The following is a 57,447-nucleotide window of genomic DNA, read 5'->3' on the forward strand; positions in this document are numbered from 1 at the left end:
TAGGCGCGGGCCTGGAATTTGCGATAGTGCAGATTTTCAGTTTGTGGCGGGTTGCCGCCCGCAAGCTCCGCCTCGAGCTTTGCAGCTTCCGTTTTCAGATCGATCCCCATCAATTTCGGCGCGACGAACGGCACGTACAGGAGGGTGAGGATGTAGCCGAGCACGTAGGTGACGGCGTAGCCGGCGGCGATATTGGCGTCCTGCTGCTGCAGCACCTCTTTGGCTAGGCCGAGTTGGGATAGTGCGCCGGACGCGGTGCCGATGACTGAGGATTGCGTCAGGGCTCCCGCAGCAAGGCCCGAAGCGGTGCCGGGACCGAGCGCGAACACATGGGCAAATGCGAGAACAATGATGAGGCCGGTACCACCAAGCACCAGCGCGAGCGCGACCTGAGCCAGGGTCCGGATGCTCAGCGAGGCAAAGAACTCGGGTCCGGACCGGTAGCCGATCGTGAAGACGAACAGGCTGAAGAGAATGACCCTCAACAGGGAGGGGAACGTGAAGGTGCCGAGCTGCCCGATGAGGACGGCAACGATGAGCGTGCACGCCGTTGTGCCGATCGAAAAGCCGCGGATCCGGACGCGACCAAGAATGGTGCCCAGCGCGACCGACAGCAGCAGAAAGATTTCCGGAGCGGCGGAGATGATCCATCTGACCGTGCTCATGGCGCGTGCCCTCCAGCCATTTGCACCAAATCTGGTTGGTGATAGCCGGCGATGCTTGATCCAGATCAATCCTCGCGGTCGGCCTGCCACTTCCTGTTGAGCCGGAGGATTCCGAAGCCGACGTGGGGACATGAGCGCGATGGATACCACCGTTGCTTCGTCGATACGCCGCGACGAAACGGTGCCGGTCGCGCTGTTGCTGGCCTTCGCGGGCGGCTATCTCGACGCCTATACGTGGATCATCCACGGCGTCATGGCCAATGCCCAGACGGCAAATCTCGTGCTGCTTTGGGTCTATGGGTCGATCGGCGAATGGACGACAGCGCTTCACTTCGTCCCACCGATCGTTGCATTCGCGACCGGCATCGTGGCCGCGGCATGGCTGCGCCGCGCAGCCGGAGGGCGGGCCAGCCCGATCAGCACCCTGATCGAAATCCTGCTGCTGGTCACCATCGGCATCCTGCACAATCGGCTGCCAGATCTTGCGGGAACGCTCGGTATCTCGTTCGTCGCCGCTATGCAGACCGCTATCTTCACCAAGGTCGAAGGCCTTGCTTACAGCTCGGTGATGATTACCGGCAACATGCGACAGGCGATTGAAGGCGTGTTCACAGCGGTCTCCAGAGGCGGTTCGTCCCGGCGCGCCGGCGTCTTTGCGACGTTGTGCGCCACTTTCGGGCTTGGCGCCGCTGTTGGTGCCTTCGCGACCAAGCAGATCCCGAATCTGGCGCTGGGCATCCCCGTGATCGCGCTCCTGCTTGTGCTGTTGCGTTGCGAAAGTCCCGGCGACGAGGCTAGCCCATGACCTCATCTGACCGCGGATCGCGCTGGACCTTCCTGTTTCCGCCCACAATCTGGCTGGCGCAGTATCACAGTTCCTGGCTGCGTTCGGACGCAATCGCCGGAATCACCCTCGCGGCTTACGCCATCCCCGTGTCACTGGCCTATGCGACGCTGGCGGGCCTGCCGCCCCAGATCGGCATCTACGGCTACATGCTCGGCGGCATCGGCTATGCGCTGCTCGGGTCGTCGCGCCAGCTTGCGGTCGGTCCGACCTCCGCGATCTCGTTGATGATTGCGGCAACGGTCGGGACGCTGTCCGGCGGAGACGCTGCGAAATACGCCGAGATCGCAAGCCTGGCTGCATGCGCGGTGGCGCTGCTGTGTCTGATCGCATGGTTGTTCAAACTCAGCGTTCTCGTCCGTCTGGTGAGCGACAGTATCCTGGTCGGCTTCAAGGCCGGCGCGGGACTCACCATCATGATGAGTCAGTTGCCGAGCCTGTTCGGCGTCGCCGGAGGTGGTCACAAGTTCTTCGATCGCGCCATCAAGCTCGCCGGCCAGCTCGGCGGCATCAATTGGCTGGTTCTGGCGATCGGAGCCATCGCGCTCTTCTTCCTGCTGGTGGGAGAGCGGCGGCTGCCGGGAAGGCCGGTCGGGCTCACGATCATGGCGTTGTCGATTGTCGGGGCGACACTGCTCGGCCTTCCGTCCCTTGGCGTGCCAGTTACCGGGATAATCCCGGAGGGATTGCCGGCGATCGGGTTACCGCGTTTTGGCCTGTTGGAGCCAGACGAGCTCTTCCCGCTGGCGGCGGGATGCGTGCTCCTGGCCTATATCGAAGGCGTCTCCGCCGCCCGTAGCTTTGCTGCCAAACACGGCTATGCGCTCGATGTCCGGCAGGAGTTTTTGGGGCTGGGCGCGGCGAACCTCGTTACCGCCTTCGGCCACGGCTATCCCGTGGCCGGCGGGCTGTCGCAATCCGCGGTCAACGACAATGCCGGAGCGCGCACGCCGCTGGCCCTGGTGATCTGCTCGGTGACGCTTGCGCTATGCCTGCTGTTCTTCACGGGGCTTTTGACGAACCTGCCCAAGGCAGTGCTTGCGGCGATCGTCTTTGCCGCCGTCTACAGGCTGGTGGACATCCGCGCGCTGTTGCGGATGTGGCAAGTCAGCCGCATCGACTTTTATGCCGCGGCGATTGCGCTGCTGGCCGTGTTGCTCCTGGGGATCCTGCAAGGTGTCCTGCTGGCAGCCATTGCGTCGATCGTTCTGCTGCTGGCGCGGGCCTCGCGTCCGAATGTCGCGTTCCTCGGCCGGCTCCCCGGTACCGGCCGTTACTCCGATAATGCGAGGCATGAAGGCGTCGAGCCATTGGCCGGCATCATCGCGTTTCGACCCGAAGCCTCGCTGCTCTACATCAATGCTGAAACGATCCTGGAAACGGTGTTAGGCACCTTGCCGCTATCGGTCGGCGTCAAGCTGGTCGTCTGCGATCTGTCAGCATCGCCCTACATCGATATGGCCGGCGCGCGCATGTTGCATGATCTCTATGACGAACTCGCCTCCCGAAATATCGCCTTCCGCATTGTCGGCGCGCACGCGCAATTGCGCGATCTGCTGCGGGCTGAGGGGCTGGCGGAAAAGACCGACAGCGGGGCGTGGCTTCGTTCGGTCGACAGCGTGCTCGGGGAAAGCATGACCGGGCAACCGTCTGATCCCAAACCCTAGGATCCAGCAACTTATTGGCTGGTCGGCTCTGATGCGATCTCAACATCGTCCTCGATCGGTCACGCGGCAGCGCTTTGGACGATGTCGCACCACAAATCATGCCGGGCGTCTTCAAGATGCTCGACCCTTGACTTGGATCAATAGACCGAGGTGACCGGGCATCACGATCCTAGCTGTGACGTCGCAAAGATCCGGAGAGAGACATGTCCAAGGACGCCAAGGCTGCAGAAAAGCGCATCGATCAGTTCATTTCCGGGCCCGGCGGACGGGCGGATGACTGGCGCGATCTGGTCGAGGCAGCCAAGGCGTGGGCGCGCGGCGGCGACCGCACGAAGTACGATGCGGCGCTGGCTGATCTTTCCGTCATCGAAGAGTTTCATGGCTATCCCGGCCTCCAATTGATGGCAGCGTTGAGGGAAGCCGCCTCGGCCGGAGATGCGGCAGGTTCACTCGGCCTTGCGACGCGCATCACGCAGGCCCTGATGACGAGGTCCTTCCGCCAGCACGCCGGCGACTGGGATCCCAAGGACGACGGCAGTGATGCCTCGCCCGAGCTGGTGCCCTCGACTTTCGGAACGCATGGGGGCCATCGGCCCTATTTCGAAACACTGATTGTCACCGGCGTGTCTTCAAACCACTGGCCGGCGCTCGCCGCCGAATGGCGTAAGCTGCGCCGCCCGGTTGACTCTTTCGTATATGAGCCGGTGATCGTCGGCACCCTCGAAGACGCCTTCTGCGCGACGATGCTCAATCCCAACATCGCGGCCGTCGTCATCAATGAAGGGTTCGGGCTGCGTTCGCGTCACGACGCGCCGATCCTGCGGACCATGACGGCCGGTGCAGGCCTCAATGACGAGGCCGACGCGTCCGCGCTCCGGCTCGCGCACATCATCAAGCGGGTACGTCCGGAGCTTGACATCTATCTGATGTCCAATCGTGACGTCGAGAAAATGGCTGGAGACCCCGAGGCCAACGTGGTTCGGCGGATATTCTACTCCATCGAAGAGCTCCTCGAGCTCCATCTCTCGATCCTCGAAGGCATCCAGGACCGCTTCGACACGCCGTTCTTTGACAATCTCAAGAAATACGCACAACGCCCGATCGGAACGTTCCACGCGCTGCCGATCGCGCGCGGGAAATCTGTGTTCAGGTCCGACTGGATCCGCGATATGGGTGAATTCTACGGCTTGAACCTGTTCCTGGCCGAGAGCAGCGCGACCACCGGCGGCCTCGACAGCTTGCTGGAGCCGACCGGCACCATCAAGAAGGCGCAGGACAAGGCGGCGCGGGCGCTCGGCGCGGATCGCGTGTTCTTCGTGACCAACGGCACCTCGACCTCGAACAAGATGGCAGTTCAGGCGCTGCTCGGGCCGGGCGACATCGCGATCGTCGATCGCAACTGTCACAAGTCGCACCACTACGGCATGGTGCTGGCCGGCGCCCAGCCGATCTACGTCGAAGCGTTTCCGATGACCGAGTATTCGATGTACGGCGCCGTGCCACTGAAGACCATCAAGCAGGCGCTGCTGAATGCGCGGGCCGATGGTCGGCTGGACCGCGTCAAAATGCTCGACCTGACCAACTGTACCTTCGACGGCCACATCTACAACACCCGCCGGGTGATGGAGGAATGTCTCGCGATCAAGCCGGATTTGATCTTCCTGTGGGACGAAGCCTGGTTCGGCTTCGCGCGCTTCTCTCCGTTCTTGCGTCGGCGCACCGCGATGGGCGCTGCCAACGAAATCGAAACCTGGATGCATGATCCGAAGTCAGTCGCAGCCTACGAGAAGCAGCAGGCCGAACTCGGCAAGTCGCCGTCGGACGAGACGTTGCTGAAGGCCCGGCTGATCCCGGATCCGCGTCTGATCCGCTTGCGCGTCTACCAGACCAACTCGACCCACAAGTCGATGTCGGCGATCCGGCAGGGCTCGATGCTGTCGGTCAAGGACGTCGAATTCCACACCGTCGAGCAGCAGTTCAAGGAAGCGGTGTTCACGCACGCGTCGACCAGCCCGAACCAGCAGCTCATCGCCAGCCTCGACGTCTCACGTCGGCAGATGGAGCTCGAGGGCTACGGTCTAGTGGCCAACGCGATCGAAATCGCGTTCGCGATCCGCAAGGCGGTCAACAGCAATCCGCTGATCTCGAAATACTTCCGGATTCTTGGCGCGGATGCGATGGTGCCGGCGCAATACCGCCAAAGCGGCTTCACCGACTATCTCGCAACAGGTATGAACTGGGCGAACGTCCTGAAGAGCCTGGACGACGACGAATTCTGCCTTGATCCGACCCGCATGACCCTGGTGTGTGGCACCGCAGGTTACGACGGCACGCAGTTCAAGGGCATCCTTGCCAATGACTATAATATCCAGATCAACAAGACGTCGCGCAACTCGGTGTTGTTCCAGTCGAATATCAACAACACCCGCAGCGACGTCGCTCATCTGGTGAGGGTGCTGGCCGAGATCGCGGGAGAGGTCGACCGCGGCCTGGTTCAGGGCGGCGCCAATGCGAAGAAGACCTTCGAGGCGCGGGTCAAGAGCCTGATGACCGATGTGCCCGATCTGCCGAACTTCTCGCACTTCCACGACAGTTTCCGCGGCGATGCCGGCACCAAGACCAACGAGGGCGACATCCGTAGCGGCTTCTATTCGGCCTATGACGCAGCGGGATGCGAATATATCCGGCTCGGCGATTCCGAGATCGACCGTCGCCTGAAGGCCGGTCCGGACCTCGTCTCGGCGAGTTTCGTGATCCCGTATCCGCCGGGCTTTCCGATCATGGTGCCGGGACAGGTCATCACCCAGGAGACCATCGACTTCATGCGAAAGCTCGATGTGAAGGAAATCCACGGCTACGACGCCAAGGAAGGCCTGAAGCTCGTACGCGCCGAAGCTCTGGCGAAAATCGGCCGGCCCAAGCCCGGTGCGACGCCGAAGCTGAAGGCCGCATCATAGATAGGGGACGACCATGCTAGGGTTTTTCACATTCTTGCAGCAGAATCCGTTTCTGTTGCTGTTCTTTGTCGTCGGGCTCGCCGTCTGGATCGGCCGGGCCAGCATCAAGGGTTACGGCCTCGGCATGGTCGCCGGTGCCATCGTGGTCGGCGCCGGCCTGGCAGTCTGGGCTTCGAGCTACGGCGTGAAGCTTGAGCTGAATAACTTCGCCAAGAGCCTGTTCTACTACCTCTTCATGTACGGCGTCGGCTTGCGCGTGGGACCGTCCTTCATCAACAGCCTGAGGGGTGACGGTATCAAATTCGTGCTCCTGGCGGTGGTGTCGAGTGTCCTCGGTTTGGCGCTTGTCGTTATTCTTTCAAAGCTCTTCGCGCTGCCAATCGGCGCCGCCGGCGGCATGCTGGCGGGGTCGCAGACCATGTCGGCCGCGATCGGTTCGGCCGAGCAGGCGATCACCTCAGGTGTCGTCAAGCTTCCTGACGGCATGAAGCCCGAGGACGCGACGGGCATGATCGCGCTGTCCTACGGCATCACTTATATCTGGGGCACCGTCGGCATCATCCTGATCTGCAAATATCTCCCGCGCTGGTGGGGTGTCGACGCCAAGGCGGCGGCCAAGCAGTACGAGCAGGAGTTCGGCGTCAAGGATCTCGAAGGCGGCGGCCTGACCGGCTATCGGCAGTTCGGTCTGCGAGCCTATCGGCTCGAAAATCCGGCCCAAGTCGGCATGAGCATCGCCAAATTCCGCACGATCAACCCGGAATACCGTATCGTCAACGTGGTGCGAGGCGGTCAGCCGATGGGAGCCGATCCCGACGTGGTGCTGCAAAAGGGAGACCTCGTCGCGCTTGGTGGCGCGACCGAGCATCTGACCGACAAGATGGGACTGATTGGCCCCGAGGTTGCCGACGCCAAGGCGCTCGGCATTCCCATGGACCAGGCCGATATCCTCGTCACCAACAAGGAGATGGTCGGACGCACCTTCGAATCCTTCCGCGAGACGGCGATTGCCGGTCAGTTGCAGGTCACCAAGGTCGAGCGCGGCGGCGTGCAGATCCCGGCCGGTCTCAAGACCGAGCTGGAGCGGATGGATATCGTCTCCGTTGTCGGCCTCAAATCGGCCGTCAACGAACTCGGCGAAATGTGGGGACGCATTGCGCGGACCAACACCTCGACCGATCTCTTGACGCTCGCCGCCGGTATGATCATCGGCTTCCTGATCGGGATGATCGAATTTCCAGCCTTCGGCGCTAAGATCGGCCTCGGAAACGCCGGCGGTCTGTTGCTATCGGGGGTGATCGTCTCGTCGCTGGTTTCCCGGCTCCGCTTCTTCGGCAATACGCCGAACGCGGCGCGCAACGTGCTGGAGGATCTCGGCCTCGTGGTCTTCGTCGCCATCGTCGGTATCAATGCGGGCGCGGGACTCTTGGCGCAACTCACGGGGGCGGTTGCCTTGAAGATTTTCGTCGCCGGCTTCATCGCCTGCACGATTCCGCCATTCATCGTCTGGGCGATCGGTTTCCACGTCTTCAAGATCAATCCGGCCGTGCTGATGGGCGGCGTTGCCGGGGCGCGGTCTCACTCGGGGCCGTGCCGCGAAGCCGCGGTGGAGATCCAGAGCTCCGTGCCGTGGATCGGCTTCCCGGTCGGCTACGCCGTGTCGGGCATCCTGCTCACCGTGTTCGGCTACTTCGCGATGATCCTGGCGCAATAGCTCGGCATCACAACCAGAGGAAACGAATATCATGAGAAAAATCGCCATCTGCGCCGTCCTGGCCGCCGCGGTTGCAAGCGTCGCCGGTTTCAGCACACCATCGCGTGCCGAGACCGGCCAGGTCGCCGTGGTCTTCACCAAGGGCGGATTCATCGTCGGCGTCGGTGGCGGCGAGGGCGTTCTGCTGCTGCGGGGCCACAAATATCCCTTCACCGTCTCGGGCATGAGTGTCGGCTTCACGATCGGCGCATCGACCACCAAGTTGGTCGGCCGCGCCCTCAACCTGAGGGGGCCAGAGTCGATCGAAGGCTCCTATGCGGTGGGCGGGGCGGGCGGTGCCATCGCCGCCGGCGCAGGAGCCGTTCAGCTGCAGAACGGCAACGGCGTGATCCTGCAGCTTAGCGGACCGAAAGTCGGAGCCGAGCTGTCAGCTGCTGTGGGGGGCGTGACCATAAACTTGAAGCGGTAGAGCGGCAGTCGCGCCGCTTCAGCGGTCGCGCCGCTCTAGCTTGAATGGCGGCTGCTTCTCTCAAGCACGTAAGTCAGGGAAGCGGCCGCAAATCAGCGTCAGGGTCGGGGGCCAACCGCGTTTCGCGAGGCATCATCGAAAAGCGGATCACGGCACCAATATCCAGGGAGGACATGCCATGCTTCGTTATCTCCTAGCTCTCATTGCGGCCTTCGTTCTACTGACCGCCACGCTCATTCCCGATGATGCCTACGCCCGCCGCGGAGGCGGCGGTGGTGGCGGCTATCGCGGCGGTGGAGGGGGCATGCGCGCCGGAGGCTTCCACGGTGGTGGCTATCGCGGCGGCGGGATGCACGCCGGGCGGATCCATGGCGGCGGTGGGCGCCATTACGCAGGCGGTCCGCGGCCAAGCCACCCGATCGCCGGCCGTCCGGGTCGTCCTGGCCGTCCAGGTTACCCCGTCGCGGGTCGTCCCGGCCGTCCGATCGCTGGTTATCCCGGTGGCGGCTACTATCCCCGCTACGGCTACCGCGGCGCTGCTTACGGTGCTGCCGTCGGTGCGGCCGCCGTGGGAGCCTACGGGTATTACAACAACTACAACGGTTGTTATCAGGACACGTACGGCAACTGGGTCTGTCCCAACCAATATCCATACTGAGGGAGTGCGCTGCTGACGAGCCCAGCGAAGTCTGTCAGCAGCGCGGTCAAGAATCGGACCGCGCTGGCCGTGCGGCCCGATCACTTCGTCAGTATCGCTCAGTGACGAAGTTCATCCCGCGCAGGACCGCCTGGTCATTGTAGCGTCCTTTGTCGGAACGCTTCGGCAACTTCACCTTGTCCTTCTTGATCCGCTTGTGGGGGATAGCCTCCAGAATGTGAGCGATACAGTTCAGCCGTGCCCGCCGCTTGTCGTCGGACCGAATGATGTACCAGGGCGCGTCCTTTGTGCTCGTCTTCTTGAGCATCAGGTCGCGCGCGCGCGAATAATCATACCAGCGCTTGAAAGATTCGAGGTCCATCGGACTCAACTTCCATTGCCGCACCGGATCATCGATGCGGGCGTTGAAGCGGCGCTCCTGCTCGTCCATCCCGACCTCGAGCCAGATCTTGATCAGGATGATGCCGCCGTCGATGGCGTACTTTTCCATTTGCGGGCAGAGGGCGAGGAAACGATCGTGCTCGGCGGGCGAGCAGAATCCCATGACATATTCGACGCCGGCGCGATTGTACCAGCTCCGGTCGAAGATCACGATCTCGCCCCCGGCCGGAAACTCCTTCATGTAGCGCTGGAAGAAAAGCTGCGTCTTTTCGCGATCCGATGGCGCCGGCAGCGCCACCACCCGGAATACGCGCGGGCTGACCTTTTCTGTGATCGCCTTGATCGTGCCGCCCTTGCCGGCCGCATCGCGGCCTTCGAACAGGACGATCACTCGAAGGTTGTTCTCCTTTACATAATCCTGGAGATGGCAAAGCTCGATCTGGAGCTTTTCGAGCTCCTTCTCGTAGTGCTTGCGCTTCATTCGTTCGGCAGTCTCGGCCTTTGCCATGCTTCGCGTTCCATTGCGTCGATTTGGTCAATCGCCCCAGGAGATGGTGACCCCGATGTCGCCGGGCACGCCGTCCGGGAAATCGATGACCTGATAGCCGATGCGATAGCCGCGCGGCTTGAGGTATTCGGTCCAGAGCTCGAAGATCTCTTTTGGAATTCCCGTCAAGGTTTTTTCCCAGCCTGCCTCCATCTGGTTGATCGCGCGGCCCTTGTCGGTGCACAGCGTATTCGGAAAGCGATAGACCTGCACTTCGGTCAGGCCGTTGCGAACCGCGCGCTGGATGACGGTCGAGGCGAGCTTGATCTTCTCCTCCTCGGATTTGCCGGACGGTTTGCTCAGCCGTTCGATCAGAGCGCGTTTCTCGGCTTCGGCCGCGGCGGCGAGGCGAACATATTCCTCAGCCTTTCTGGCTTCCTCGAGCGCGGCTTCCTTGCGGATTTGCAATGCGTTGGGAATGAGCTCATCAATGCCGGGCATGATTGTTACGTTCCTGGCTTGCTGTGGGAGTGGAGTCAGGACTAAGCTAGGTTTGGCGCCGTTCGGACCTTTGATTCATATCAAGCAATTTTCTCACCTGCGCGGCCACGGTAACCAACCGGCGCGCACACCGCCCTGATCCCTTCTGTGGAGGCGACCATTGAGCGAGCAAATTCATCCGTTGGCCCCGCATCATCTGCCGTTCTATCTCGCGCCGGGAAGCGGAACGGACGTGTTGATGGTTGTGATGGGAATCTTTCTGGTCGGCACCGTGCTCTGGGTAGGTACGCTGTATTGGAAGCTGCACAGTCTGCCCGAACGAATGGCGCACAAGTCGCAGAAGCTTCAGTTCGAGATCGTGGCCGTGCTGGGCATCATCTCGCTCTTTACGCACATGCACATTTTCTGGGTCGCCGGCCTTCTGCTCGCGATGATCGACTTGCCAGATTTCGGCACGCCGCTGCGGAGTATCGCAGGCTCGGTTGAGAGGATCGCCGACGCCGCGCCCGGCGAGGGTCGCGAGCCCGAACTCCCCAGCTTGCCGCCGGTTGAGAAGCCGATCATCAAGGGGAAGGAGCACAGCCATGTTTGAGCTCATGTTCTGCTCCCTCCTGACTATCCTGCCGGACTACCTCTACCGCCGTTATGCCCAAGGCAAACGGTTCGGCAAGGAAATCACCTTCTTCTCCATCTGGTACGAGTTGCGATGGGGCATCACCGGCTGCTTGATGCTCACGGTGTCGCTGATCACCATGATCTTCTACTTTCACCCGTCGACCACCTCGGCCACGCTCTATTTTCGGACTGTGCCGATCCTGCCCGAGGGCTCCGGCCGCGTCGCGGAAGTCAATGTTGGCTACAGCGAGGCAGTGAAGAAGGGTGACGTACTTTTCAGGCTGGACAGCTCGAAACAGAAGGCCGCTTTGGAGACGGCCACGCGCAAGATCGCCGAGGTCGATGCCGCGATGACAAGCGCGGAAAACGACGTGGTCAAGGCTGAAGCGCAGATCCAGGAAGCCAAGGCCAGCCTTCAGCAGGCCAAGGACGAGCTGGACGTCAAGACGGAGCTGCAGCGCCGCAATCCCGGTATCGTCCCGCAACGTGATATCGAGAAACTGCAAGTCGTGGTCAACCAGCGGCAAGCCGGTGTGGACGCGGCCACCGCGTCCAAGACGTCGGCGACGTTGAGGCTTTCAACGCTGTTGCCGGCTGAAAAGGCGAGCGCCCAGGCGGCCTTGGCCGAAGCGCAGGTCGATCTGGACAAGACCTTTGTTCGCGCCGGTGTCGACGGCCGCGTCGAGCAATTCCTGGTCCGCACCGGCGACGTCGTCAATCAGCTGATGCGGCCGGCCGGCGTGTTGGTTCCGGAGGGTGCCGGACGGCGCGCCTTGCAAGCCGGCTTTGGCCAGATCGAGGCTCAGGTCTTGCAAGTCGGCATGGTCGCGGAGGCGACCTGCATCTCGAAGCCGTGGGTCATCATTCCGATGGTGATCACCAGCGTGCAGGATTATATCGCAGCCGGACAGTTCCGAAGCGGAGAGCAATTGATCGAGGCGCAGAATGTCGCGCGGCCGGGCACGCTCCTCGCCTATGTCGAGCCGCTTTACAAAGGCGGCCTCGAAGGCGTCACGCCGGGGAGCAGCTGCATCGTCAACGCCTACACCAGCAATCACGAGGAGATCTCGGCCAAGGAGACCAGTACGAGCCGCGCCATTGCCTTGCATGTCGTCGACGGTGTCGGGCTGGTGCATGCGCTGCTGCTGCGCATTCAGGCGCTGCTGCTGCCGATCAAGACGCTGGTGCTCAGCGGGCACTGAACGGGTTCGATCTTGGCTTGAATCGCACCAGTTCAGCAACACGCCCTAGCTGAGCCGGCGGACCGTCAATATGCCCGTGCGGCCGCCGAACGTCCGATCCATTGTGAGCGCCATATGGCCCCTGCGAAAATGCCGATCTGGCTTCGTTTCCTCGTTGTCACCAGCGCTGTCGTGCTTGTGCTTGGGGCCGGCCTGGCCGGCTACCGCTGGTATTCCCGCCCGACGACGTTGACCATCGCGGTCGGATCCTTGGACGGCGAGGCCACGCGTCTGGTATCGGCGTTGGCAAGCCGGCTTGCCGCCGTGAACGCCCCGGTGCGGCTCAAGCTGGTGGAAACCACCAACGCGGTCGATGCTGCCGAGCAGTTTGCGGCGGACAAGGTCGAGCTTGCTGTCGTCCGCGGTGACGTCGGCGACCTTTCGCAGGCGCAGGCCATCGTGGTCCTCGCCCATGCCGTTGTCCTCTTGGTTGCGCCGCCGGGCTCCTCCGTTACCGAAATCTCTGGTCTGAAGCGCACCAGCGTGGGCGTGATCGGCGGCGACATCAATCGCAAGCTCGTCGATGTTCTGAGCGACGAATACGGTCTGGGACGCGCCAATGTGACATTCCGCAATCTCCAGCCGGCGGATGCGCGGCGTGCACTCGATGCCAAGGAGGTGCGGGCGATCCTGGTCGTCGTCCCTCTCGCCGAAAAATACCTTGGTCTGTTACGCGGCCTTTTTCTGCAGACGCCGAAGACCGCGCCGGTCCTGCTTCCGATCGATGCGGCCGGTGCTATCGCGGAGAAGCAGCGCGCCTACGAAAGTTTTGACGTCCCGAAAGGGACGTTGCGGGGCTCGCCTCCCGTGCCGAGCGACGATCTGACCACGTTGCGGGTCTCCTTCTACGTAGTCGCGCGAAAAGATCTCAGCGCTGAGGTGGCCGGCAGTCTCGCCGACGCCCTGATGAAGGCACGCAGGGATCTATTGGGGGAATTGCCGATACTCTCTCAAATGACCGCGCCGAGCACGGATACGGACGCGTTTCTGCCGGTCCATCCCGGCGCTGCGGCGTTCTATAACGGCACGCAGCAGAGCTTCCTGGACGAATGGGGGAACATCATCTTCCTCGCGCCCATGATTTTCGGCGGCCTTATCTCTGTATTGGCGGCGGCCTGGAAATTTCTTCGCGTAGGTGATCCCTCGAAGGACGAACGGGGGCTGGACTTGCTGTATGCGTTGGGTGTGCGGATACGCAGGACCGAGGCAGTAGCCGAACTGTCCGATATCGAGGCAGAAATCGACCGGGTTCTCCAGGCTCAGCGTGCGAAAGCCGCGGCAGGAGACGAGAGCGCGCTCGATGTCACGACCTTGAACGTCGCCGCGCATCGCCTTCAGAGCCTGATCCATGATCGCCGGGTTTTGCTGTCCGCGCCCCCGGGCTCGAGCGCCTGAGCGGCACCGCTGGATCTTGACCGGATCGAACGTCCGGCCGCCCGTGGAATGAATAGCGCGGACTTCGAGAGAGCTCCATGTTCCTTTGATCTTGATCAATAAAGGTCACTGATCGTCCAAGATGCTTGGCCCAACGAGGGTTTAAGGGAGGACGTGATGCTTCGTTGCGGTGGGACTCTGATCGCGATGGCGCTACTCTTAGCGATACCCGTGGCCGCGGCAGCCCAAACCGCGGACACTTCGGCGGCCTCAGGCGGCCAAGTCCAAACGGTGGCGCAGCCGCCAGCGGCTGTCGAATTGCTCAAGCCCGAGCAGCTCGAAGCTCTGGTCGCCCCGATTGCGCTCTATCCGGACGAACTGCTTGCGAACGTGCTGGCCGCGTCCACCTATCCCTTGGAAGTCGTACAGGCTGATCGTTGGCTGAAGGAGCGCAAGACTTTGAAGGGTGATACCTTGAAGACCGAAGTCGAGAAGCAGCCTTGGGATGACAGCGTCAAGGCGCTGGCCTCAACCGCCGAAGTGTTGACCATGATGAGCGACAAGCTCGACTGGACCAAGGCTCTGGGCGACGCCGTGCTGGCGCAACAGCCGGACGTGATGGATGCGGTCCAGCGGCTGCGGACCAAGGCCTTCGACAACAAGAAATTGGTGACCACCAAGCAGCAGAGGGTGAGCGTCAAGACCGAGGAAAGCAGGCAGGTGATCGTGATCGAGCCGGCGGCGCCGGATACGATGTACGTTCCGTATTACGAGCCTGCGACGGTTTACGGCGCGTGGCCTTACACCGAATATCCGCCGTATTACTTTGGCTATCCCTCCTATATCGGCGCGGGTATGGTCGCGGCTGGTCTTGCATTCGGCACCGCCTGGGCCATTGGGCGCTGGGGCAATTATTGGGGCGGCGGCTGCAACTGGGGCAACCGCAACGTCTATATCAATCATCGAACTACCAACGTCGGAAATGGCTGGCAGCACAATCCGTCGCATCGCCAGGGCGTTCGCTATAACAACGCAAATGTGCAGCAGCGCTTCGGCGACAGCAACCTCAAGGCCGGTGCCGCCGACCGGATGGACTTCCGCGGTCGCGACGGACAGCAGGTCTTGAAGCCGGGTCAGGATCGGCCAGGTGCGGGAGATCGCGCAGGAGATCGTGCCGGGGACCGCGCAGGTGATCGAGGTGGTGACCGACAAGGCGCGGGGGATCGTGCCAAGGCGGGCGGCGATCGCGCCAAAGGTGGCGGCGATCGCGCGGCCAAGGGCGGTGGTGCCAAGAATGCCGGCGCAAAGAGTGCTGGCCCTAAAGCGGGCGGTGGCAAGGGCGGCGGCGCCAAAGCCGCGAACCGCGGTGGTGGCGGAAGCGCGCTGAACGTGTCGTCGGGCCGCTCGGCGGCCGCAGCATCGGCGCGTGGTCATGCGAGCATGGGATCGCGCGGCGGCGGTGGCGGAGGTGCGAGCTTCGCCGGCCGAGGCGGCGGCGGAGGCTTCCAGGGTGGCGGTGGCGGAGGCCGTGGTGGTGGTGGTGGTGGTGGTGGTGGCGGCGGGCGGCGCTCCGATATCGCGCTGAAGCACGACGTCGTTCTGCTCGGCCATCTCGCGAGCGGCCTTGGATACTACCGCTTCAGCTATATCGGCAGCGACAAGGCCTATGTCGGCGTCATTGCGCAGGAAGTCGAGGACCTGAAGCCGAAAGCCGTTACGCGCGGAGCCGACGGCTATCTCCGGGTCTATTACGAAAGGCTTGGTCTGAAATTCCGTACCTATCGCGATTGGCTCGAGAGCGGCGCGCGGATTCCTGCCGAGGTGACGCCATGATGGGTTTGAAGTCGCTTCGTCTCGCGATCTTGCCGTCCATTATGGCGCTGGGGCTACTGAGCTCGCCAACCCTTGCGCAGCAGTCCTATCCGACACCGGAGGATGCGGCAGCGGCGCTCGCTGCCGCCGTCAAAAGCGGGCCGGACCGGGCCATCCTGAAAGTTCTCGGCAACGCTGCCGAGGACATCGTCTCGTCCGGTGATGAGGTCGCCGACATCGACATCCGGAAACGCTTTACCTCGATGTACGATGCCAAGCATTCGATCAAGGCGGAGGGTAACAAGAAGGCGATACTGATATTGGGTCCGGACGACTTCCCGTTCCCGGTTCCGCTCGTCAACACCAAGACCGGCTGGGAGTTCGATACCCCCGAAGGCCGCATCGAAGTGCTCTATCGCCGCATCGGCCGCAATGAGCTCGACGCCATCCAGACCAGCCTCGCCTTTGTCGATGCCGAGAACGAATACGCCGACAAGGATCGCGGCGAGGGGGCCGGTGTGTACGCACAGCGCATCGTCAGCACCGCGGGCAAGAAGGACGGGTTGTTCTGGCGCGACGACAGCGACCGGAGCCCGCTCGGCGAACTGGCAGCGCAGGCTTCGGCTGAAGGCTACAAGGCCGAGGAGGGCGCGGCGCCCTATCACGGCTACTATTTCCGCATTCTGAGGGGGCAGGGGTCGAACGCGCCAGGCGGTGCGCTCAACTATGTGGTCAAGGGCAAGATGATCGGAGGTTTTGCGCTGGTGGCCTGGCCTGCCGAGTATGGCAATTCCGGCGTCATGACCTTCCTTGTGAATCATGCAGGCGTTGTCTACCAGAAGGACCTCGGGCCTCGGACCAAGGTTGTCGTTTCCCGCATGACTGCATTCGATCCGGACCAGACCTGGAAGAAGGTCGATGGTGCAAAACCCTGAGCGACGCACGCAGATCTTGCGCCGGCTTCTTTGTCGTCTGACACCCGTCGTACTGATCGCACTCCTCGTCCCGACGACCCCCTCGTTTGCGCAGGCGTCCGCCCAAGTCCGGATCAAGATCATAAAAGGCGGGCTGCTCTTGGGCGGCGGCGCTGGGAGCGGCGTGCTGACCTATCGTGGCCGCCACTATCCGTTCCGCGTCACCGGAGTGAGCTTGGGCTTTACCGCCGGCGTTACGGTTGGGCGGCTCGAGGGATGGGCGTCAGGCCTGCAAGAGGTCAGCGATTTTGCCGGTACGTACAGCTCGGTCGGTGGCGGGATTGCCCTGATCGGCGGCGTCAATGGTGCGCAGCTTCGCAACGACAGAGGCGTCACGATGGTGCTGCAGGGTCCAAAGGCTGGGTTGGAGTTTGCTGCCAACCTCGGCACAATCAGAGTCTCTCTGGGTGAGCGTGAGTGAAAGGCGGAATGATCGTGACGGCCTCGTATTGCTATTGCGCCGAAGACTGAGCGGAGATTGGCATCTCCAACTCGAAAACGGAGCCCCGGACGTCCGATTTGACCAGCCTCAGCCTTCCTCCGCACCTTGCGACCAGGTTGGAGGAGATGGCCAGTCCCAGCCCCATACCGCCTTGCTTCGTCGTGAAGAAAGGGTCGAAGATGCGTTCTTGATGACGCGGTGTGATGCCGGTGCCCGAGTCCTCGACCGACAAATGGACCGTTGTGCCGCCATCGACGGCGGTTTTCAGACGGAGCTGCCGTTGATCGGCGGGGACAGAACTCATTGCGTCAATCGCGTTCTTGCAGAGGTTAAGGACAATTTGCTGAAGCTCAGTGCCGTCCAGGGCGACCGGAGGCATGTTGCCCTGAAGCTCCGTCGTTACTGATACGCCATTGGCCAGGAGATCGTGCTTTAACAGTCTCAGCGTAAGCTCGGCGATATCCTCGACGTTTGCCGAAGCGCCGCCGTGTGCCGTTTTGATTGTCATCTCACGAATGCTCGATATGATCTCAGCGGCGCGGTCGCCATCGGCTTCGATGTCGCAGAGGATGTTCTCGAGTTCCTCCAGTTCAGGCGAGGCAGCTCGCAAGTGACTCAGGCCCGTCGCAGCATTGAGCGAGATGGCCCCCAATGGCGATCTCAGCTCATGGGCTATCGCGCCAGTGACCGCGTCGATGCTGAGAAGCCGATTCGCTCGTTCGCGTCGCTGCAGGGCGATGACGCTGGCGAGGCGCGAATAGAGAAACATCGTTTCGATGAGCAATACGGTCAGCAACATGCAACTGCCGACCAGAACGAAACCGCGTGCTGCGTACCAACCGACGGTGAATCGAACCGAACTGCCGATGATCGCCACCAGGAAATTGGGCAGGTAGGCGAGCAAAGTCACCATCAACCAAAGGTCAAGAATGGTGCGCATGCGCGCAAACAGGACGGTGAGAGCAGTCACATTCCATAGCAAAAGTATCAGGTTGACCTGATTGCCGAGCGGCGTCTGATGCCTGACGTCGTTCACGTAGAAGCTCGGGAGAAACTCGACCTTCGCGGTCACCATCCATGTCAGTCCCGCCACCATGGCGGCGATGCAGCCGAATGCTAACATGATCGCGGCTATTGCAGGTCTGCCTGGCCTGCCGGCGGTGGAATGATCCTTTGTGAAGCCGTACACCAGGATCGCTGCGGGAAAAGCCGTGTGCCAAAGCACGTAAAGCCAAGCGGGGCTATCCAGTCCATTTCCGATGACACCTGCGGCAGCGTATCCGTTCGGAAAGGCGAGCGTTTGCAAGAATGCGAACGATCCGCTGAAAATGTATCCGCTTGCGAGTGCGAGAAGTGCCCGCTGAGGCTGGATCGAAAACTGAGCAAACAGCAGGGCTGCCGTGATGAACTCGGCCAGGGCCAACGCGGTCTGCAAAACTGGAACGAAACCATTGATCTGGCCCAATTGAATCCGGGCGAACGGCGCGATGACGACTGCAAGGACGATGAGCAAGACGGCGACACCCACCGCCCAGGCCTTTTGGCGAGGGGTTGCGGGCATGTTCGCAATGATCAATGGGAATTCTTGCTCATCATCGTGAGCAGGCTCGGCGGCCACGTTGGCCGATCGCTGGCTCGCTTGCGCAACGCCCGGCCCTGATGCTGTCGCACCGCCGACAAGTCCCATGAACTTGCGCTGGCTCATGCCGCCTCCGGGCCCACGAGACAATATCTTACTCGTCCTCGCGCCCGTTGAAAGCCCATAAGGGGGGATAGGCGTGTTCCGGCAGAGACATCTGACGGCAGAACTTATGTTCGCAGCATGGCCTCGATCTCTTGCGCTGCTTCAAGCAGCGTGCGGTCTTGTCCGCGCGCGGCGATGACCTGAAGGCCGAATGGAAGTCCGCAGCGATCCGTTCCGCACGGTATCGAAATCGCCGGCAGGCGGGCATGATTGACAAAGGGAGTTAACGCAGCGTGCGCGCGCGAGCTCGCCGCGCGGCCACCGATCATGTCGGGTCCGAGCTGGGTGAGTGGCCAGGCGACACAGGGGACGGTGGGAGCCAGCAACAGATCGACCTCGGTGAAGAATGCCGCGAAAGCATTGGCGATCGCGGCGCTTGCCAGCTGCGCACCGGCAACGTCGGCGCCCGACCACGACAGCCCTCGCTCGATCTGCCTGGCGATGTCAGGATCGAAGACGGTCGGATCCTCGCGGAAGGCGTCTCGATAGAGTGCGGCGAGGCCAGTGTGCTGAAGCGGCATGATGGCCTCTTCCGTCGCGCCCGCCGGCCAGACGGGATCGCGCTGCGCGATGCTGAGGCCTGCGGCGGAGAGACGCGCGATGGCGAGAACGAGTCCGTTGGCGACAACGTCATCGACCGCGACGTCGAGCCCAAGGCGTGGCGAGAACGCGATGCGCAGACCGGCGATGTTTTTGGCGCCTTGAGCGATGCCGGCTGGATCCGGGTCGCGCGGATCGACACCGGCCATGGCTTCGAACGCCAGCGCGATATCCGCGATATCAGTGGCGATCGGCGCGATGACGGAGAGGCCGAAGAACGGTTCGGCGAAGCCGGGCCCATAGGGGATCGCACCATACGACGGCTTGAACCCGGCGACGCCAACATGAGCCGGCGGCCTGCGGCCCGATCCGCCCGCATCGGTGCCGATCGCCAGCGGCACGAGACCGGCCGCAACCGCGGCGGCCGGGCCGCCCGACGAGCCACCGGGCGTCAATGTGGGATCGAGTGGATGCCGCGTTGGCCCATACAGCGGCGAGGTGGTCACGCCCTTGCAGGCGAATTCCGACGTTGCGCCGATGCCGACGACGACGGCGCCGGCCTTGCGCAGCCGCTCGATCGCAATCGCGTCCCGCGGTGCGACGAATTCGGCGAACAGGCGCGAGCCCTGTGTCACCCGCCAGTCGCCGACCCAGATGTTGTCCTTGACGATGACGGGGACACCGGCGAGTGGCATCGTCTCGCCGGCACGCAAGCGATCATCGACGGCTGTGGCGTCGGCAAGCGTACGCGCGGGAGCGGTCGTCACCACCGCGTTCAGCGCCTTGGCGGCCTCGATGCGTGCAAGCGCGGCCTTGGCGGTCTCGACCGCACTCGATCGTCCATTGGAGACGTCGGCCGCAATCTCGCACGCGCTACTTTTTCGCTTTGTCATGGCCTCCCCAGATCAGTGCCAATGTGCCGCAGAGGGCGAGACACGCCAAGGCGAAGAAGGCGGTGCCGAGACTGGCCGTGCCGTCCAGGAGCGACACCAGCGCCGGTGCTGCCAAGAGGCCGGCATAGGATGCGGTCAGCACCGCGCCGGTGGTTTCGCCAATCCTGTCCTGCGGGGCGAGGCGTGCGATCTCGGCGACGAAGACACCGTTCCAACCCGAGGCCGTCAGGCCGAACAGAGCTGCAATCGCGAACTGGCCGGTCCGTCCGAGCGATGCGCCATCGAGGCCAAGCAGCGCGGCGCAGAAAGTCATGCCAAGGCCGATGACAATGAGAACTCCGCGCGGGGCATTGAGGCGCGTTGCGACGAAGCCCCAGCCGAGCCGACCGACCAGGCCGCCGGCCTGGGCGCAGGCAAGCGCCACGCCGGCCTCGACATGGCTCAGGCCGAGCTCGCGGGTGCCGAGCGTGACGAAGACAGTATTGAGCGACACCTGCATCGCGCTGAACGGCATCGAGGCCAGCGCCAGCATTGCGATGCGCCGGTCCGCGGTCACCAGTGCCAGCCGCGTACGAAAGCCAAGCTCTGGCAGCGGAACGACCTTGGCGGGGTAGGCCGGCCGCAGGCGCTCGAACCAAGCTATCGCCAGCAGCGCACAGGCCCCCACGGCGGCATAGCACCAGGCGGGCCCGAGCGAGATTGCGATCGCGGGCAGAACCAGCGAGCCGCAAACGGCGCCGATCTGGTTTCCGGTCTGGCGAACCGAGAACACGAACGCGCGCCGCTCGGCCGTCACGAGCCGCGCCAACAGCGCCGCGCTTGCGGGCGTCTCCGGTCCGAAGGCGAGGCCAAGACAGAGGCCGGCTGCGAGCAGGGCCGCCGTCGAGCCGAATGAAGCCAGCGCCATGCTGGCGATGATCGCCGCCGCGCAGAGGCTCGCGATCCGCAGCGAGCCCAGGCGGGCGGCGAATCCGCCGCCCCAGAACGAGGCGGGAATGCCGACCGCGAACACGGCGCAGGAGAACATCGAGAGCTGCCAGACCTCGATATGGGCGCGCGGTGCCACCACGCCCGGTGCGAACAGAGCCAGCGCCACCAGCGCCTGAAGCGAGGTCATAGCGCCAAGCGCCGGCAACAATGTGGGCTCTGGCCGAACGGCCGTGTTTGCGTCTACCATGGCGCTGCGCGCTCGGGAGGAACATTGTGGTAGGCGGCATTTCCATTCACGCGGTCGATGTGGCGAACGGACGCCCCGCGCAGGGTCTGCGCGTCGAGATCTGGCGGATCGATCCGGACTCGCTGCGTGTCGCCGACGGACGGCTTGGTGCCAACGGCGTGCTTGATCATCCCGTTGCGCAGGGCGCGGGCGTGACGGCAGGCGAGTACGAGGTCCTGTTTCATCTCGGCGAGTTCTTTGCGGACGAGGACGGCTTTCTCACGGTGACGCCGTTCCGCTTCCGCATCAAGGATGTCGACGAGCATTTTCATCTGCCGCTGAAATTCACGCGCTGGGGCTATTCGCTGTTCCGCGGCTCCTGATCAGTTGGTCAGCCGCCGCGACAGTCCGGTGATGCGCTCCATGACCGCGACCAGCGCCACGGTCGCGATGATCAGCACGCCCGACAGCGCGGCGATGGTGACGTCGAGCTTGCCCTCGAGGTCCTGCCACATCCGAATCGGCAGCATGTCGGTCGCGGCATCGCGCAGGAACAGCGACACCGGCACGTTGTCGAAGGACGACATGAAGGCGATGAAGGCGCCCGCAATGATGCCCGGCCGGATCAGCGGCAGCACGATGCGGCGAAACGTGTAGAGGCGGCTGGCGCCAAGGACCGCCGAGCTTTCGAGCAGGGTCGGCTCCAGCTGGGCGAGCGCCGCAATCGTGTTGCGCACGACATAGGGGACGCAGACCACGGTGTGGCCGATCACCAGCGTCAGCGGCGACACCGGCAGTCCGACCAGCGAGAACAGCATCAGAGCGGCGAGGCCAAAGGCGAGCGCCGGCAGCACCAGCGGCGACATGAACAGGGAATCGAGCAGCCGCGCCGAGAGGGTCGGCGAGCGCGAGATTGCCAGCGCGGCGGCAACGCCGAGCACAACGGACAGGCCCGTTGCCCACAGCGCCACGATGAGGCTGTTCTTTGCCGCGAAGTGCAGCTGCCAAGCGTTCCAGAGTTCGGCGTACCAGCGCAGCGAATAGCCGGGCGGCGGGAAACGCAGCGAGAAGCCGCTGGTGAAGGAGACGATCAGCACCACCAGCGACGGCGCGATGATGATGATCAGCGCGATGATCGCGATCACGGTCATGACCAGCTCGAAGCTGAACGCCTCCAGGGTACGCTTGCGCCCGCTCATCACGCGCCTCCATAGCCGCGTGACATGCGGCCGAGCGTGGTGAAGACGGAGACGACCGCGAGAACGGCCAGCAGGAAGATGATTGAGATCGCCGACGCGAACGGCCAGTTTTGCAGCGTCGAAGCCTGCTGGTAGAGATACATCGGCATGAACAACATCTGCCCGCCGCCGATCAGCGACTGGGTGATGAAGGCCGTGATCGCCGCGGCGTAGGTCAGTGTGCACCCGGCGATCACGCCGGGCAGCGACAGCGGCAGCACGATCTTGAAGAAGGTGCGCCAGCTTCCGGCGCCGAGCGAGCAGGAGGCATCGTCGAGATTGGAATCGATCCGGCTGAGCGCAGTGATCAGCGGTAACGTCATCAGCGGCATCTGCACCTGCGCCAGCGCGATCACCACGCCGAACTGAGTGTAGAGTAGCTTCAAGGGCGTATTGATGATGCCGAGCGATTGCAGGGTTGCGTTGATGATGCCTTGGCGGCCCAGGATAACAATCCAGGCGAAGGTGCGCACCACGACGCTGGTCAAAAGCGGCAGCAGCACGATCAGGATGATGATGGTCTGAAGCCGCGGCCCGACCCGCTGGTAGAGCCATGCAATGGGAAAGCCGAGCACGAGGCAGACGGCCGTCACCTCGGCGCCGAGCAGCAGCGTCGAGCCGAGCACACTGAGGCTGAAGGGGTCGGTGAGGAAGTGCAGGTATTGGCCGAGCCCCCAATGGAGCGCGGCCGTGTCGTTGTGCAGCGAGAGCCAGAGCAGTTGCAGCAGCGGCGCCACGAAGAAGACCAGGAAGAACAGCGCCAGCGGCACTGCCAATCCCATCCCGTAGGAGGTCACGTCCCGTGATGCCGGTGCTGCGCCCATCGTCAGGTCCCCACGGCTCTTAGATCTTTATCTCGCGGTTGAAGCGCTCGATCCAGGCCGAGCGCTGCTCGTTGATCTTCTTCCAGTCCTGGAACACGAACTTTTGCTTCAGCTCGGCTGTGTCCTTGGCAAGCACGCGCGCGATCTCGCCGCCCATCGTCACTTTGGAATTGGTCGGCACGATCAGATAGGGCGGGTTCATCAGGGTGGTCTGCACTTCCGGCGTCAATGCCGCTTCAATCAGCTTGAACGCAAGCTCGCGGTTGGGCGAGTTCTTGACGATGTGGATCGTGGTCTTGAAGGCGATGGCGCCTTCCTTCGGCGCCACGAACTCGACGGGCACGCCACGCGCTTTCAGGATCTGGATGGCGTTGAAATTGCCCGGCGAGATGTCGATCTGGCCCTGTTGGAACAAGGTCGCGAGCGCGCCCGGATTGGCGGCGACCGCCGCGAGATTGGGCTTGAGCTCTTCCAGCGCCTTGAAGCCAGGATCGACATTGGCTTCAGAGCCGCCGCGCATCTTGGCGATCTCGACCAGCCATCCGGTGCCGAGCGTCGAGTTGAGATTGGTAATTCCGACGCGGCCCTTGAATTCCGGTTTCCAGAGATCGGCCCAGGAGGTCGGTGGCGTCTTGACGGCTTCCGGATTGTAGGTGAGGCCGACGACCTGGAAGAACGGCGCGGGGCCCATCGGCTCCTGCGCCTCGGAGATCAGGTCCTTGTAATAGGCGCTCTTCTCGACCGGATAGGGCTCGACCAGGTCCTGACCGATGGCGACAAGGGCAGGGCCGGGATCGTGCAGCATGACGTCGATCGGCGGATTGGCCTTGGCGGCATTGACCTTGGCTATCTGGTCGACCGAGAGCATGGGGTCGAGCACGATCGCCGCATCGGCGTTCGCCTTCCGGAACGCTGGCACCAGCACGGCCTTGTGCGCCTCCTCCCAGCTTCCGGTGAAGGTCGCAAAGACCAGCGGGCGGGCTTGAGCAAAGCTCAATCCGGGAAACGCCTTCATGGCGCCGAGTGTGAGTGCGGTCGTCATCAGGCTTCGGCGGTTCATAATCATGTCGAACTCCCTCTGGACAAAGACTGGATCTAAAGCGTTGTAGGAAAAGCGTTGGCGAGCGATGGGGCGAGCGGGGCAAGGCGCACCGCGGCGCCGCTCTCCAGCGTGCGCGTCTCGCCGATGCGCGCCTGGGAGATCTTGACGCCGGAGCCGTCAGCGGTGGTGACCTCGTGGACCACGGTGGCCCCTAATGGCAGCGACATGCCGACCACGCCGGCAAAGCCGGTCTCGTCACCGACGAATTGCAGATGCTCGGGGCGGATGCACACGGTGACGCGGCCGCCTTCGGTGAGGGCGCCGCTGGCGGGACGCGCAATGATTTCCGCGCCGGCGTCGAGGCGGACTTTTGCAGCCGTACGGTCCGCCGAGACGACCACGCCGGGCATGCGATTGCTGGCGCCGACGAAGGTGTTCACGAACAGCGTCTGCGGCCGGTCATAGACGTCCGATGGCGATCCGAACTGCTCGAGCTTGCCCTGGCTCAGCACCGCGACGCGGTCGGCCATCGACAGCGCTTCTTCCTGGTCGTGGGTCACGATCAGCGTGGTGATGCCGGAGACGCGCTGGAGCCGCTTGACCTCGATCTGCATGTCGAGCCGCAAATTCTTGTCGAGCGCGGCAAAGGGCTCGTCGAGCAGCAGGATCGAGGGCTTGATCGCCAGTGCGCGGGCCAGCGCGACACGCTGCTGCTGGCCGCCGGAGAGCTGCCGTGGCAACCGTTCCGACATGGTCGGCAGCTGCACCAGATCCAGCAGTCGCTGCGCTTCGCGCTGGCGGGTCGCCTTGTCGATGCCGCGCGCGGCAAGCCCGTAAGCGACGTTCTCGCTGATGCTGAGATGGGGGAATAGTGCGTAGTTCTGGAACACGATGCCGACCGCGCGGCGGTTCGGCGGCAGCGTATCGACGATGTCGTCGCCGATGATGATCCGTCCCTGCGTCTGCGCGATGAAGCCGGCGATGATGCGTAGCAGGGTGGTCTTGCCGCAGCCGGAGGGGCCGAGCAGGGCGATGATCTCGCCGCCTTTGATGTCGAGATTGATGTTCTCGACTGCGAGCGCGCCGCTCGGATAGCGGTGGGTGACGGCGTCGACGACGAGCGATCGGCCGCCTTGCGCTTCAGCCATGATGTTGCCTCCCGTTCTCCCGAGGAAGAAAGCAAGTCTCATGCCCGCGCTGGTCGCTTTTCGCTGCGAGGTTTGGCATTGTGGCGCAATGACATCGGATCGATCGATTTGCGACCTCACTGCTACAACCCTTGCGCGCGCCATTGCGAAGGGCGAGCTGTCGTCGCGCGAGGTTGTCGAGGCGCATCTCGAACGGATTGCGCACCGAGACGTGCAATTGGCGGCATTCCTGACAGTCGATGCGGAGGGCGCCCGCCGTGCCGCGCAAATCTGCGATTCCGCGCCCGCGCCGATCGGCCCGCTGCACGGCGTGCCCGTGGGGATCAAGGACCTCACGGACACGGCGGGGCTCGCGACCACCTATGGGTCGGTTCTGTTTCGTGATCACGTCCCGGCTGAGGACGATCTCGTGGTCGCGCGGCTGCGGCGTGCCGGCGCGATCATCCTGGGAAAGACCAACACGCCGGAATTCGGCTTCGGTGCGGTCTGCACCAATCGGTTGTGCGGACCGACGCGCAATCCTTTCGATCCCGCGCTGACCTCCGGTGGATCGTCCGGCGGCTCCGCCGTCGCGGTCGCGGTCGGCATGGTGCCGCTGGCACATGGCACCGATTTCGGCGGCTCCGTGCGGACTCCCGCAAGCTTCTGCGACGTCGCCTCGATCCGGCCGACGCCCGGCCGCATCCCGTCGCCGCGCCGTCCGCTCGGCTGGGACATGCTGGCCAGCCACGGTTTTCTGGCCCGCGGCGTCGACGATCTCGAATTGGCGCTGTCGGTCTGTGCCGGAGGAGATGCGCGCGACCCAACCTCGATTGGCGTTGTCAATGACGATCGGCCGGTCGCAAGACGTCCCAAAATTGCAGTGACGCCCGATTTCGGCGTCGCGCCGGTCGCGCATGATGTTCGTGCGCGTTTTGCGGCGGCCTGCGAGGCGCTCGCGGCCGCGGCCGATGTCGTGCCGTCCGCACCCGATTGCGGCGGTGCGATCGAGACATTTCGGACGCTGCGCGCGGCGCACATCGCCAACAGCTATGGCGAGCTGCTGAGGACGCGCCGCGCCGAGCTCACGCCCACCGTGATCTGGAACATCGAGGCGGGCGCAAAGCTGTCCGCGGAAGACTATCTCAACGCCGAACGGCGCCGCACCGCGATCTACCGCAGCTTTCGCGAGCTGTTCAGCCGCGCCGATTTCCTGGTCGCGCCGGCGGCGTCCGTTTTGCCCTGGCCGAATGAGATCAGCGACGTCACCGCGATCGATGGCGCGGCGCTGGAGACGCCGATCGACTATCTCGCCGTCACCTTCATCGTGTCGCTGGTCGGTTTCCCGGTCCTGACCCTGCCGGCGCCCCGAGCGGAGAACGAGCTGCCGTTCGGCATCCAGATCGTTGCACCGCCTGGGTGCGAATCCCGCCTGTTTGCCTTCGGCCGTGCCATCGAGAACGAACGGGGGTTTTCGCATCGCTGGCCGAAGCTCCTCTAGCTGTCGCGATGCTCGAGCCGGGCGGCGAGCGCATCGACAAGGCCAAGGGTGGGTTTGGCGGCGGGGCGGCGGTACGTGCCCGCGGTCGCCTTGCGCAGACGCAGCGCGACAAGCGCCTCGGCCTGCTTCACGGCGGCAACGACTTGATCGACGACGGGGACGGGGATCCGGTCGGCGACACGTTCGGCGAGGCCCGAAAGCGGCGCGCCCGCAAAGATCAGGACGTCGGCCTCGTCCTCGACGATCGCGCGCTGGGCGAGTTCGACGAGCACATCCTCTTTCTCGGTGCCGACCTCGGAGATCGCCTGGAACGGCGTGTCGAGCATGCGGATGCCGGCGCAGCGCTCCCGCAAGCCATGGTCGCGGACGCACTCCTCGTACCAAGGCCCGAGCGCTTGCGCAAAGGTGACGATGGCAAAGCGGCGTCCGGCCATGCAGGCCGTCAGCATCGCCGCCTCCGCCATGCCGACGACGGGAATGTCAAAGGTTTCGCGCGCGGCGAACAGGCCGGGGTCGCCGAAGGCGGCGATGATGGCGGCATCTACGGTCTTGTGCTGCTCGGCCAGCATCTCCAGCGCGATAGCGCCGCCGATCTGCGCTTCGGTGCGCGTCGATATATAGGGCACTCCGCGGGTCGCGGTGCAGGGAATGATCTCGGTGCCGGGGGAGGCTACGCGCTGCCCAACACCCTTCATCAGGTCGGTGACCGTGGTGCTGGTGTTGGGGTTGAGCAGCAGTAGCTTCATGGTCAGGCGGCCGTCTGCTTGGGCTGGGATGTCGCGAGAACTTCGAGCAACGCCGTGCCGGTGCGCGCGACATGCGCACCGAGCAGGCGGCCAGCGGCCTCGCTGTCGCGCGCCTCGAGCGTGGCCAGAATATCGGCATGCTCCTCGACCGAATTGCTCCAGCGGCGGTCGGCGCCGAGCGCGAGGTAGCGCGCACGTTCGGCGCGGGAGATCAGCGTCTCGTGCGCCTCCCGCAGCGGCGTGTTGCGGGCCATACGGACGATGGTGTTATGGATCTCGCCGTTGATGGCAAAATACTCGTCGAGCTTGCCATTGCGATGATGACCTTCCATGCGGGTCTGAAGCGTGCGCAGGCGGGCCAAGTCGCGCTCGGTCGCGCGCTCAGCCGCAAGCTCGGCGGCCAGCCGCTCGATGCCGGCCAAGGCCTCGAACAATTCGGAGATGCCGTCGACCTCGAGGCCCGCGATGCGCGGGCTGCGGTTGGGACGGAGCTCGATCAACCCTTCCGCCGCGAGCACTTTCATCGCCTCGCGCAGCGGCGTGCGCGACACGCCGAGCTCCTTAGACAGCCTGGTCTCCTGGGTCTGCGATCCCGGCGGCAGCTCGCCGCGAATGATCATCGTCCGCATCCGCGCAGCCGCGCGCACGTGCAGGCCCATCCGCTTGAGTTTGGGCGACTTTCGTCCCTTAGGCGTTTCCGATTTTGGCTGCACGCATGCCTCACTTCTCACGTTGATCTTAGCTGTTTCCAGCCCATTGGCTTGCCCAAAATACCGACGCATGTAGCTGAAAACAATGGCATAGCGCGCAAATTGTATGCAGCATGCAGAAATCGGATTGCACTGCGGCGAAGGCCGGCGGATGATCCCCGGACGACGCGCGAGATCTCGCGCGCTTTCCGAAACGGAGTTGGCGATGCGAACGAGTTTGCGACTGGGCCTCGTGGTGATGGCGGCGATGTTCGGCGGAGGCGATCTGGCCATTGCGCAGGCCGCAAAGATCAAGCTCGGTTACGCCAAATGCGCGCACTGCCTGCCGATGTCGCTGATTTCAGGCATGGCGAAGGGCGCCGAGGTCGAGGCCACCGGCTTCAACTCCGGCAATGACGTGCTCACCGCGCTGATATCGAAGAGCATCGACGTCGCGCAGGTCACCTACCTCCACTACATCACTGCGCTCGACAAGGGCTTTGACGTCGTCGCCGTGTCCGGCCAGATCAACGGCGGCTCGGAATGCCTCTCGTCCACGAAGCTGAACCTTCCGCCTGATGACTGGACTGCGTTCAAGGCGATGGTCGCCAAGGGGAAGAGCGACGGACAGCCGCTCAAGGTCGCTGCCTCCCGCGGCAACGCGCAGGACATCCATATGCGCGGCGCTTTCCTCAAGCAGGGCGTCGATCCGAACAAGGACATCCAGTTCATCAACATTCCCAATCCATCCGACCATCTCGCGGCGCTCCAGCGCGGCGAGGTCGACATGATCTGCTCGGTCGAGCCGTTCGCCTCGCAGATCCGGCTTGCCGGCGCCGGCAAGCACTTCGTGCTGCCCTACGACCAGGCCGCCGGAAATCTCACGAACCTGATCGTGACCCGTTCCGATGTGATCGCGAGCCAGCGCGCCGGGGTGCAGGGCGTCGTCACGGCCGTGGTCGAGCTCGACAACAAGCTGATCGCCGACAAGGCGCCATGGATCGAGGTCATCAACAAGCTCACCGGCCTCGACAAGAATGTGGCGACCGAGGCGCTGAAAAATGCCTCGCCGGATCCCGCCATCCACCGCTCGCAGACGCTCGCGATCGCTGCGATGATGCGCGACCTCAAATACATCCAGAAGGACGTCTCCGCCGAGGCGGAGAAGAACATGGACTATTCGTTCCTCGAGCAGGCCACGGGAAAATCGAAGAATGACCTCGGTTATTGATGCTGCTCCAGCCAAGCCGGCGTTCCGGCTGACGCGGGCATTGCAGGGGCTCGAACGCGTCGTCGTCCCCGCGTTGCTGATCGCAGGCTGGGAAGTGTTTGCCCGCAGCGGTGTTCTGCCGCCGGCGCTGCTGCCGGCGCCGAGCGCGGTGCTGCATGCGCTCGGCGACTGGGTGTTCGGCTTCGACGAGACCACGCAGACCTATTCCGGGCATTGGCTGCGCGACGCGCTCGCCAGCGCGCTTCGCGTATTCGGCGGCTTTGCGCTGGCGAGCCTGCTCGGCATCCTTGCTGGCGTCGCCATCGGCTGGTCGCGCCTGTTCGAGAAAACGCTGGAGCCGACGCTCCAGATGCTGCGTCCGATTCCGCCGGTGTCCTGGATTCCGCTCGCGATCATCTGGTTCGGCATTGCCGACAAGCCGGCGATCTTTCTCGTCTTCCTCGGCGCGTTCTTTCCCGTGCTGATGAACAGCATTCACGGCGTGAAGACGGTGGACCACAATCTCGTGCGTGCCGGCGCGATGATGGGCGCGAGCCAGCGGCAGATGCTGACCGATATCGTGCTGCCCGCGGCATTGCCGTCGATTTTTGCGGGCCTGCGCATTGCGGTCGGATCGGCCTGGATGCTGACGGTCACGGCCGAGATGGTCGCGGTGAAGAGCGGCCTCGGTTACGTACTGTGGGATTCTTATTACTTCCTGCGCTACGACATCGTGCTCGCGGCGATGATCTCGATCGGGCTGCTCGGCTATCTCTCCGATCTCGGTCTCAAGGCGATCATGGCGCACACGCTGCGCTGGCAGCAGTCAACCACAGTGCAGGGCAGGGCCGGGTGATGGCAGCGATCGAACTTCGCAACATCGTCAAGGTGTTTTCCGACAAGCGGCGCGGTCGCGACCTCTTGACCCTCGACAACATCAATCTCGACATCGAGGCCAATGATTTCGTCTGCCTACTCGGCCCGTCTGGCTGCGGCAAGTCGACCCTCCTCAACATCATCGCCGGCTTCGAGCAGGCGACCTCCGGGCGTACGCTAGTCGGCGGCAAGCAGGTGGAGCGGCCGGGCTCCGACCGCGGCGTGGTGTTCCAGCAGCCAACCCTGATGCCGTGGCTGACGGCGATCGACAACATCGCCTTTCATCTCAAGCTCAAGGGAGTCGGCAAGGCCGAGCGCTACGATCGCGCCATGGAGTTCATCGATCTCGTCGGCCTGCGCGGCTTCGAGCATCATCATCCCTCGGAGATGTCCGGCGGCATGAACCAGCGGGTCGGGATTGCCCGCGCGCTGCTGATGAATCCCAGCGTCATCCTGATGGACGAGCCGTTCGCCGCGTTGGACGCCCAGACCAAGCTCGAAATGCAGGAGGAGCTGGTCGCGATCTGGCAGAAGCGACGCTGCACCATCGTGTTCGTCACCCACAGTGTCGACGAGGCGCTGGTGCTCGGCAACAAGATCGTGGTGATGACAAAGCGGCCAGGCCGGATCCGCGAAGCCGTCAATTTCGACCTGCCACGCCCGCGGGACATCACCAGCCCGGAATTCAACGATGCCAAGCGCCACATCCTGGCCCTGATCCGGGAGGAGTCGACGCGCCTTGCGCAGGCGTCGTAGAGTAGGACCATGCGCAAACGCCTCGGCATGATCACGCCATCCTCCAATTCGGTGCTCGAGCCCGTCACCAGCGCCATGCTGCATGGCGTTGCTGATGTCACCGCGCACTTCTCACGCTTCCGAGTCACCGAGATTGCACTCGACGCCGCCGCGCTGAACCAGTTCGACGCCTCGGTGATGCTGCCGGCGGCGGACCTTCTGGCCGACGCGAAGGTCGATGCCATCGCCTGGAACGGCACGTCCGCAAGCTGGCTCGGCGTCGGCCGCGACAGGAGCCTTTGCGAGGCGATCACGGTACGTACGAGCGTGCCCGCGACGACGTCGACGCTCGCCTGCATCGATGCCGCCCGTGCGCTCGGCGCCAACCGCGTCGGTCTCGTCTCGCCCTATACCGACGACGTGCAGCGGCGCATCGGTGATGTCTGGGCTGAGGAGGGGATCGCCCCGCACACGGAGCGGCACCTCGGACTGCGTGACAATTTCTCCTTCGGCGAGGTTGCGCCCGCGACGATCGCCGACATGATCCGCGCGGTGGCGGCTGACGGAGCCGATGCTGTCGTCATCCTCTGCACCAATCTCGACGGCGCCGCGCTGGCGGCCTCGCTCGAACGGGAATTGAATGTCGCGGTGCTCGATTCGGTCTCGGTCACGCTGTGGCGGACGCTGGGGCTCGCCGGCGGCGACATCGGGGCTCTTGCCGATTGGGGCCGGATCTTCCAGACATCGACGGTCATCAAGTGATGGAGACTCCTGTGACGCAGCTCGATCTCGCCATTCGCGGCGGCACCATCGTGACGGCCAGCGACGAGTTTCGCGCCGATATCGGCATTCGCGACGGCCGCATCGTCAGCATTGCCGATCATCTCGAGGGCGCAGCGCGCGAGATCGACGCAACGGGTCTGCTGGCGCTGCCGGGCGGGATCGACAGCCATGTCCACATCTCGCAACCGTCCGGCCCCGACGTGGTGATGGCCGATGACTTCGCCTCGGCGACCAGTTCGGCGGCTGCCGGCGGCAACACCATGATCCTCCCGTTCGCGCTTCAGGAGAAAGGCACGTCGCTGCGGGCCTGTGTCGAGAACTACCGCAAGCTCGCCGAGGGCGAATGCTACATCGACACCGCCTTCCACCTGATCATTTCCGATCCCACTGCGGTCGTGCTGGGGCAGGAGCTGCCGGCGCTGGTCAAGGACGGCTATACCTCGTTCAAGGTGTTTATGACCTATGACGACCTCGTGCTGAGCGACAGGCAACTGCTCGAGGTGTTCGAGGTCGCGCGCCGCGAGGAAGCGCTGGTGATGGTCCATTGCGAGGGTTACGACGCCATCCGGTTTCTTACCTCAAAACTCGAACGAGAGGGACATATCGCCCCGTATTTCCATGGCGTGTCCCGGCCGCAGGCCGTCGAGCGCGAGGCGGCGCATCGCGCTATCAGCCATGCCGAAATCGTCGGTGTCCCCATCATGATCGTCCACGTCTCCGGCCGTGAGGCGATGGAGCAGGTGCGCTGGGCCCAGCAGCGCGGGTTGCCCGTGCATGCCGAGACTTGCCCGCAATACATCACGCTAACGGCCGACGACATGAAGGGCCTGAACATGGACATGTCAGGCGCGAAATACGTCTGTTCGCCGCCGCCGCGTGACACGGAAAGCCAGCAGGCGATCTGGGAAGGCATCACCACGGGTGTGTTCCAGACCTTCTCGTCCGATCACTGCCCGTTTCGCTACGACGACCCCAAGGGCAAGCTGACGCCGAACGGCCGCACCTCGTTCCGCTGGGTGCCGAACGGCATTCCGGGTGTCGAGACCCGGCTGCCGATCCTGTTCTCCGAAGGCGTATCGAAGGGACGAATCAGCTTGCAAAAATTCGTCGAGCTGACCGCGACTAACCATGCACGCATCTACGGCCTCTATCCGCGCAAGGGCTCGATCGGCGTGGGCTTCGACGCGGATATCGTGCTGTGGGACCCCAAATTGAAGAAACCTATTCGGCAGGCCGACCTGCATCACGGCTCCGACTACACGCCATGGGAAGGGTTCGACGTCACGGGATGGCCGGTAACGACGATCGCCCGTGGGCGGGTGGTGTACGAACACGGCAGGATCGTCGGTGACAAAGGCGCAGGCGACGTTCTCAGCCGAGGCCGGTCGAGCCTGATCTGATTGGGCTCAACTCGTTGCTGCTCAGCTATGCGGCCCGTGCCCGCGGGCGATGGCCATCTCAAATCCACAGATCATGCTAGTCATATGTTCGTATCCAGCCTTGGCATTCGGCAAAACGAATCTGGTCAATTCGGACAAGGTTGCCCGGCCGCCCCCCATAAGGCGACGTCCTTGACGTGATCCTCGAAGCTGCCTGGTGGCGTCGTCCGGCCCGCGCCGGGCGCCCAGCCGCGCGGAATGAAGCCGTTCAGCGAAGCGTCGTGGCGCAGATGTTCGACCAGTCCGGCTGCATCGCGGCCGCCGTTGCGCTTGGGATCCTTCAGTTGCGCGCAGATCTCGGCGCCGCTCTTTCCGAACCAGATGAAGGCAACGGGAGCGAGTTGCCAGTCGATGCCGGCGCGGGGTGGAGCAGGAGCTGGCTCGTTCGCTTGCGTCGAGGTCATGTGACAGGTCGAGCAAGGGATCGCCTCCTCGCCCTTGCGGCTTTCTCCGCCGTGGATGTTCATGCCATGGACGTGCGGCTTGGTTTCGCCTGCCGGCGTCCAGATCGGAATCGCCTTGGCGTCGACGTGGCAATTCGCACAGCGCGGATGTGTCACCACCGCCTCAATGCGAGTCCACGCTTTCAAACCCTCGGTGCGGCTAACGCTACCCGGCCGCAGCACATCTTTGGCAGTCTCGTCCTTCGCCGCGACAATGCCTGTGAGGGCCGCGACGGATGAAGCGGCAATGACGAGCGCAATCAGGGATATTTTCATGGCTCTGCCTCACACGAAATCAATGAACTTGTTGAACGGCATTTCGCGGATGCGCTTCCCTGTCGCCGCGAATATCGCATTGGCGAGCGCGGGCGCGGCCGGAGGGACGGGAGGTTCGCCGATGCCGCGTACTTTCGGGTCGTTCTCGAGTGCGCGAATTTCAATGACCGGACATTGATAGATCCGCATCGCTTCGTGGTGGTTGTAGTTGGTTTGCTGGACCGCGCCCTTGGCGTAGGTGAGCTGGCAGTTCATGGCATGGCCAAGTCCCCAGACCACACCTCCCTGCACCTGGCTTTCCAGATTCACGGGATCGACGACCTTGCCGACATCGACGGCGACCCAGACCTTATCGATCCTGACGCCTCGGTCGGTCATTGTGACTTCGACGACTTCGGCCGTCGGTGTCCCGAAGGATTCCACGAACGCGACGCCCCGGCCTCTGCCGTTTCCAAGTGGCCCGTTCCAATTCGACATCTCCGCAACTGTCTCGAGCACCTTGCGGTAAGTGGGAACGGAGCACATCGCGATGCGCGCCTTCAGCGGATCAAGGCCCGCCGCATGGATCAGTTCGTCGATGAAGCTTTCGGTGAAAAAGCCGGCGGTCGAGGCTCCGACCGATCGCCATGTGGTGCTTGGCGACAGCCCTTGCGCTTCATAGCTCGTGGCCCGGAAATGGGGCAGGTCGTAATAGACATTCCACAGGCCGGCGGCCAATTGCGGATCGGGGTCCTTCGACGGCGCTCCCATGCGTTCGAGCAATCCCTTCAGCGGAGCCGTCGATGCCAATTGCAGGTCGGCCGCGACAATCTTCCCCTTGTCGACACTGCCTCGGTGGCGTGCGATCGCAATCTGCCTCGGGATGTCCTGCAGAAAGTCCTGCTCGCGCGAAAAGACCAGTTTGATCGGCGTTCCCCGCATCTGGTTGGCGATCTCGGCCAAGACGCGGACATTCTCGAACTCCAGACGGTGACCGAAGCTTCCACCGGACCATTGATTGTGGAACGTCACCTGTTCCGGCTTGAGGCCGACAGCAGCTGCCGCGATGCTTTGTACGGCCTGAGGGCTCTGATGGCCGACCCAGATCTCCATGCCGGAATCGGAGACGATGGCGAGCCCATTGAGCGGCTCCAGGGGCTGATGCCCGACATAAGGCGCGCGATATTCTGCTTTGACGAGCGTGCCCTGTTTCAGCCCGGCTTCTACATCTCCAATTTTGCGCCATTCCTTGCCCAGGAATTGCGGTTTGAACGATCCTTTAAGGACCTTCCAATGGCCGGCCTGTTCGGCGGGGTAGGTCGAGGGCGCCCACACGCATTGGATCGCATCGACCGCCTTCATGGCGTACCAGCTGTTGGTTGCGATCACAGCGACGCCGTTCTTCAATTTGAGGATCTTCTTGACCCCCGGCATCGACTGCGCCTTGCCCGCGTCGTAAGATTTCAGCGGCTGGCCCTTGTTGGGGTTCAATTTGACGGCGGCATACATCATGCCGTCCATTTTCCTGTCGATACCGAATTTCAGCTCGCCCATCGCCTTCGATCGGACGTCGAGGCGCATCATCGGCTTGCCGACCATCCGCCATTTGGACGGATCGCGCGGCTTCGCATCGAGCACCGGCGCGATCCGGGCGGCCTCCGCCGCAAGTTCGACATAGGGAATCTTGGTCCCGTTGGGCAGGATGACGTGCCCGGATTGCGTGCTGATGTCGGCCAGCGCGACACCGGAACGTTTGGCCGCTGCAGCCTTGAGCGTTTCGCGCGCGACCGCGCCGGCGATGCGCAACTTTTCATACGTGTCCGGGATCGTACTAGACCCGCCAGTCATTTGCAGGCCTGACTTCCGCAAAGCTTCGAGCGCGTAGGCACGCGCAGCCTCCGCCGCTGGGCTATGGTCCGCCGCCAGGAACGGCGCATTCTCATTGGCAAAGCCGGTGTTGAAGTAAGCGGGACTGGGCCCGGCGAAGCGAACTTCGAACTGACCGGGATCGAGGTCCATCTCTTCTGCAATCAGAATCGGCTGCGCCGAGCCGACGCCCTGACCAATATCAGCGTGTTGGGCAATGAGCGTTATCTTGTCCGGGCTGATCTCGACCCAGGGATTGAAGGTGACTGAGTTCGGCCCGAGCCCCGCGGCCAGGGGATTGCCGTTCGCAGCCATGGCCGCATCGCCGTAGGAACCAAAAGCTATTCCGCCCGCTATCGCGGCGGAGCCGAAAACGAAAGCGCGGCGGGAAATATTCTTGATGTCCTCCATATCACTTCTCCGCCATTTTCTTTGCTGCAGCCGCGTGGATCGCAGCGCGGATGCGCGGATAGGTACCACACCGGCACAGATTGCCGGACATCACTTGGTCGATGAGTTCGTCTGTCGGCTTGGAAGCGCGTTCAAGCAACGAGATGGCCTGCATGATCTGGCCGGTCTGGCAGTAGCCGCATTGTGGCACCTGATGCTCGATCCATGCCTGAAGAACCGGATGCTGATCCCTGTTCTCCAATCCCTCGATCGTGACGACCAACTTGCCCGCGATCTCGCTGATGCTCGACTGACAGGATCGAACGGCTTTTCCATCGATATGCACGGTGCAGGCGCCGCATTGCGCGACGCCGCAACCGTACTTCGGGCTTGTAATGCCGAGTTCGTCGCGCAACACCCAGAGCAGCGGCATTTCGGGCGCCACGTCAACCTGGCGTTTGACCCCATTGACCGTGAGTTCGATCATGTCGCTGCGTCCCCTGGTGGATTGTTGATGCGGTCGTGTTGGATCGTGTGTCCTGAAAGCGTGCTTCCTTCACACCAGTCAACATGCGGTCGTTTGCGATCGGGACATCCATTTATTCGTCCCGACAGCACTGTCTCATGCGTGCCGAGCAGTATTGCCGAATCCTGCGCTTTCATGCGCAATCTCTGCGGATTCCCGCAACGATGCGATCGGTCCTGATGTCGAGATGGCCGCAGCACAGCTCGCGGTATTGCCCCGGTGTGAGGGTGGTGGCCTTGCGGAACACGCGCGTGAAATTGGCTTGGGATCCGAAACCGAACTCCAGCGCGATGTCGACCAGGGACGAATGGTTGCGTGCCAGTTCCTGCCGCGCCGCCTGGACGCGCCGATCGGTCACGTAGCGGTGCGGCGAGAGTCCTGTCGCCTCGCGAAAAAGCCTCGAAAAATGATAGGGACTGAGGCAAGCCTGCGCCGCCAACTCTTCAAGCCTGATGTCAAGGCCGAGCGAGGCCTCGATATGGTCGAGCACGCGCTGAAGCCGTCGCGGATCGAGCGACGGTGATTTTTCGGGCTGGCGCCAGCGGTCGATCGTGTAATGCGCCAGAAGATGCGCAGCGAGCGCGACCTGGATGCCTTCCACAAACAGCGCATCTGTCGGCTGGCGCGGACGATGCAGCAGGTCGCGCAACGGCGAGCAGACGTGGAAGAGAACCTGGTCGGCCAGAGCGTGAGCATAGGCGATCTCGACCTTCGCCGGATCGATATCGAAGTCGGCGAGGGCGCTTTGGTCCAGCAGCGCCGGAGGAAGGTAGAGATGGAGACATTCCATCCGGTCCGAAAGCTCGAGATGGCTCTCCTGCGTACCCGCGGGTACGAGGTAGCTCATGCCCGGCCGGGCCAGGCTCTTCTGGACTTCGCCGTTGCCGACCCGGTGGACGATCCCGCCGCCTGACAGCAGCATGATGAGCTCGGTGCAAACGGGGGCGGGTGTTGCTTGGTGGCCCGCCTCGAATTTCCGATGTTCGATGCTCAGCGCAGGCCACTCGCTGGTCTTCGCGAGCTTCTCGCTATTCTGATATTTTTGATCTCCATGCGTGACGAGCGCCATCATGACCTCCGTCCCGGCCCCGTACGCGAGCGAGCGATGATTTCATCCAGCAGACAGTCGCATTCTCGATTGCTGCCAGTGCGCGGATTTTTCACAAACCGCCGCACGGGTGTCCAGAGGCGGGGCGGTTAAAAGAGGTAAAAGGCAAGCAGGGCAAGGGCTTGGCGATGCGCCCGACAGGTTTTGAAAGTTGATCTTGCGCCCAATGAGCAAGATGCGTCCGTCATCGCGCAGGAATCGGAAATACCGCAATTGGTGCGCGATCTAGTGATGGCTCATCGAACGGCGATTGCTGCAGTCGACGTTCCCGCGATCACCCCCGCGACGGCGGCTTCACCTGCCGCAACGAAGGATATGCGACATGGCCCTCAGGGATATTCTGTCCAGCAGGCTGGGGTTCGGTGCGGCGCCACTCGGCAACATGTTTCGCGACATCCCGGAGCAGGAAGCGCTCGCGACGGTGAACGCGGCCTGGGACGATGGCATCCGATACTTCGACACTGCCCCATTTTACGGCGCAGGTCTCGCAGAAATTCGCATGGGCGCTGCCCTCGGCGCCAAGCCGCGCGGGGATTACGTGATCAGTACCAAGGTCGGTCGTCTGATTCAGGACGAGATCGAGGATGTGGGTGCCCGCGACCTTGGCGAGAAGGGCGGCGTATTCCGATATGGCCGCCCGAACAAGATCGTGAACGATTATTCGTTGGACGCCACGTTGCGCTCGATCGATGACAGCCTGAAGCGACTGGGCACTGATCACGTCGATATCGTTTTCGTGCATGACGTTGCGCAGGATTTCTACGGCGACGAGTGGCTGTCGGTCTTCGAAGACGCGCGCAAAGGCGCCTTCAAGGCGCTTGACCGGCTGCGCGACGAGGGTGTGATCAAGGGATGGGGACTCGGCGTCAACCGCGTTGAACCGATCGAACTGCTGCTTGGGCTGGAAGGCCCGCGTCCAGACGGCTTTCTTCTCGCGGGCCGTTACACGCTCCTTGACCACGCACGGGCGCTTCAGAGGGTGATGCCGATGGTCGCAGAGCACGAGCTCGCAATCGTCGTCGGCGGTCCCTACAGTTCCGGGGCACTGGTCGGCGGACCGAATTTCGAGTATGCGCCGGCAGCTCCCGAGATCGTCGACAAGGTGGCGCGGATCAAGGCGATCGCCGACCGCTATGGCATCAGCATGAAGGCTGCGGGCTTGCAGTTTGCGCTGGCGAATCCGGTGGTTCAGGCCGTCATTCCAGGCGCGAGCCGCCCAAGCCGCATCGCTGAGGATCGCGCAGCTCTCGCCGAATCCATCCCTGCCGATTTCTGGCGCGAACTCCGTTCGGCAGGTTTGGTCAATCCCGCCGCGCCGCTTCCCGCCGATTGAACGGCGCGATCGGGGGCCAGACTTTCCGGCTCGGCTGCGCTTCGACCGACAGAAACTGCTCGTGGAATCAAACAACGACCAAGGAGACGGACATGACCGACGACCGGGACAACGCGACCGCAATGGGGCGCCGTAGCATGCTCCGAACGGTCGGTGCTGCCGTAGTGACCGGGGTTGCCGCAAGCACGCGCCCAGCCGCAGTCGCCGCAGCCCAGGGCACGGATGCGATGTCGGCTGCCGAACGCAACCAGGCCCCGCTTGGCGCACGACTCCAGGGGGTCCAGCACTTCGGACTTACGGTGCAGAACATGGAGCGAGCCTATCAGTTCTATACCGAAGTGTTGGGCGGTACCGAGGTTTTCCGTCATGGCGATTTCAAAGGCGACGGAGTGCAGAACACGCTACTGGCCGACCAGGAGATTGAGGCGAACGTCCGTGGGGTCAATCCCAGAACCATCGGCGTCCCCGATCTGCGGAGCGGCGCCCAGCGGCTGGATGTCCGCTTCATTCAGTTCGACAACATGGTACTTGAGCTGCTGCAATATCGCGAGTCCGATCAGCCGATGGGCACTTCGAAGAGCTTTGCCGAACCGGTGGAGCACATGAGTCCCGCGTTTCCGCGCATGATGCATATCTGCTTCTATGTTCGCGACGATGTCGACTTCAACAAATTCATCACCGACCTCGAAGCCGAATCCGCTCGCCGCGGCATGGCGCAGGTGAGGGCAAACCGGACGGTCCGTGTCACGACCGAGGCGGAAAGGAAAGCCGCGCCGCAGAGCGCCAATACGAACCGGGTCACCGAGGAGCCCTCGAACGGCTGGGAATTGATCTATTGCAAGGGCCCGGAAGGCGAGCAGCTTGAGTTCGTCAAGGCGCTGGGCCCGGTGAAGAGGCGTTTCAGCGAAGCCCTCGCGAAACGGCAGCAGACGATCACACGCTGATCCGCAGATCGTGGGCGACAGACATCCGGTCTCCAGCCGATTGCCCGCTTGGCCCAGTGAAGCCTTCGTAGCCGACAATCCGAGGTACTCATGATGTCAATTCTCGCCCGTAATTCGCTTGGCGCCTTGCTGTTCGCCGCCTCGATCATCGGGGCCGCGTCTTCAGTGGTCGCGCAAGAAGCGCCGCGCGTCCGCTACCAGGACATTCCCGAAGGCGCCTATTCGGTGGTGGCGCAGGTGCGAGCCAAGCCGGGTAAGGAAGATGCGTTGCGCGCAGCCACGTTGCCGCTCATTGTCAAGGTTCGCAGCGATCCCAGGAATCTGGTCTATTTTCTCGGGGAAGACCGCGCAAAGGCAGGCCACTTCATCTTCTACGAGGTTTTCGCCAGCCAGGCCGATTTCGACGCTCACAACGCCATGCCCTATGTCCAGGAATGGTTTGCCAAGCTTCCGGAGCTTGCCGAGGGCGGCGTCGAAGTTATGCGCATGGCCATCCATGCTACGGCGGAAAAATAGCCGGGTTCCGATGGAGCACTCGATCGGCGGCTCGCATGTGAACAAAGAAGATTTGCGCAGGGTGCACCAGCCGGCGGATATGCAATCTGCGCTGTGACATTCCTGCGGCAAATTGCTCTTCGCAATCGTGCTAATTCGGAAGCGCGCTATTCAACGTCTTCGCAATGCATGATAGTTCCGCTTGATCTTTTGGATCGAACGGCAAGTATCGATGCTGGCTGCCACGGAGACACGACAACGGAGCGGGGACCCGCAGGAACTCGCGTTCTCTTTCGGCCCGTTTCGACTGATCCCACGGCGCCAGGTGCTGCTCCTGGATGGGCGCCCGGTGAAGTTGGGAGGACGCGCATTCGAGCTCCTGCACCTGCTGGTGCAGCGCTCTGGCGACCTCGTCAGCAAGAATGAATTGATGGCGGCGGCCTGGCCGGGCACGTTCCTCCACGACAGCAACCTCAAGGTCAACATGTGGAGCTTGCGGCGTTCGCTGGGGGATACGCAGGTCGAGCCTGTCTATATCGCGACGGTGGCCCGTCGGGGCTACAGGTTCATCGCCGACGTGCAGGCCAGTACCGCCCATATCACCGACGATCCCGCGCCCGCTGATCCCCTCGTCCTGTCACGGCCGCCTTCCTCGCGTGGCATCGTTGGCCGCGAGTCGAACATGGCGGAGATTGCCGAGCTGCTGATCCGGAAGAGGCATGTCACCCTTGTTGGGCCTGGAGGCGTCGGCAAGACAACGCTTGCCGCCGCCGCGGCGCAGGTCTTTGCACCCCAATGCCGTGATGGCACTTGCTTCGTCGATCTCACCACGATCTCCGATCCAATGCTTTTCGGCCCCGCGCTGGTGACGGCGCTTGGGATCCGGGGCAACTCGGACAACAGCCTGGCCGCTGTGCTGGAGTATCTTAGGTCGCGCCAGATGCTGATCATCCTCGACAATTGTGAGCACGTGCTGCCTGCGGCGACCATCTTCGCCGGCAGCTTCGCGGACGACACCTCGCCCTCGGTTCTGCTCGCGACGAGCCGAGAGGCGCTTGGTACCGCGACCGAGCATGTCGTGCGGCTTGGCTCGCTTGCCGCGCCCAGAGCAGGCGAGACCACGACAGCTGCGCAGGCGCTGAAATTCCCGGCAGTGCAACTGTTCGTTTGCCGTGCGGCCGAATGGTCGGACTATCAATTTAAGGACGAGGATTGCGAGGCCATCGCATCGATATGCCATGCGCTCGATGGCCTTCCTCTGGCTATCGAGCTGGCTGCGGCCCAGATCGGCACATTCGCTCCTCTCGAATTGGTGGCGACGATGGACCGGAACCTGGGTTTTCGTGCACCAGGCGCCGAAGGCACGCCTCCGCGTCATGAAACCCTGATGGCGACGATCGACTGGAGCTTCAGGCTCCTGTCGCACAAGGAGGCAAGGCTGTTTGCCTTGCTGTCCGTGTTCAACGATGCGTTCGAATCCGAAGACGCGGCGTTCGTCGCCGAGGGCGCCGGGCTGAACCCGGTTGACGTCGCGACCGGGCTCGGCAGTCTTGTCGCCAAATCCCTTCTGAGCGCAGAGTCCGACGGGCCGAGCTTGCGCTATCGACTGCTCGACAGCACGCGGCGGTATGCAGCCGAGCGGCGGGAGATCGATCGTGCTTGCCATCAGGCGCTACGCCACCATGCGGAGCGCGTCTTGGCGCTGTTCGAACAGTCTGAAGATGAATGGAACTGGCGCGAGCCGGCTGATTGGACGAATCGCTATCTCGGTCGCATCGCCGATCTGAGGGCTGCGCTGTCGTGGGCATTTGGCGAGGATGGCGATCCTATCCTCGGAATCAGGCTGACGGTCGCCGGAATCACTTTGTGGTCGGAGACCTCGATCCTGTCGGAGGCTCAAGCACGGCTGGAGACGGCGCTTGCTCTGGCCAGGACCGTCGAATGCGATGATCTGCTGCAGGCAAAACTTGCCTGTGCGCTCGGATGGAGCCTGTTCTACGCCCGTAAGCTGTCGAACGAAAACGAAGTTGCCTGGCTCGATGCCATCGAATTTGCAAGGCGCGCGCGGGATAGCGAATATCAGCAACGCGCGCTGGTGGGGTTTGCATTTTATCTGCTTCAGATCGGGCATGTCCCGCGTGCCATCACCTATCTCGAGGAAGCCACCGGACTCGCTGAGCGCGACCGCGACCTGACCGCGACGTCCGAGGCCGATCGGGCACTTGCCTGGGCCCGAGCCTTCGCCGGCGAGTTGAGCCGAAGTCGCCCGGTTCTCGATCGCCTCGCTGCGACCTATTCGCTGGCCGATGGCCGTTCGCGCATGGATGCGAACGAGGTCTATCGCTACATCACGGTCCGCTTCAATCTGCCATTCGTGGCCTGGCTGCAGGGACAGCCGGACTACGCGTCCAGGCTGGCCAGCGACGCGGTCGAGGCCGCAGGCCGCAGTGGCCAATGGGTTTCCCAGTCGAATGCGCTCGGCCTTGCCGCGCTACCGGTGTCGCTCGAAACGGGAAATCTGGAGGCCCTTGAAAGCTACACGGAAAGGATGCGCGCCAATCTCGAACGAGAGCGCATCTCGCGCTGGGTTCAAGTCGAGCGCTACTTCTCCGCGTGCCTTCGCGACCTGCGCGGCGACCCGCGTGCCGTGGAGGACATTCGAGCGGCGATCGACGAACTCATCGAATGTCGCTTTCTCATGCGAATCGGCAGCTATCTCGCGGTCCTCGCCCGCGCGCTGCTGAGACAAGGACGTATCGACGAAGCGCGCGCAGCCATTACCCGTGCTCTCGCGCATCAGGAACGCCAGGGCGAACGCTGGTGCCGGTCGGAGTTGCTGCGGATCGATGCATCGGTCCTGCTTCACGCAGGTGAGGCTCAGCTGGCTGAAAAGCGGCTGCAGGGGGCTCTCGCCGAAGCGCGGTCCATCGGCGCCCTGACTTTCCAACTGCGTATCGGCGCCGACCTTGCGAGGCACTGGATCGCACTTGGCCGCAGGCGGAAGGCCGCTCAATTGCTTGGCCCGATCTATGAAGAGTTCAACGAGGGCTTCGGATCGAAAGACCTCGTTGAAGCTAGGGAACTCTTGCGCCGAGCACGAGCGAAAAATTAGTGCTGCGCGCAGCATGTTCAACGGGTTGACGGTCGAATATAGTAGGCTGCCGGCGGCGAACGGAACGGCTTGATCCCCTTGGCGAACTCGCCGATCGAGGAGTCTGCTCGTGGCCCTTTTGTGCAGTGCTTGCCGACACCGAGTACATCCGACCATTGGGATATAGCAGCAGCCTTTGGTTTCGGCGATCCGCGGCGGTCGATGTTGCGCTCCTTGTCGAGCGCCCAATCGTCACCGTCTTACGACGGTGGAACCTCTCTGACACATAGCGAAGGCAACGGAGCGCGACAGCCACGAGCTCTCGGTGAACGGACCAAGGTCGACGGCGCGAAGTATCATGATCGGCTCGCCATCGCGCGGGGGGAGGCAGGCTCAGTACATGTTCTCAGAGATCAAGAAGCCGGTGATGTAGGCGAGGAACTCGCTCTGGTCGATGATGAGGACATCGAGCTCGCGGGTGGCCATCTGCTCGCGCACGCGCTTAGCGCGCGCCTCATATTCGTCGATCGAAAACAACACCGTCATTCATCCTTCGTGGGATCGGATGCGCACGTTTCAGTGCCCACTATCCGCAAATCTCCAGAATGGCCAGCACGTAGATGCGGATCATATCCGTGAAGTCGACGATATCGACCCGCTCGTCGGGCATGGTGTTGTAGCGGCCGCCGGGGCCGCAGACGATGCCTTCCATCCCGCCGAAATAGTGCAGATGACCGGCATCAGTCCCATAGAAGCAGCTCGGGGCAACGGCGCCTGTCGGCTGCCCTTCGCCGCGTACCGCGCGATAGGCGCGGTTGACGGCCTCCACGATCGGGCTCGTGCGCGCCACTTCGAATGGCGGCATGGTTGGGACACCAGAGCGGTCCTCCGACATGATCTCGGCCTTGAGGCCGGGAAACCGTGCTTCGAGCGTGTCGAGCTCACGACGCATGTCGGCCAGCGCGCCGGCCTCGGTCTGGCCCGGTGCATAGCGGCCCGAGCCCTTGATCCGCACGAAATCAGCGACCTGGGGCGTGCGCCATTCATGGAGCTCGCGGCCGAGTGCGCCGTGGACGACGCCGACATGGACGCGGTTGATCCGCTCATGCTCCGGCGAGAGGGCGCCCGAGAATTTCATCGTATTGAGGCGCGGAATGACGTCGCACGCGGCCGTGATCGCATCGATCGCCTCTTCGCGCTTGGACAGATGACGGGTATTGCCGGTCAACTCGATGATGAACATGAAGGCGGCGGCATGCATCGTCATGGCCTTCAGATCGGTCGGCTCGGAGTTGATGAAATAGTCGGCGCGAAGTCCCTGCTCGACCAGCGAGTAGGTGCCGACGCCGCCTTGCAGCTCGCCTACCACGTAGGTGAGGATGACGTCACCCCTGAGTTTGACGCCGGCGTCGATCAGCGTCTTGACCGCGCAGAAGTAGGCAGCGTCGCCGGCCTTCATGTTGGAAACGCCGATGCCGTAGATGAAGGCGTCGTCGATCTTTCCTGCCCAGGGGTCGACGGTCCAGCCCTCGGTCACCGGGTTGGTGTCGAGATGGCCGTTGAACATCAGGCTCTTGCCGCCGCCCGCACCCTTCCAGCGGCCGACGGCGTTGACCCGGCCGTCCTTGCCGAAGGGCGTGAGCTCGGTTTCCAGTCCGATCTCACGCATGCGAGCCGCCATGAAGGCTGCGAGCTGCTTTTCGCCGTCCGATTTGGAGTAGCTCTTGTGCTGCACCATGCGTGACAAGAGGTCGAGGGCGGCGGGCACATCGATTCGGGCGAGAAGTGCGTTGTGATCCATGGGGAAAGTCCTTGTCGTCAGCCGACCGGCACGGGCGAGGCGGCCATCAGTTCGCGGGTATAGGGATGGACGTGGTCTGCGTCGAAATCCTCGGCCGGCAACAGGTCGACTATCTCGCCCCGGCGCATCACCGCGATGCGGTGGGCGATTTGACGGATGAGGTTGAGATCGTGAGTGATGAAGAGGAAGGCGGTTCCGGTTTCCTCGCGCAGCGCCAGCAGCAATTCGACGATCTGGGCCTGCACGGAGACGTCCAGTGGCGCGGTGATCTCGTCGCAGATCACGAGTTTCGGCCGCGCGGCGAAGGCCCGTGCGATGGCGATGCGCTGCTTCTCGCCGCCTGAAAGCTGATGTGGCCAGCGGTTGGCGTAGGATTGGGGCAGGCGCACCTGGTCGAGCAGGCTGGGAATATCCCCAAGTTGGCCGCCGTAGAGCTTGAGAGGACGCGACAAGATCTCGTCGATCCTGTGACGCGGATTGAGCGAGGAATCCGGATGCTGGAAGATGATCTGCACGTCGCGGCGGTAAGCGGCGTTCATGTCGCGCATGCCGCGGATCTCGTGCTCGTCGAAGGAGATCTTGCCCGAGAAGCGTGCAAGCCCGGTAAGGGCGCGGGCCATCGAAGACTTGCCAGAGCCGGACTCGCCGACGAGACCGAGGATCTCGCCGCCACGAATCTCGAGCCCGATCTTTTTTGTGGCCGGGGGCGGCGCGTCGCGGAAGAGCCCGCCGCTGCCATATTGGACTTCGATCTCGGAGGCCGCGAGAAGGACCTGGTCGCGCGGCTTGTCATGGACAAGGCGACGTTCCGGTCTGGGCACGGCGTCTACAAGTGCGCGCGTGTTGGCATGGCGCGGAGCGCGGAAGATGTCGGCCGCCGGCGCCTGCTCGACCAAGCGACCGCGCTCCAGGACCGCGACCCAGTCCGCGACGCGCGTCACAAGCGCAAGATCGTGGGAAATATAGAGCGCGGCGACGCCCGTCTCCCGGCGTAGTCGCGCGAACAGTTCGAGGAAGCGCGCGCCCGTGATCACGTCGAGTGCCGTGGTCGGCTCGTCGAAGAGGATGACGTCGGGCTGGCAACCAAAGGCAGTGGCAATGACAACGCGCTGCTTTTCCCCGCCGGAGATCTCGTGAGGGTAGCGCCGCATGATGGCGGCAGGATTGTTGAGATCGACGTGGCCAAGCAGATCGATAGCGAGCGCGTCAGCGTCGCGCTGCTTGAGGCCGCGGTGCTGGATCAGGGCTTCCGTGATTTGACGACCGATGGTGAGCGTCGGGTTCAGCGAGGTCGAGGGATCCTGAAACACCATGCCGAGCCGGCGGCCGCGTATCCTGGTGAGCTCGCGTGGGCTCAATCGTTGCAGGTCGATGTCGCCGAGACGCAACGAGCCGGCAACTTCGCGGGCATTGCCCGGCAAATGGCGCATCAGCGCCCAGGCGAGTGAGCTCTTTCCGGAGCCGGATTCTCCGACAAGGCCCAGCACCTCACCTGGTCCGATCTGCAGCGAAATGTCATGCAGCACACGTACCGGTCCAGCGGACGTGACGTAGTCGAGCGTGTAGTCCTGGATCGAAAGTGCAGAGGTCACCGCTCGTCCTTCGGATTGAGGGCATCGCGAAGACCATCGCCGACCAGGTTGAAGGCAATGGCGGTGAGTGCGATCGCGGCCGAGGGCGCGATCAATCCCCACGGCGCCTGATGCATGTATTGGCGCGCGTCCGCCACCATCAGGCCCCATTCGGACGCAGGCGGTTGGGCGCCGACGCCGAGAAAGCTCAGCGTTGCGAACAGCATGACGGCGAACGACACGCGGATGGTGGATTCGATCACGATCGGCGCCATGACGTTCGGCAACATCTCGCGGAAGATGATCCAGGGCGCTCCCTCGCCACGCGCGATGGCGGCCTTCACATAGTCCTGATTGCGTACGTTGAGCGCGGCCGAGCGGGTCACTCGCGCCATGCCCGGCGCAAAGGCCACCGCGATGGCAATCACGGCATTGCCGGAGCCGTTGCCGAGCGTTGAGACCAGCAACAGGGCCATCAGAAGGCCTGGGATCGCCATCACGGCGTCGTTGGTGCGCATGATGGCCTCGTCGGTTCGTCCGCCGAGATAGGCCGAACCAACGCCGATGATCGCTCCGGCTGCGCTGCCGGCGAAGGTGGCGATGACAGCGAGCGGCACGGTCGAACGCGCGCCGACCATCAGGCGGCTCAGGACGTCGCGGCCGAATTGATCAGCGCCAAGCCAGTTCTGCCAGCCGGGTGCGCGAAACCTGCCGAGAAAATCGATCTTCTCCGGCGCATAGGGTGCCAATGCGGGTCCGAACAGGCAGGCGGCCACGATCAGCGCCAGGAGCGCGACGCCGACAAAGCCCTGTGGTCTTCGCATCAGGCGGATCAACAGCTCAGTCATAGCGGATTCGCCGATCGAGAAACGCATAGGCCATGTCGGCGAACGTGTTGGTGACAGCATAGGTCGCGGCCATGATCAAGGCGCCCGCCTGGATCGACGGCAGGTCGCGCGTGGTGATGGCCACCATCAGCGCCCGCCCGATGCCGGGAATGGCGAAGATCTCCTCGATCACGATGATGCCGCCGAGCAGGTAGCCGACGTCGAGCGCGATGATGGTGACGACCGGCAATAGCGCGTTGCGCAGGGCGTGACGAAACAGCACGGTCCGTTCCGGCAGGCCCTTCAAGCGCGCGGCGCGGATATAGTCCGATTTCAGCACGTCGAGCGTCTCGGAGCGCATCATGCGCATGACGTGCGCGACGAGGATCACCGAGACAGTGAGCACGGGCAGCACCAGATGACGGATGCCGTCGCCGAAATTCTCCAGCGGGGAGACGTAGCCGGTCGCCGGCAGCCAATGCAGCGTATCGGCCAGCAGAAGGGCAAACAGCGTCGCGGTGACGAATTCCGGAAGCGAGACCCCGAGATAGGCGATGAGGCTCACGCCCGTGTCGGTGAGCCTGCCTTGCCGCAGCGCCGCGACCACGCCGAGCGGCACGGCAACGGCTAGCGTGACCAGGATGGCCGACACGGCAAGCAGCAGCGAGCGCGACAGCGCCATCAGCATTTCGGGGCCGACCGGCAAGCTCGTGCGCATCGAGATGCCGAAATCCCCGGTGAACACGTGGCCGGCCCAGCGCGCATATTGCAGCCAGGTCGGATCGCCGAGCCCAAGCTTTGCCCTGAGCGCGGACAGCGCTTCGGGCGTGGCGTTTTCCCCGAGCAGCGACTGGGCGGCGTCCGCCGGCAGAATCTGCGTGATGGCGAACACCAGTATCGAGACCACGATGACGGTGTAGACCATCAGCATCAAACGGCGCACAAACCAGGCCAGCGACACCGAGCGCCTCCGGCGTCAGGCGCGCTTCGGCGCGCCAGCGCCGAGCGAGACCATGTCGAGGCGGAACACCGAGCCGCGCGGATGGAGAGCGTATCCTTCGACGTAGGAGCGTTGTGCCGCGAGCAGGTCGAAGAATGCCGAAATCACCGAGGGGACCTCGGCGTTCATCATGTCCTGAGCCTTGGCGTAGAGTGCCGTGCGCTTCGCTTCATCGGTCTCGACGCGAGCTGCATTGATGACTGTGTCGAAGTCCGCGTTGTTCCAGTGGGTCTCGTTCCAGGCCGCGTCGGATGTGTAGAGCAGCTTGAAGACGGCGTCGGCGGTCGGCTGCATGTTGTAGAAGCCGACGTAGAAATTACCTTTCTTCCAGACCTGGTCGAGATAGGTGGCGTGCGGCATGGTCTGCACGTTGATGCGGAAGCCGGCAGCGGCCGCCATCTCGCGGACGGCGACGCCGAGCTGCGTGCGGGTTGACGGCCTGTCCGACGCGACCAGCGTCAAATCGATGCCGTTGGGATAGCCCGCGTCGGCCAGCAGCTTCTTCGCCGTGGCGATGTCGGGCTTCTTCGGCGGAATGTTCTTGTAGAAGTGGTAGGCGGAGCTCAACGGCGTGTCATTGCCTGGCGTGCCGTAGCCGCCGGCGACGAAGCCCACGGTTGCCTCGCGATCCACCACCAAGGCCAGGGCCTGTCGGACGCGCGCGTCGTTGAACGGCTTCTGGTCGCATCCGAGGTTGATGTTCAGGAACTGCCCGGATGGGGTGCGCAGCGCCTTGACCCCATCGGCCTTGGCGAGGCGCTCATATTCGCCTGGCGCGGTCGTGAGCAACAGATCGACTTCACCGGAGATCATTGCGGACGCTTCGGCGGTGCGGTCCGGATAGACCAGCAGCTCGATCCGGTCGAGGTAGGGCCGCGCCGGATCGTAATAAGCGGGGTTACGTTCGACGACGATCCGGCGATCGGGCTCGTACGACGCCAGCTTGAAAGGACCGGTGCCGTTCGCAGTGGTCGCAAGACTCGCGAGGTCGCCGGCGATGACCTTGGCCGGAACGATACGCGCGTTGAGATAGGTGAGTGCCACTGGCAGGTCGGCATAGGCGCCTGCGAGCGTAAACTTGACGGTCAGGGGATCGACCGCGGCGACCTCCTTGATCGGGCCGACATTGGTGCGGCCGGGAGAAGCGGTCTTCGGATCGAGGATCGCGTTGATGGTGGCGACGACATCGTCGGCGGTCAGCGGCGAACCGTCATGAAACGTCACGCCCGGGCGCAGCTTGAAGGTCCACTCGGTCAGCGTCGCGTTGGGTTCCCAGGACATCGCGAGGTCCGGCTCGACGGTCATGTCCGGCTTCAGCCGGGTGAGGTTGGAGTAGAGTAGTTCGGTGACGAGATATTCCGGATTCACGCGCGCCAGCATCGGATGGATGACCGATGCGGCCTGGTCGACTGACATCCGCAGCACGCCGCCGCGCTTCGGAACTTCGGCGAGGGCGATCCTGGGCAGACCGGCGAGGCTGATCGCGGTTCCCGCAAGGAGAAGACGGCGAGTGACGGACAGCATGGATGCGTGCTCCTTGAGCTAGCGGGCGGCGAGTGTTTCGGGAGACAGATCGGAACGGAATTCGGCTGACAGATAGGCAAGGACCGATTTCGCCAGCGCGACGATGTCGGCGCGCGTGGTAAATTCGCCGGGCGCGTGAATGCGGCTTTCCGGCCGGCCGAGGCCGGTCAGCAGAATCTCCTGCATTCCGGTTCGCTGTACCCAGCCGAAATCGGAGCAGCCCGTCGCACCCCATTTGGCGAAATCGTCCGGTGTGTATCCGAACCCGGCCGACAGCGCCTCCTGCCAGCGCGGCCAGTGCGGGCCTGTCGGATCGGATGTCGGCATGAGGTGGCCGGTGAGAACAACGTCGACGTCAGTTCCGGGGGCCGCTGCAAAGACGGCGTTCTCGATTTTGGCACGCGCGGCCTGAAAGTCTTCCTCCGGCGCATAGCGCCGACAGACGAGAATTTCAAAGAGCGATGGAGTCTGGCCGCCGCATTGGCCGCCATGGGCTGCGGAAATATCAAGCTGGGCTGCGAGCGGATGCGTCGCATGCGGCGGCGCGGGCAGGGCGGACGTCCGCGCGGCGATTTCTGGTTTCAATTCTGCGAGCGCATTGAGGATCGGCAGTGCGGCCTCGATCGCGTTGGCATTCAAGCCGGCGGTTCTGGCTTCGCTTGCGTGAACTGTCCTGCCGCGCACGCGTACCAGTAGCGTGAAGAGACCAAAGCAGCCGGCCCAGATGCGCGGCGCTGCGGCGCCGTTGAAGTTCAGAATGTGGCCTTCGAGCAGACCCTGCTCCGCCAGATAACGCACGCCGGGATAGAGTCCGGCTTCTTCGTCGGTGCAAAGCAGCAGCATCGGGTCGTAGCCGAGTGGAAGACCGATCGCGTCGGCGGCGCGCAGCGCGAGCAGCACTGCCGCGATGGTGCCTTTCATGTCGGCGGCGCCGAGGCCGATCAGGCGATCGTCGTCGCGCGTCAACTGGAACGGATCGGTGGTCCACCCGGGCGCTGCCGGTACGGTGTCGACATGAAAATACAGCCCGAGCACCGGCTTGTCCGAGCGACGGCGCGCGATGAGATTGGTTCTGCGCCCTTGCGCCGGGCCGTTCGCCACGCGCCACAAATGCTCGGGGACGTCGACGCGTTGGCAGTCGAGGTCGAGCGCCGCAACAGCGTCCTCCATCAAGCCCGCAAACGCTGCGTATCCCGCGCCGGGCGGGAAAGTCGTGTCGATCGCCACCATCCGCGCAAGATCGTCGATCGCACTTTCGGCTGTGCGCTCGATCTCGGCGAAACCGTCGGCCAGCGTCGGTCTGGCCTGTCCGGGGTCTGGCGGTGGAGAAACCATTTGCGGCGGCTCATTTCTATATTCTATAAAGAAATAGGCGAAGCCGATCGCTGTCAATTCCAAAGAATGAGGCAGGCGTGACCGGTAAACAGGCAAAAGCAGCGGCGAGCGGCCAATCCAGCCTACCGGTTCCGCTGTACGAGCACGTCAAGCGGCAGATCGCCGAGGCGATCCTGGTGGGCGAACTGTCTCCGGGCACGGTGCTTCCCGGTGAAGTTGCGCTTGCCGCGCGATACGGAGTTGCAGTCGGCACCATCCGCCGGGCGCTCGCGGACCTGACGGCCGACGGCATGCTGGTGCGCCGGCGCAAGACCGGGACGGTGGTGACCGGACGCGCGCCCCAACATAGTCTGCGCTTTTTCTTCCAGTATTTCCGACTTCATGGCGAAGATGGCGGCCTCCAGCTTTCCGTGCCCGAAGTCTTGTCCGTGACGCTGCGGCCGGCCGATGCAGAGGAGGCCATCCTCTTCGCGGAAGTCGTTGGTGAGCCGTTGCTCTGTCTTCATCGCGTCCGACGTGTTGGCCGCGTACCGGTGATGCATTCGCGAATACGGCTCGTTGCGCGCCGCGTGCCTGAATTCCCGCACAAGGCGGCGAGTGTGCCGGCGCTGCTCTACCTCCATCTGCTCGACGCCTATGGCATTCGCATCGCAGCGATACGCGAGAAGCTCATGGCGGAGCTCGCCGACAAGGAGGATCGGCGTGTACTTGCGCTGACTTCGCCGAACGCCGTGCTGGTGATCCGCGAGGAAGCGTACGATCAAGCCGGTGCGCTTGCGATCCTGAGCGAGCACCGCGCCACGACGGCGCATCATCACTACGTGAACGAGATCCGCTAATCTGTTTCGAGCCGTTGCCACGCGGGGCGGCAGATCTGACACGGCCGCCCTGCTGAGATTATCAAGCAATCCGCGCGACGTTCCGCTGGGTCGTGTCGAACATCGAGCGCAGAGGCCGATCGACCGATGCGGGTTATGACGCACGGACTAGAGATGGCATCCGCTTGTGCCAATCACATCTCAAATGTTGATACGCAGCGAATGTCGGTATCCGTGATTGTGTCTCCCCGAGCTGAACCAATTTGCCGTTTCTCCCGCCGCTCGAGCGCGTGCATTTGTTTGACTTCCTCCGACGACGCTTCCTTACGTTAGCTCAAATTGGCCCATGATGGATTGGAGTGAGAGTTCAATTTTTCCAATTGGTTAGAGGGCGGCGTGTGCACGACGTGTGCACCGGGAGATCAAGAAAAATCGTGCGACCGCCAAGATCAGCAGACGTTTCGAACACACCGGGTTTGGCGCCCACTTATGCGAAGTGCCGTCGGCACGCAGCTTGATCCGCATTCTTGCTGGATGCTCGGCCGGCGTTCGATCTCATTACCGACATTGTGCAGGCCTTGAGCTGGGCATAACCGGTTGGTGATGATTGGTCAGAAAGGCCCTTCGCCTATCTAGAATTGGGCATTCTTCGGTCGAGGCAGGCCGAGATGATCGCGCAGCGTGGTGCCCTGGTAGTCGGCTCGGAACAGGCAGCGTTCTTGTAGGATAGGCACGACGAGATCGACGAAATCCTCAAATCCTTCGTGGAAATAGGGGGGCATCACGTTGAAGCCGTCGGCGGCGTGCTCCTCGAACCAGAGCTGAAGTGTGTCGGCGATGCGCTCGGCCGAGCCGCACAGCACCCAATGGCCGCGGGCGGCGGCGGTGAGATTATAGAGATCTCGCAGCGTCATGTTCTCGCGGCGGCCCTTGGCGAGCATGACGCTGGCGAAGCTGTGATAGCTGTCCGATGGCGCGATGTCCGGGATCGGACCGTCGAGGTCATAGGCCGACATGTCTCGCCCGAATCGATCGGACAGGATGGCGAGCGCATTGCTGCCGCTGACAAAACTCTGGAGCACGTTGAGTTTCTCGAACGCTTCCTTGTCGGTGCGGCCGACGACCGGCATGACGCCCGGCAGCACCGTGATATCCTCCGGCCTGCGTTCGAATGCCGGCAGCCGGGTCTTCAGCGAGGCGTAGCCGGCCTTCGCTTCCTCGATGTCCTGCACCACTGAGAACACGATGTCTGCGGTGCGCGCGGCAAGCGCCTGTCCAGCCTCGGAGCCGCCGGCCTGGAGAACGATGGGGTGGCCTTGCGGGCTGCGGCCGATGTTGAGCGGGCCCTTCACCTTGAAGAATGGGCCATCATGGTCAATCGGGCGGAGCCTCGCCGGATCGATATAGAGGCCGCTCGTGCGGTCTGCGACGATGGCGTCGTCCGCCCAGCCGTCCCACAGGCCCTTGACGACGTCGAGGAATTCGCTCGCCATCTCGTAGCGGCGAGCGTGATCGGGATGGGTGGTGCCGAAATTTGCCGCCGTTGCCGGATTGGCCGTCGTCACCGCATTCCACGCCGCCCGGCCCTTGGAGATGTGATCGAGCGAGGCGAAGACGCGCGCGACCGAGAACGGATCGCTGTAAGTGGTGGAGACGGTGGCGCCGAGGCCGATATGGTTGGTCGAGGTCGCGAGCGCGGCCAGCATCGTCAGCGGTTCAAGCCGCAGCGTGTAGGAGGGATGGGCGGCCGCATCGGCATAGAGATTGTCGCCCATGAAGATCAGGTCGAACTTGCCGCGCTCGGCGGTGCGGCCGATCTGCTGGATCGCCGCAAAATCCTGAAAGCTGTCGACCGCGCCGGGATAGCGCCAGCCCGCGACGTGGCTACCGGTGCCCAGGATGAACAGGCCGAGATGCATCTGTCGTTTCATGGCATCATGTCCAGAACAGGAGCTTGCGTTCGAGGAAGCCGATCAGGCCGAAGAAAGCGAGGCTCGCCGCGGAGGCGACGAAGATCGCCGACCACACCTGGACGAAGTCGATCTGAAGCACGGCCTGGTAGATCACCCAGCCGAGACCGCCCTGGGCGCCGAGCATTTCGGTGACGATCGCTACGATCACGCTGCGCACCGTGGAGACGCGCATGCCGGCGAGCAGTAGCGGCAGCGCGGTCGGCAGCCGCAGGCGCCACAGCACGCCGAAGCGGCTGGCGCCAAAACTCTTCATGAGATCGACGGCGCGGCGATCGACCCGGTCGAGTCCTGCCAGCATCGACAGCAGGACGGTGAAGCTCACCGCCATTGCTACCATCACGATCTTCGAGCTGACACCGATGCCGAACCAGAGCAGGATCAGCGGCGAATAGCCGACCACGGGCACCGAATTGATCGCGGTGGCGAGCGGCAGGATCGCGCTACGCAACGCCGGCACCAGTGCGATGGCGACGGCGAGCCCGATACCGATCAGGCAGCCGAGTCCGTAGCCCACCAGTGCTTCAAGCAGGGTGTAGCCGGCGGCGTCAATGAGCGTTGCACGTTTCGACCATAGGCCGACGAGGATGTCACTGACCGCGGGAAGAACATAAGCGGGCAGATGCAGTCCGCGCGCCGCACCTTCCCAGCACGCGATCAGGAGGACGGCGCCCAGGATGCCGCGCTGGACGGCGAGCGAGGGGGAGGCTAGCGCGCGGCTCATTGCTCGGCGTTCCAGAACACGAGCCGCCGCTCGACCGCAGCGACCACCGCATAGAAGCCGGTGCCGAGCAGGGCCGCAGCCAGCAGGGCGGCCCAGATCGCAACGACGTTCTCGGTGAACATGGCCTGGAGCAGCAGCACCCCGAGACCGGTGGTGTCGCCGAACCATTCGCCGACGATGGCACCGACGAGGCTCAGCGATGCTGCAAGTCGCAGCGCCACGAAGATCTGCGGCAGCGCGGTCGGAAGCTGCAAGCGGAGCAGGAGTTGGCGGTTGGAGGCGCCGAAGCTGCGCATCAGGTCGACCTGCTTAGGATCGACGGTTTCCAGGCCGAGCAGTGTGTTCACCGTCACCGGGAAGAAGGTCAGATAAAACGCGATGATCGCCTTGGCGAGCAGCGTATTGCCGAACCACAGCACCACCAGCGCGCCGAAGGCGATGACCGGAATGGTCTGCGACACCACGAAGATCGGAAAGATCATTTCGCGCAGCGCGCGGACGCGGAAGAACACGACGCCCATGAGCACGCCGAACGCGCCGCCGGACGCAAAGCCGATCAGCGTCTCGGCAAGCGTGCGCAGGAAGCCGTCGACATAGGCGCGCGGCGTGGCCGCTATAGCCAGCAGGATCGTGCTGAGGCGCGGTAGATAATAGGGCCGGATGCCGAACAGCAGCACCGCGCCTTCCCAGACCACCGCGGCGATGGCGAGGCCGAGCAGGAGCCGGATCAGCTTGCGCAGCGAATCCGGCATCGTGATCGACCGCGCAGCCGCGCGGCCGTCACCAAGCGATGTTGTCGCAATGCTCTGGATGAAGCTCGCGTCATAGGCCGCAGCGAGATCGACCGGCTTGGAGATCACGCCGTACTTCAGGAAGAAGTCGTGGGCGGTCTTCACCGCGTCGGCGTCGATCCAGAACACGCCGTTCTTCGCCGCCGCGCCGGCGGTCATCAGACGCTTGACCTCGGTGAGCATGAATTCCTGCTGGGCGCGGTCGAGTGTCGGGGCTGCGGCCATCACGGTGTCGACGGCGCCCTTAGGATCGGAGAATGCATCCTTCCAGCCCTTCAGTGACGCGCGAAGGAACGCCTTGATGAGTTCCGGCTTCTCCTTGGCGGTCGCTTCGGCCACGATCAGCGTGTCGCGCGGGAAGGTGATGCCGTAATCCTCGGCGACGAAGGTCTTCAAACTGTCCTTCGGCATGCGCGACTGGATGGTGTAGAACTCGTTGTAATAGGTCGCCGTGATCACGTCGACGTTGCCGTCGACGAAGGGTGTCACCGAGACCTGCTGCGGCTGGATCTTGAGTTCATCCGGCTTGATGCCTTCCTTGGCCAGCATGCCGTTCAGCACATGGTTGGCGCCGGTGAACCAGGTGGTGACGGTCTTGCCTTTGAAATCCTGGATCGTCTTCACCGGCCCGTCCTTGCGGGTGACGAAGATGAAGGGGGTGATCTGGTGCGACACGCCGATGCAGACGATCGGCAGTCCCTTGTCGCGCGCCGCGAACACGCTGTCGGTGCCGCCGGACAAGCCGAACGTGTCGGCGCCGGTTGCGACCAGGTTTTCGGTGAGCAGATTGGGCCCGCCGGGATTGATGGTGAGGTCGATGCCCTCGGCCTTGTAGTAGCCCTTGGCGGCCGCGACGTAGAAGCCGGCGAACTGAGCTTGCGGCAGCCATTTCAGACGCAGGCTTGCCTTCTGCAACTCGGCTGCGGGTGCGACCGTGACGAGCGGGCCGGTCGCCAGTGCGATGGCGGAGAGGACGGAGAAGGCGCGGCGACGGCTCAACATGGTCATACTCCAGACGGTGAAAATCAATTGCGATAGGATGGATCGGTGCGGTCGAGCTGGCGCATCAGCGCCGGCCATTCGCGTTCGCCGGGCACGAGGATATCGCCCTGCAATTCCCAGAACTGACGGGCGGCCTTTTCGCAGACCTCGTGCGGCGGCATCACCAGCTTGGCACCGGCTGCGGCCGCCGCCTGCATCTGGAGCTGGATCCGTGCGGCGCGCTCGAAATAATACAGCAGCATGAAGGCCTCGCCCGACGTCCGGCCGACGGTGAGGATGCCGTGGTTGC

At 63.4% G+C, this 57,447-nt stretch carries 50 protein-coding genes and 1 pseudogene (1 of these 51 only partly in view); 24 read left to right on the forward strand and 27 right to left on the reverse strand.

Annotated elements, in window-relative coordinates:
- Positions 1-665 (reverse strand): annotated as a pseudogene (locus tag C7G41_RS12910) (transporter); the annotation flags it as partial.
- Between the two features lie 130 nt (positions 666-795).
- On the opposite strand from C7G41_RS12910, the gene C7G41_RS12915 reads away from it, so the two are divergent.
- The 6 genes from C7G41_RS12915 to C7G41_RS12940 all read left to right on the forward strand — a co-directional run bounded on the left by C7G41_RS12915 (position 796) and on the right by C7G41_RS12940 (position 8,974).
- A complete protein-coding gene (locus C7G41_RS12915; protein ID WP_106942963.1) occupies positions 796-1,470 on the forward strand; it encodes a YoaK family protein in 675 nt (224 codons plus the stop codon).
- Complete coding sequence (locus tag C7G41_RS12920) at positions 1,467-3,176, forward strand: SulP family inorganic anion transporter (RefSeq protein WP_106942964.1); 1,710 nt, start codon at positions 1,467-1,469, stop codon at positions 3,174-3,176. The genes C7G41_RS12915 and C7G41_RS12920 overlap by 4 nt, the downstream gene beginning before the upstream one ends.
- A 203-nt stretch (positions 3,177-3,379) precedes the next feature.
- Positions 3,380-6,133, forward strand: a complete 2,754-nt coding sequence (locus C7G41_RS12925) for a decarboxylase (RefSeq protein ID WP_106942965.1) — start codon at positions 3,380-3,382, stop codon at positions 6,131-6,133.
- A gap of 13 nt (positions 6,134-6,146) precedes the next feature.
- The gene (locus C7G41_RS12930; RefSeq protein ID WP_106942966.1) at positions 6,147-7,847 is read left to right on the forward strand and encodes an aspartate:alanine exchanger family transporter; all 1,701 of its coding nucleotides are present in this window, start codon (positions 6,147-6,149) and stop codon (positions 7,845-7,847) included.
- Between the two features lie 31 nt (positions 7,848-7,878).
- On the forward strand, positions 7,879-8,316 hold the full coding sequence (locus tag C7G41_RS12935; RefSeq protein ID WP_106942967.1) for a hypothetical protein: 438 nt from the start codon (positions 7,879-7,881) through the stop codon (positions 8,314-8,316).
- A 178-nt stretch (positions 8,317-8,494) separates the two neighbouring features.
- Positions 8,495-8,974 carry a hypothetical protein gene (locus tag C7G41_RS12940; RefSeq protein WP_106942968.1) on the forward strand — a complete coding sequence of 160 codons (480 nt, stop codon included), beginning with the start codon at positions 8,495-8,497 and terminating at the stop codon, positions 8,972-8,974.
- 88 nt (positions 8,975-9,062) lie between these two features.
- Here C7G41_RS12940 and ppk2 read toward each other — a convergent pair whose 3' ends face one another.
- Together ppk2 and C7G41_RS12950 are read right to left on the reverse strand one after the other, a co-directional pair.
- Complete coding sequence (gene ppk2, locus C7G41_RS12945; RefSeq protein WP_106942969.1) at positions 9,063-9,863, reverse strand: polyphosphate kinase 2; 801 nt, start codon at positions 9,861-9,863, stop codon at positions 9,063-9,065.
- A gap of 27 nt (positions 9,864-9,890) precedes the next feature.
- Complete coding sequence (locus C7G41_RS12950; protein WP_106942970.1) at positions 9,891-10,343, reverse strand: hypothetical protein; 453 nt, start codon at positions 10,341-10,343, stop codon at positions 9,891-9,893.
- 160 nt (positions 10,344-10,503) lie between these two features.
- On the opposite strand from C7G41_RS12950, the gene C7G41_RS12955 reads away from it, so the two are divergent.
- From C7G41_RS12955 to C7G41_RS12980, 6 genes are all read left to right on the forward strand, one after another.
- Positions 10,504-10,935, forward strand: a complete 432-nt coding sequence (locus tag C7G41_RS12955) for a hypothetical protein (RefSeq protein WP_245446521.1) — start codon at positions 10,504-10,506, stop codon at positions 10,933-10,935.
- Complete coding sequence (locus tag C7G41_RS12960) at positions 10,928-12,160, forward strand: HlyD family secretion protein (protein WP_106942972.1); 1,233 nt, start codon at positions 10,928-10,930, stop codon at positions 12,158-12,160. The genes C7G41_RS12955 and C7G41_RS12960 overlap by 8 nt, the downstream gene beginning before the upstream one ends.
- 114 nt (positions 12,161-12,274) lie before the next feature.
- Entirely contained in the window at positions 12,275-13,594 is a 1,320-nt protein-coding gene (locus C7G41_RS12965) for a TAXI family TRAP transporter solute-binding subunit (RefSeq protein WP_106942973.1), read from the forward strand.
- A gap of 156 nt (positions 13,595-13,750) precedes the next feature.
- The gene (locus C7G41_RS12970) at positions 13,751-15,406 is read left to right on the forward strand and encodes a DUF3300 domain-containing protein (protein WP_106942974.1); all 1,656 of its coding nucleotides are present in this window, start codon (positions 13,751-13,753) and stop codon (positions 15,404-15,406) included.
- Positions 15,403-16,320 carry a DUF2950 domain-containing protein gene (locus C7G41_RS12975; protein ID WP_106942975.1) on the forward strand — a complete coding sequence of 306 codons (918 nt, stop codon included), beginning with the start codon at positions 15,403-15,405 and terminating at the stop codon, positions 16,318-16,320. The genes C7G41_RS12970 and C7G41_RS12975 overlap by 4 nt, the downstream gene beginning before the upstream one ends.
- Positions 16,304-16,780, forward strand: a complete 477-nt coding sequence (locus tag C7G41_RS12980; protein ID WP_106942976.1) for a hypothetical protein — start codon at positions 16,304-16,306, stop codon at positions 16,778-16,780. The genes C7G41_RS12975 and C7G41_RS12980 overlap by 17 nt, the downstream gene beginning before the upstream one ends.
- Positions 16,781-16,811: 31 nt before the next feature.
- Here C7G41_RS12980 and C7G41_RS12985 read toward each other — a convergent pair whose 3' ends face one another.
- The 3 genes from C7G41_RS12985 to C7G41_RS12995 form a co-directional block, all read right to left on the reverse strand.
- On the reverse strand, positions 16,812-18,506 hold the full coding sequence (locus C7G41_RS12985; RefSeq protein ID WP_106942977.1) for an MASE4 domain-containing protein: 1,695 nt from the start codon (positions 18,504-18,506) through the stop codon (positions 16,812-16,814).
- 104 nt (positions 18,507-18,610) lie between these two features.
- Positions 18,611-19,978, reverse strand: coding sequence for an amidase (locus C7G41_RS12990; protein WP_106942978.1), 1,368 nt, complete (start codon positions 19,976-19,978; stop codon positions 18,611-18,613).
- Positions 19,959-21,155, reverse strand: a complete 1,197-nt coding sequence (locus C7G41_RS12995) for an MFS transporter (RefSeq protein WP_106942979.1) — start codon at positions 21,153-21,155, stop codon at positions 19,959-19,961. The genes C7G41_RS12990 and C7G41_RS12995 overlap by 20 nt, the downstream gene beginning before the upstream one ends.
- Positions 21,156-21,181: 26 nt before the next feature.
- Between C7G41_RS12995 and C7G41_RS13000 the strand changes: the two genes are divergently transcribed.
- A complete protein-coding gene (locus C7G41_RS13000; protein WP_199198344.1) occupies positions 21,182-21,517 on the forward strand; it encodes a hydroxyisourate hydrolase in 336 nt (111 codons plus the stop codon).
- Here the strand turns inward: C7G41_RS13000 and C7G41_RS13005 are convergent, their stop codons facing one another.
- The 4 genes from C7G41_RS13005 to C7G41_RS13020 are packed head-to-tail and all read right to left on the reverse strand — an operon-like array spanning position 21,518 to position 25,386.
- Complete coding sequence (locus tag C7G41_RS13005; RefSeq protein WP_199198345.1) at positions 21,518-22,333, reverse strand: ABC transporter permease; 816 nt, start codon at positions 22,331-22,333, stop codon at positions 21,518-21,520. It abuts the gene before it with no gap.
- Complete coding sequence (locus C7G41_RS13010; protein ID WP_106942981.1) at positions 22,333-23,196, reverse strand: ABC transporter permease; 864 nt, start codon at positions 23,194-23,196, stop codon at positions 22,333-22,335. Before C7G41_RS13010 ends, C7G41_RS13005 begins: the two co-directional genes overlap by 1 nt.
- 19 nt (positions 23,197-23,215) lie before the next feature.
- Positions 23,216-24,262, reverse strand: a complete 1,047-nt coding sequence (locus C7G41_RS13015) for an ABC transporter substrate-binding protein (RefSeq protein ID WP_106942982.1) — start codon at positions 24,260-24,262, stop codon at positions 23,216-23,218.
- A gap of 29 nt (positions 24,263-24,291) precedes the next feature.
- Complete coding sequence (locus tag C7G41_RS13020) at positions 24,292-25,386, reverse strand: ABC transporter ATP-binding protein (RefSeq protein ID WP_106942983.1); 1,095 nt, start codon at positions 25,384-25,386, stop codon at positions 24,292-24,294.
- An 88-nt stretch (positions 25,387-25,474) separates the two neighbouring features.
- On the opposite strand from C7G41_RS13020, the gene C7G41_RS13025 reads away from it, so the two are divergent.
- Positions 25,475-26,866 carry an amidase gene (locus tag C7G41_RS13025; protein WP_106942984.1) on the forward strand — a complete coding sequence of 464 codons (1,392 nt, stop codon included), beginning with the start codon at positions 25,475-25,477 and terminating at the stop codon, positions 26,864-26,866.
- Here the strand turns inward: C7G41_RS13025 and C7G41_RS13030 are convergent.
- Complete coding sequence (locus C7G41_RS13030) at positions 26,863-27,612, reverse strand: aspartate/glutamate racemase family protein (RefSeq protein ID WP_199198346.1); 750 nt, start codon at positions 27,610-27,612, stop codon at positions 26,863-26,865. The genes C7G41_RS13025 and C7G41_RS13030 overlap by 4 nt on opposite strands.
- A 2-nt stretch (positions 27,613-27,614) precedes the next feature.
- Complete coding sequence (locus C7G41_RS13035; protein WP_199198347.1) at positions 27,615-28,325, reverse strand: GntR family transcriptional regulator; 711 nt, start codon at positions 28,323-28,325, stop codon at positions 27,615-27,617.
- Between the two features lie 202 nt (positions 28,326-28,527).
- Between C7G41_RS13035 and C7G41_RS13040 the strand changes: the two genes are divergently transcribed.
- The 5 genes from C7G41_RS13040 to hydA are packed head-to-tail and all read left to right on the forward strand — an operon-like array spanning position 28,528 to position 33,305.
- Positions 28,528-29,532: an ABC transporter substrate-binding protein gene (locus C7G41_RS13040; protein WP_106942987.1), complete on the forward strand. Its 1,005-nt coding sequence runs from the start codon at positions 28,528-28,530 to the stop codon at positions 29,530-29,532.
- Positions 29,516-30,367 (forward strand): ABC transporter permease, encoded by an 852-nt coding sequence (locus C7G41_RS13045; protein WP_106942988.1) that lies wholly within the window; start codon positions 29,516-29,518, stop codon positions 30,365-30,367. Before C7G41_RS13040 ends, C7G41_RS13045 begins: the two co-directional genes overlap by 17 nt.
- Positions 30,367-31,143: an ABC transporter ATP-binding protein gene (locus tag C7G41_RS13050; RefSeq protein WP_106942989.1), complete on the forward strand. Its 777-nt coding sequence runs from the start codon at positions 30,367-30,369 to the stop codon at positions 31,141-31,143. Before C7G41_RS13045 ends, C7G41_RS13050 begins: the two co-directional genes overlap by 1 nt.
- A 9-nt stretch (positions 31,144-31,152) precedes the next feature.
- Positions 31,153-31,884, forward strand: coding sequence for an aspartate/glutamate racemase family protein (locus C7G41_RS13055; RefSeq protein ID WP_106942990.1), 732 nt, complete (start codon positions 31,153-31,155; stop codon positions 31,882-31,884).
- A complete protein-coding gene (gene hydA, locus C7G41_RS13060) occupies positions 31,884-33,305 on the forward strand; it encodes a dihydropyrimidinase (protein WP_199198429.1) in 1,422 nt (473 codons plus the stop codon). The genes C7G41_RS13055 and hydA overlap by 1 nt, the downstream gene beginning before the upstream one ends.
- Before the next feature lie 125 nt (positions 33,306-33,430).
- Here the strand turns inward: hydA and C7G41_RS13065 are convergent, their stop codons facing one another.
- The 4 genes from C7G41_RS13065 to C7G41_RS13080 form a co-directional block, all read right to left on the reverse strand.
- A complete protein-coding gene (locus tag C7G41_RS13065; RefSeq protein ID WP_106942992.1) occupies positions 33,431-34,063 on the reverse strand; it encodes a hypothetical protein in 633 nt (210 codons plus the stop codon).
- A gap of 9 nt (positions 34,064-34,072) precedes the next feature.
- The gene (locus tag C7G41_RS13070; RefSeq protein ID WP_106942993.1) at positions 34,073-36,319 is read right to left on the reverse strand and encodes a xanthine dehydrogenase family protein molybdopterin-binding subunit; all 2,247 of its coding nucleotides are present in this window, start codon (positions 36,317-36,319) and stop codon (positions 34,073-34,075) included.
- A 1-nt stretch (position 36,320) separates the two neighbouring features.
- Entirely contained in the window at positions 36,321-36,785 is a 465-nt protein-coding gene (locus tag C7G41_RS13075; protein WP_106942994.1) for a (2Fe-2S)-binding protein, read from the reverse strand.
- Between the two features lie 172 nt (positions 36,786-36,957).
- Positions 36,958-37,893: a helix-turn-helix domain-containing protein gene (locus C7G41_RS13080; RefSeq protein ID WP_106943626.1), complete on the reverse strand. Its 936-nt coding sequence runs from the start codon at positions 37,891-37,893 to the stop codon at positions 36,958-36,960.
- 361 nt (positions 37,894-38,254) lie between these two features.
- Between C7G41_RS13080 and C7G41_RS13085 the strand changes: the two genes are divergently transcribed.
- The 4 genes from C7G41_RS13085 to C7G41_RS13100 all read left to right on the forward strand — a co-directional run bounded on the left by C7G41_RS13085 (position 38,255) and on the right by C7G41_RS13100 (position 43,816).
- Positions 38,255-39,265, forward strand: a complete 1,011-nt coding sequence (locus C7G41_RS13085) for an aldo/keto reductase (RefSeq protein WP_106942995.1) — start codon at positions 38,255-38,257, stop codon at positions 39,263-39,265.
- Positions 39,266-39,357: 92 nt separating this feature from the next.
- The gene (locus C7G41_RS13090; protein ID WP_106943627.1) at positions 39,358-40,209 is read left to right on the forward strand and encodes a VOC family protein; all 852 of its coding nucleotides are present in this window, start codon (positions 39,358-39,360) and stop codon (positions 40,207-40,209) included.
- 90 nt (positions 40,210-40,299) lie between these two features.
- A complete protein-coding gene (locus C7G41_RS13095; protein WP_199198348.1) occupies positions 40,300-40,725 on the forward strand; it encodes a putative quinol monooxygenase in 426 nt (141 codons plus the stop codon).
- A gap of 181 nt (positions 40,726-40,906) precedes the next feature.
- A complete protein-coding gene (locus C7G41_RS13100; RefSeq protein ID WP_245446523.1) occupies positions 40,907-43,816 on the forward strand; it encodes a winged helix-turn-helix domain-containing protein in 2,910 nt (969 codons plus the stop codon).
- Between the two features lie 372 nt (positions 43,817-44,188).
- Here C7G41_RS13100 and C7G41_RS38265 read toward each other — a convergent pair whose 3' ends face one another.
- From C7G41_RS38265 to C7G41_RS13135, 7 genes are read right to left on the reverse strand one after another with little or no spacing between them, the layout of a single operon-like run.
- Entirely contained in the window at positions 44,189-44,341 is a 153-nt protein-coding gene (locus tag C7G41_RS38265) for an aminopeptidase P family N-terminal domain-containing protein (protein WP_245446525.1), read from the reverse strand.
- Positions 44,342-44,381: 40 nt separating this feature from the next.
- Positions 44,382-45,596, reverse strand: a complete 1,215-nt coding sequence (locus tag C7G41_RS13110) for a M20 family metallopeptidase (protein ID WP_106942996.1) — start codon at positions 45,594-45,596, stop codon at positions 44,382-44,384.
- Between the two features lie 17 nt (positions 45,597-45,613).
- A complete protein-coding gene (gene nikE, locus C7G41_RS13115; RefSeq protein ID WP_106942997.1) occupies positions 45,614-47,188 on the reverse strand; it encodes an ABC transporter ATP-binding protein in 1,575 nt (524 codons plus the stop codon).
- A complete protein-coding gene (locus tag C7G41_RS13120; protein ID WP_106943630.1) occupies positions 47,185-48,015 on the reverse strand; it encodes an ABC transporter permease in 831 nt (276 codons plus the stop codon). The genes nikE and C7G41_RS13120 overlap by 4 nt, the downstream gene beginning before the upstream one ends.
- Positions 48,008-48,955 carry an ABC transporter permease gene (locus C7G41_RS13125; RefSeq protein WP_106942998.1) on the reverse strand — a complete coding sequence of 316 codons (948 nt, stop codon included), beginning with the start codon at positions 48,953-48,955 and terminating at the stop codon, positions 48,008-48,010. The genes C7G41_RS13120 and C7G41_RS13125 overlap by 8 nt, the downstream gene beginning before the upstream one ends.
- A gap of 15 nt (positions 48,956-48,970) precedes the next feature.
- Positions 48,971-50,518 (reverse strand): ABC transporter substrate-binding protein, encoded by a 1,548-nt coding sequence (locus C7G41_RS13130; RefSeq protein ID WP_106942999.1) that lies wholly within the window; start codon positions 50,516-50,518, stop codon positions 48,971-48,973.
- Positions 50,519-50,536: 18 nt separating this feature from the next.
- Complete coding sequence (locus C7G41_RS13135; protein ID WP_106943000.1) at positions 50,537-51,853, reverse strand: M20 family metallopeptidase; 1,317 nt, start codon at positions 51,851-51,853, stop codon at positions 50,537-50,539.
- Between the two features lie 77 nt (positions 51,854-51,930).
- Between C7G41_RS13135 and C7G41_RS13140 the strand changes: the two genes are divergently transcribed.
- Positions 51,931-52,692, forward strand: coding sequence for a GntR family transcriptional regulator (locus C7G41_RS13140; RefSeq protein WP_106943001.1), 762 nt, complete (start codon positions 51,931-51,933; stop codon positions 52,690-52,692).
- Between the two features lie 611 nt (positions 52,693-53,303).
- Here the strand turns inward: C7G41_RS13140 and C7G41_RS13145 are convergent.
- The 4 genes in view from C7G41_RS13145 to C7G41_RS13160 are tightly spaced (at most 23 nt apart) and all read right to left on the reverse strand, a layout consistent with a single transcriptional unit that may run on beyond the window.
- Positions 53,304-54,602: an LLM class flavin-dependent oxidoreductase gene (locus tag C7G41_RS13145; RefSeq protein ID WP_106943002.1), complete on the reverse strand. Its 1,299-nt coding sequence runs from the start codon at positions 54,600-54,602 to the stop codon at positions 53,304-53,306.
- 4 nt (positions 54,603-54,606) lie between these two features.
- Positions 54,607-55,365, reverse strand: coding sequence for an ABC transporter permease (locus C7G41_RS13150; protein WP_106943003.1), 759 nt, complete (start codon positions 55,363-55,365; stop codon positions 54,607-54,609).
- Positions 55,362-57,158: an ABC transporter substrate-binding protein gene (locus C7G41_RS38270; RefSeq protein ID WP_106943631.1), complete on the reverse strand. Its 1,797-nt coding sequence runs from the start codon at positions 57,156-57,158 to the stop codon at positions 55,362-55,364. Before C7G41_RS38270 ends, C7G41_RS13150 begins: the two co-directional genes overlap by 4 nt.
- Positions 57,159-57,181: 23 nt before the next feature.
- Positions 57,182-57,447 carry the final stretch of a class II aldolase/adducin family protein gene (locus C7G41_RS13160; RefSeq protein ID WP_106943004.1) on the reverse strand. The gene runs 520 nt beyond the window's last position, so 266 of the gene's 786 nt are visible here — the last part of the coding sequence; the start codon falls outside the window, past its right edge; the stop codon is at positions 57,182-57,184.

This window comes from Bradyrhizobium sp. MOS002, from assembly GCF_003020115.1.
Lineage (GTDB): Bacteria > Pseudomonadota > Alphaproteobacteria > Rhizobiales > Xanthobacteraceae > Bradyrhizobium.

Excerpts from the sequence above, each read along its gene's own strand:
- C7G41_RS12915 (WP_106942963.1), top strand. The coding sequence starts at position 796 with ATGAGCGCGATGGATACCACCGTTGCTTCGTCGATACGCCGCGACGAA.
- C7G41_RS12920 (WP_106942964.1), top strand. The coding sequence starts at position 1,467 with ATGACCTCATCTGACCGCGGATCGCGCTGGACCTTCCTGTTTCCGCCC.
- C7G41_RS12925 (WP_106942965.1), top strand. The coding sequence starts at position 3,380 with ATGTCCAAGGACGCCAAGGCTGCAGAAAAGCGCATCGATCAGTTCATT.
- C7G41_RS12930 (WP_106942966.1), top strand. The coding sequence starts at position 6,147 with ATGCTAGGGTTTTTCACATTCTTGCAGCAGAATCCGTTTCTGTTGCTG.
- C7G41_RS12935 (WP_106942967.1), top strand. The coding sequence starts at position 7,879 with ATGAGAAAAATCGCCATCTGCGCCGTCCTGGCCGCCGCGGTTGCAAGC.
- C7G41_RS12940 (WP_106942968.1), top strand. The coding sequence starts at position 8,495 with ATGCTTCGTTATCTCCTAGCTCTCATTGCGGCCTTCGTTCTACTGACC.
- ppk2 (WP_106942969.1), bottom strand. The coding sequence starts at position 9,863 with ATGGCAAAGGCCGAGACTGCCGAACGAATGAAGCGCAAGCACTACGAG.
- C7G41_RS12950 (WP_106942970.1), bottom strand. The coding sequence starts at position 10,343 with ATGCCCGGCATTGATGAGCTCATTCCCAACGCATTGCAAATCCGCAAG.
- C7G41_RS12960 (WP_106942972.1), top strand. The coding sequence starts at position 10,928 with ATGTTTGAGCTCATGTTCTGCTCCCTCCTGACTATCCTGCCGGACTAC.
- C7G41_RS12965 (WP_106942973.1), top strand. The coding sequence starts at position 12,275 with ATGGCCCCTGCGAAAATGCCGATCTGGCTTCGTTTCCTCGTTGTCACC.
- C7G41_RS12970 (WP_106942974.1), top strand. The coding sequence starts at position 13,751 with ATGCTTCGTTGCGGTGGGACTCTGATCGCGATGGCGCTACTCTTAGCG.
- C7G41_RS12975 (WP_106942975.1), top strand. The coding sequence starts at position 15,403 with ATGATGGGTTTGAAGTCGCTTCGTCTCGCGATCTTGCCGTCCATTATG.
- C7G41_RS12980 (WP_106942976.1), top strand. The coding sequence starts at position 16,304 with ATGGTGCAAAACCCTGAGCGACGCACGCAGATCTTGCGCCGGCTTCTT.
- C7G41_RS12985 (WP_106942977.1), bottom strand. The coding sequence starts at position 18,506 with ATGAGCCAGCGCAAGTTCATGGGACTTGTCGGCGGTGCGACAGCATCA.
- C7G41_RS12990 (WP_106942978.1), bottom strand. The coding sequence starts at position 19,978 with ATGACAAAGCGAAAAAGTAGCGCGTGCGAGATTGCGGCCGACGTCTCC.
- C7G41_RS12995 (WP_106942979.1), bottom strand. The coding sequence starts at position 21,155 with ATGGTAGACGCAAACACGGCCGTTCGGCCAGAGCCCACATTGTTGCCG.
- C7G41_RS13005 (WP_199198345.1), bottom strand. The coding sequence starts at position 22,333 with ATGAGCGGGCGCAAGCGTACCCTGGAGGCGTTCAGCTTCGAGCTGGTC.
- C7G41_RS13010 (WP_106942981.1), bottom strand. The coding sequence starts at position 23,196 with ATGGGCGCAGCACCGGCATCACGGGACGTGACCTCCTACGGGATGGGA.
- C7G41_RS13015 (WP_106942982.1), bottom strand. The coding sequence starts at position 24,262 with ATGATTATGAACCGCCGAAGCCTGATGACGACCGCACTCACACTCGGC.
- C7G41_RS13020 (WP_106942983.1), bottom strand. The coding sequence starts at position 25,386 with ATGGCTGAAGCGCAAGGCGGCCGATCGCTCGTCGTCGACGCCGTCACC.
- C7G41_RS13025 (WP_106942984.1), top strand. The coding sequence starts at position 25,475 with ATGACATCGGATCGATCGATTTGCGACCTCACTGCTACAACCCTTGCG.
- C7G41_RS13030 (WP_199198346.1), bottom strand. The coding sequence starts at position 27,612 with ATGAAGCTACTGCTGCTCAACCCCAACACCAGCACCACGGTCACCGAC.
- C7G41_RS13040 (WP_106942987.1), top strand. The coding sequence starts at position 28,528 with ATGCGAACGAGTTTGCGACTGGGCCTCGTGGTGATGGCGGCGATGTTC.
- C7G41_RS13045 (WP_106942988.1), top strand. The coding sequence starts at position 29,516 with ATGACCTCGGTTATTGATGCTGCTCCAGCCAAGCCGGCGTTCCGGCTG.
- C7G41_RS13050 (WP_106942989.1), top strand. The coding sequence starts at position 30,367 with ATGGCAGCGATCGAACTTCGCAACATCGTCAAGGTGTTTTCCGACAAG.
- C7G41_RS13055 (WP_106942990.1), top strand. The coding sequence starts at position 31,153 with ATGCGCAAACGCCTCGGCATGATCACGCCATCCTCCAATTCGGTGCTC.
- hydA (WP_199198429.1), top strand. The coding sequence starts at position 31,884 with ATGGAGACTCCTGTGACGCAGCTCGATCTCGCCATTCGCGGCGGCACC.
- C7G41_RS13065 (WP_106942992.1), bottom strand. The coding sequence starts at position 34,063 with ATGAAAATATCCCTGATTGCGCTCGTCATTGCCGCTTCATCCGTCGCG.
- C7G41_RS13070 (WP_106942993.1), bottom strand. The coding sequence starts at position 36,319 with ATGGAGGACATCAAGAATATTTCCCGCCGCGCTTTCGTTTTCGGCTCC.
- C7G41_RS13075 (WP_106942994.1), bottom strand. The coding sequence starts at position 36,785 with ATGATCGAACTCACGGTCAATGGGGTCAAACGCCAGGTTGACGTGGCG.
- C7G41_RS13080 (WP_106943626.1), bottom strand. The coding sequence starts at position 37,893 with ATGGCGCTCGTCACGCATGGAGATCAAAAATATCAGAATAGCGAGAAG.
- C7G41_RS13085 (WP_106942995.1), top strand. The coding sequence starts at position 38,255 with ATGGCCCTCAGGGATATTCTGTCCAGCAGGCTGGGGTTCGGTGCGGCG.
- C7G41_RS13090 (WP_106943627.1), top strand. The coding sequence starts at position 39,358 with ATGACCGACGACCGGGACAACGCGACCGCAATGGGGCGCCGTAGCATG.
- C7G41_RS13095 (WP_199198348.1), top strand. The coding sequence starts at position 40,300 with ATGATGTCAATTCTCGCCCGTAATTCGCTTGGCGCCTTGCTGTTCGCC.
- C7G41_RS38265 (WP_245446525.1), bottom strand. The coding sequence starts at position 44,341 with ATGACGGTGTTGTTTTCGATCGACGAATATGAGGCGCGCGCTAAGCGC.
- C7G41_RS13110 (WP_106942996.1), bottom strand. The coding sequence starts at position 45,596 with ATGGATCACAACGCACTTCTCGCCCGAATCGATGTGCCCGCCGCCCTC.
- C7G41_RS13120 (WP_106943630.1), bottom strand. The coding sequence starts at position 48,015 with ATGACTGAGCTGTTGATCCGCCTGATGCGAAGACCACAGGGCTTTGTC.
- C7G41_RS13130 (WP_106942999.1), bottom strand. The coding sequence starts at position 50,518 with ATGCTGTCCGTCACTCGCCGTCTTCTCCTTGCGGGAACCGCGATCAGC.
- C7G41_RS13135 (WP_106943000.1), bottom strand. The coding sequence starts at position 51,853 with ATGGTTTCTCCACCGCCAGACCCCGGACAGGCCAGACCGACGCTGGCC.
- C7G41_RS13145 (WP_106943002.1), bottom strand. The coding sequence starts at position 54,602 with ATGAAACGACAGATGCATCTCGGCCTGTTCATCCTGGGCACCGGTAGC.
- C7G41_RS13150 (WP_106943003.1), bottom strand. The coding sequence starts at position 55,365 with ATGAGCCGCGCGCTAGCCTCCCCCTCGCTCGCCGTCCAGCGCGGCATC.
- C7G41_RS38270 (WP_106943631.1), bottom strand. The coding sequence starts at position 57,158 with ATGTTGAGCCGTCGCCGCGCCTTCTCCGTCCTCTCCGCCATCGCACTG.